The following is a 57671-nucleotide window of genomic DNA, read 5'->3' as shown; positions in this document are numbered from 1 at the left end:
GCATGGGTTGTCCGTCTGCCCTGCAGGCAACAGATCGACAAGCTCGCGCACCAAGACGGTGGCGAAGCATCCAGCCGGCAGGACGAATTCCAGTTGCAAAATGTCAGGCTCGGGATAATGCCACGACAGGCCGCCAATAGGGAGGCGCAGGATACGCCGCTCATGGGTCATGCCCGCTTCTGCCAACCAGTCGACCAACACAGCCTCGCGCGCCGCCAAGTCCTGCTCCAGTGCCTGGCCACTTCCTTCAGCCGCCGACACACCGGCGCCCCACAAAGGCCCGGTAGGGTGAAGATCAAGTATGGCCAAACGTGGGTCGGCGCACTCAGTCTCACCGGCAGGAAAAAAACTGCGACTGTCGGTGAAGGCCAGTAAATCACCCAGCAATGCCTGATTCCAAGTACCGGCTTTGACCCGCTCAGCCAACACTTGATTGAACAGATAACTGCGCGCCGCCGAGAGTACCCGCGAGCGCACATTGCGTTTTTCCGGCAGGCTTTTACCCTGCGCAAAATGCCGGGCATGGGCGACGTTACCGCCCTCATGACCGAAGCGCTGCAGGCCGTAATAGTTGGGCACGCCTTGAGCGACGATCTGGGTCAGGCGCTGATCCAGCGCTTCGCGGTCCGCAGCCAGCTGCGTCAGGCGCAGGGTAAAGCCATTGGCCGCATGGGCACCGCGTTGCAGTTTGCGAGTATGGCGTATCTGCTTGAGGATGCTCAGGCTGGCATCTTCGGCAGCGCTCAGGTCCGGATTAGCCTTGCCCGGCAGGTGTAGGCTGAACCACTGACGAGTCAGGGCCTGGCGATCTTTGAGGCCGGCATAGCTGATTAGCCGCAGCGGTACACCAGCGGCGCGGGCAATACGCTTGGCGGCCTCCTCGGTATTCAGCTCACGCTTTTCCACCCACAGCCACAGGTGCTCACCCTCGCCGGCCAGCGGGATATCCAGCACCTCATCGACCTGAAAGTCTTCCGCCACGGCCTTGAGTACTGCCGTGCCGCAAGGCTCACCATGGGCGCGCGGGCCCAGCAATTGAAGTTCGTTCATCGGGTGACCAACAGCGCGACCGCATGCACCGCAATGCCTTCTTCACGCCCGGTAAAACCCAGCTTCTCGGTCGTGGTGGCTTTGACGTTGACCTGATCCAGGCTCACCTGCAGGTCTTCGGCAATGCGTGCGCGCATGGTTTCGATATGTGGAGCCATCTTCGGTGCTTGGGCGACGATGGTGGCGTCGACATTGCCGACCTGCCAGCCCTTGGCGTGAATCAGCCCGAGCACATGGCGCAGCAAGGCGCGACTGTCTGCCCCCTTGAAGGTCGGGTCGGTGTCGGGGAAGTGTTTGCCGATATCGCCCAGCGCCGCCGCGCCAAGCAAGGCATCACTCAACGCGTGCAGCAGCACGTCGCCGTCGGAATGGGCCAACAGGCCAAACTGATGGGGGATTTGCACGCCGCCTAGGGTAATAAAAGAACCCTCGGTAAAGCGGTGCACGTCGTAGCCGTGGCCAATACGCATAAAGAACAACGCCCTGAAAAAGTCAGGGCGTGATTCTAACTGAAAGCAGCAGGCAGAAGCCGGCTTGCTGGCGAAGCACCTTACTCGCCAGCGGGATCTCAGCCCAACAGCGCCTTGGCGTGATGACGCAGATGGTCATCAATAAAGCTGGCGATAAAGTAGTAGCTGTGGTCGTAACCGGGCTGCAAACGCAGGGTTAACGGATGCCCTGCCGCTTGCGCAGCGGCCTTGAGGGCATCCGGCTTGAGCTGGTTTTCCAGAAAATCATCGCGATCACCCTGATCAACCAGAATCGGTAGCTTTTCCGTGGCCTCGGCCAGCAAAGCGCAGGCATCCCATTCACGCCAACGCGAACGCTCATCACCCAGGTAGCGCGAGAATGCCTTCTCACCCCAAGGACAGTTGCTCGGGTTGCTGATCGGCGCAAAGGCCGACAGCGACTGATAACGTCCCGGGTTACGCAGAGCGCACACCAATGCGCCATGCCCGCCCATGGAGTGACCGCTAATGCCGCGTTTATCGGATACCGGGAAGTTGGCTTCGATCAGCGCTGGCAGCTCCTGCACCACATAGTCGTACATGCGGTAATGCCGCGCCCAAGGCTCTTGGGTGGCGTTCAGGTAGAACCCCGCACCCGAACCAAAGTCCCAAGCCTTATCCGGATCATCCGGGACATCCGCGCCACGAGGACTGGTGTCCGGCGCGACGATGATCATCCCCAGCTCGGCCGCCAGCTTGTGCGCGCCGGCCTTCTGCATAAAGTTCTCATCGGTGCAGGTCAACCCGCTCAGCCAATACAACACCGGCAGTTTGCCGCCCTGCTCGGCCTGCGGCGGCAGGTACACGGCAAATACCATGTCACAGCCCAGCACCGCAGATCGGTGCCGATAGCGCTTATGCCAACCGCCCGCACTCTTCTGGCAGGAAATATTTTCCAAGGTCATAGAGCCTCCAGTGGGCGGCCATGCAGCCGCCCAGCGTGATCAGAAGTGGATAACGGTGCGGATGCTCTTGCCTTCATGCATCAAATCAAAGGCCTTGTTGATGTCTTCCAGCGGCATGTTGTGGGTGATAAAGGTATCCAGCGGGATTTCACCCTTCTGCGCTTTTTCTACATAACCCGGCAGTTCGGTGCGGCCTTTTACGCCGCCAAACGCCGAACCGCGCCAGACGCGGCCAGTGACCAGCTGGAACGGACGGGTGCTGATTTCTTGGCCGGCGCCGGCCACGCCGATAATCACCGACTCACCCCAGCCCTTGTGTGCGCATTCCAGCGCGGCGCGCATCAGCTGCACATTGCCCACACACTCAAAGGAGTAATCCACGCCGCCGTCGGTCATCTCGACGATGACCTCCTGAATTGGCTTGGCGAAATCCTTCGGGTTGACGAAATCAGTCGCGCCCAGCTCACGCGCCACGTCGAACTTGGCCGGATTGATGTCGATGGCGATGATGCGCGAAGCCTTGGCCATCTTCGCGCCAATAATCGCCGCCAGGCCAATACCGCCGAGGCCGAAGATCGCCACAGTCGCGCCCTCTTCCACTTTGGCGGTATTGAGCACTGCCCCGATACCGGTGGTGACGCCGCAACCGAGCAGGCAGACTTTTTCCAGCGGCGCTTCCTTGGGGATCACCGCCAGGGAAACCTCCGGCAGCACGGTGTATTCGGAGAAGGTCGAGCAGCCCATGTAGTGATAGACAGGCTCGCCGTTATAGCTGAAGCGACTGGTGCCATCCGGCATCAGGCCCTTGCCCTGCGTGGCACGTACCGAGCTGCACAGGTTGGTCTTGCCGGAGGTGCAGAATTTGCACGTACGGCACTCGGCGGTATACAGCGGAATCACGTGATCACCGACCTGCACCGAGGTCACGCCCTCGCCAATGGCTTCAACAATCCCGCCGCCTTCGTGGCCCAGTACTGCCGGGAACACGCCTTCGGAGTCCTCACCCGAGAGGGTGTACGCATCCGTGTGGCACACGCCGGTGGCGACAATACGCACCAATACTTCACCGGCCTTGGGCGGCTCGACATCGATTTCAACGATTTGCAGCGGCTGGTTTGGGGCAAAGGCTACGGCGGCGCGGGATTTGATCATGATGGCTCTCCAGGGGATTCAACAGTGCGCAGAGTCTAGATCAGTGCCTTAAAAAGATTAATCCGCTAAAAAACAAAACATTCTTGCTGCACAGGGATAATCTGCCGGTAAAACGCCTAAGGGAAACCGTTATGAACCGCTGGGAAGGCCTGGATGAATTTGTCGCCGTCGCCGAATGTGGTCAGTTCACTGCCGCTGCCGAACGCCTGAGCCTGTCATCATCCCAGGTCAGCCGGCAGATCGCCCGCCTGGAAGAACGCCTGCAGACGCGCCTGTTCTATCGCAGCACCCGGCGCGTAGCACTGACCGAAGCGGGGCAAACCTTTCTGCAACATTGCCAGCGCCTACAGGACGCCCGCGAAGAAGCGCTGCGCGCCGTCGGCGATTTAGGCAGCGAACCCAAAGGCCTGCTGCGCATGACCTGCGCAGTAGCCTATGGCGAACGCTTTATCGTGCCGCTGGTCACCGAATTTATGATCCAGCATCCGCAGTTGCGGGTGGATATCGAGCTGACGAACCGCACCCTCGACCTGCTGCACGACGGCCTGGACCTGGCTATCCGTCTGGGGCGCTTACAGGATTCGCGCCTGGTGGCTACGAGGCTGGCGTCGCGACAACTGTACCTGTGCGCGGCGCCCGACTATCTGCAGCGCTATGGCCGGCCACACTCGCTGTCCGAGCTGAGCCAACATAATTGCCTAATCGGCAGTTCGGATATGTGGAGCTTTCAGACCAACGACCGGGATATCAGCATGCGGGTACAGGGCAACTGGCGCTGCAACAGCGGCCAGGCGGTGCTGGAAGCGGCGTTGCGCGGGGTGGGCTTGTGCCAACTGCCGGATTACTACGTGCTGGAGCATCTGCGCAGCGGCGCACTGGTTTCACTGCTGGATAACCAGCAACCGCCGGATACCGCAGTATGGGCGATCTACCCCCAGCAACGGCACCTGTCGCCCAAAGTGCGGCGATTGGTGGACGTTCTTAAACAGGGGCTCGGCGAGCGCTGCGAATACCGCAAGGACTAAGCTAGCAGCGCCCTTGCCAGAGCAGGCTAAGGCCCTGCAGGTCTTCCGGGCGGGTGACTTTGAGGTTATCTGCACGGCCTTCAATCAGCCGCGGCGCCTGCCCCGCCCACTCCATAGCAGAGGCTTCATCGGTAATTGCCACACCGGCAATCAACGCATCAGCCAGCGCGCGCTGCAACTCACCCAAGCGGAACATCTGCGGGGTAAAGGCCTGCCAGATGGTCGAGCGATCAACTGTAGCCTGCACGCGACCATCGGCACCCGCGCGCTTAAGCGTGTCGCGAGCGGGCACAGCGAGCAACCCACCCACCGGGTCATTGGCTAACTCGGCAAGCAATAAATCCAGGTCGCTCCGGGCCAAATTCGGCCGCGCCGCATCATGCACCAATACCCAGTCTTGGTCCCCTGCGCCCAATTCATTCAAGCGCAGCAAACCATTGAGTACTGAATCAGCACGCTCAGCACCACCGTCAGCCCGCTGAATACGCGGGTCACTGGCACAGGCCAGCGTTGGCCAATAAGGGTCTTCAGCGGCCAGACTGACCACCACACAGCGTAACTGTGGGTGCTCAAGGAAGCACGCCAGGGTGTGTTCAATAATGCTTTTGCCGGCCAACTGCAGGTACTGCTTGGGCCGATCGGCACGCATCCGACTACCAATGCCAGCAGCCGGGATCAGCGCCCAGAAGTGGGGAAATTCGTGGTTGTTCATTCAGCCAACTGATAGAGGGTTTCACCCTCTTTGAGCATGCCCAACTCTTGTCGCGCACGCTCTTCGACGGTCTCCATACCGCTTTTTAACTCCAGAACCTCAGCCTCGAGAATCCGGTTACGCTCTTGCAGCTGCTGGTTTTCACCTTGCTGGTCAGCGATTTGCTGCTGTAACTGGGACACCTTCGCCAAGCTGCCATCACCCACCCACAGGCGATACTGCAGGCCTGCCAGCACGGCAATCAGCACGATAAACACCCAGTAAAAATTATTGCGCATAGCGAAAAAGCTTCCGAACGTAAAAAGGGGCGACTCGCGCCGCCCCCTTTTACCATGCCTTGAGTGATCACTGAAAATATCGCGAGCGAAGACTAGTGCCGAACCCGCTCCCGGCGGGCAACGGCGTCAGCCACATCCATGTAGGCCACAAGGCGCAACGCTGTAACGTCAAGCGCAGCGGCGTTTAGCCACGGAACTCGGCGCGGCCCTTGTACGGAGCTTTAGCACCAAGCTGCTCTTCGATACGCAACAGCTGGTTGTACTTGGACACACGATCCGAACGGCACAGCGAACCGGTTTTGATCTGGCCAGCAGCAGTGCCCACGGCCAAATCGGCAATGGTGCTGTCTTCGGTTTCACCCGAGCGGTGCGAAATCACGGCGGTATAGCCCGCTGCTTTGGCCATCTGGATGGCTTCCAGCGTTTCGGTCAGGGTGCCGATCTGGTTGAACTTGATCAGGATCGAGTTACCGATTGACTCGTCGATACCGCGCTTGAGGATCTTGGTGTTGGTTACAAACAGGTCGTCGCCAACCAACTGAACCTTGTCACCGATCTTGTCGGTCAAGACTTTCCAGCCCGCCCAGTCAGACTCATCCATACCATCTTCGATGGAAATGATCGGGTAACGCTCAGACAGACCGGCCAGGTAATCCGCAAAACCTTCAGCGTTGAAGACTTTGCCTTCGCCAGCCAGGTCGTATTGACCGTCTTTGAAGAACTCGCTGGAGGCGCAGTCCAGAGCCAGGGTGACATCATCACCCAGGGTGTAGCCAGCATTAGCTACAGCTTCGGCGATGGCCGCCAGAGCGTCTTCGTTGGACGCCAGGTTCGGTGCGAAACCACCTTCGTCACCCACCGAGGTGCTCAGGCCACGGGCTTTGAGTACCGCTTTGAGGTGGTGGAAAATCTCAGTGCCCATACGCAGTGCGTCAGAGAATGTCTTGGCACCGACCGGCTGCACCATGAATTCCTGAATATCGACGTTGTTATCGGCGTGCTCGCCGCCGTTGATGATGTTCATCATCGGTACCGGCATCGAGTAAACACCTGGAGTGCCGTTCAGGTCGGCGATGTGCGCATACAACGGCACGCCTTTGGCCTGAGCAGCGGCCTTGGCCGCAGCCAGGGATACCGCAAGGATGGCGTTGGCACCCAGAGTGGCTTTGTTCTCAGTACCGTCGAGCGCAATCATGGCCTGGTCCAGCGCTTGCTGGTCGATGGCATCTTTACCCAGCAGCAGATCGCGGATCGGGCCATTGATATTGGCCACAGCCTTCAGTACGCCCTTGCCCATGTAACGGCTCTTGTCGCCATCACGCAGTTCTAGCGCTTCACGCGAACCCGTGGAGGCACCGGACGGCGCACAGGCGCTGCCAAAGATACCGCCTTCAAGAATTACATCGGCTTCCACAGTCGGGTTACCACGGGAGTCGAGAACCTCACGGCCTTTGATGTCGACGATCTTTGCCATTGCGTGTAGCACTCCAAAAAATTGACGAAAAAGGTAGTACTGAGATGCACACTTATTGCGCACTGAAGGTTAATCCAGCGCACAACATGTACCGACTATTCAGCCAGATTGTATACAAAGCTCACTTTACCGGAGAATTACCGTTTCAGGCAGTCTCAATCGGCGCAAAACTCTTTATCAAGTCATCCAACTGCTTGAGCTGGGTGAGGAACGGCTCCAGCTTGTCCAAGCGCAGGGCGCAAGGGCCATCGCATTTGGCGTTATCCGGATCCGGATGGGCTTCCAAAAACAGCCCCGCGAGTCCCTGGCTCATGCCAGCTTTGGCCAGATCGGTGACTTGAGCACGACGACCACCGGCAGAGTCGGCGCGACCACCCGGCATTTGCAGCGCGTGGGTGACGTCGAAGAATACCGGGTAGTTGGTCTGCTTCATGATGCCGAAGCCGAGCATGTCCACCACCAGGTTGTTGTAGCCGAAGCTGGAACCACGTTCGCAGAGAATCAGCTGGTAATTACCCGCCTCTTCGCACTTGGCCAGGATGTGCTTCATCTCTTGGGGCGCGAGGAACTGGGCCTTCTTGATATTGATCACCGCACCGGTCTTGGCCATAGCCACGACCAGGTCAGTCTGGCGCGACAGAAACGCCGGCAACTGGATAATGTCGCAGACCGCCGCCACTGGAGCGGCTTGCTCAGGCTCATGCACGTCGGTGATCACTGGTACGCCGAAGGTCTTTTTGATTTCCTCAAAGACCTTCATGCCCTCTTCCAGACCTGGGCCACGGAACGAGGTCACGGACGAGCGATTGGCCTTGTCGAAGCTGGCCTTGAATACATAGGGAATACCGAGCTTCTCGGTAACCCGCACATACTCTTCACAGGAACGCATGGCCAGATCGCGGGATTCGATGACATTGATGCCACCGAACAGCACGAAGGGCTTGTCGTTGGCGATTTCAATATTGCCAACCTTGATGATTTTCTGCGCCATATCCTTAGGCCTTCTTAGCTTTCTGGGCTAACGCGGCAGTGACAAAGCCACTGAACAGCGGATGACCATCACGCGGCGTGGAGGTGAATTCCGGGTGGAACTGGCACGCCACAAACCACGGATGATCCGGCGCTTCGACCACTTCAACCAGCGCGCCGTCACCGGAGCGACCGGTAACTTTGAGCCCAGCCTCAATGAGCTGTGGCAGCAGGTTGTTGTTCACCTCGTAACGATGACGATGACGCTCGACGATCACATCTTTGCCGTAGCAGGCGCGCACTTGCGAACCGGCTTCCAGCTGACAGTCCTGAGCGCCCAAACGCATGGTGCCACCGAGGTCAGAAGCATCGGTACGCTGCTCGGTTACACCGGTCGCGTCTTGCCATTCGGTGATCAAGCCGACCACTGGATGCTGGCTCGTAGTGTCGAACTCAGAAGAGTTGGCATCGCTCCAGCCCAGCACATTACGGGCGAACTCGATGACCGCGACCTGCATACCCAGGCAGATGCCCAGATAAGGAATTTTGTTTTCGCGAGCGTACTGAACCGTGGTTATTTTGCCTTCCACGCCTCGCAAGCCAAAACCGCCCGGCACCAGAATCGCATCCACACCTTCAAGCAACGAGGTGCCTTTGTTCTCGATATCTTCGGAGTCGATATAACGCAGATTGACCTTGGTGCGGTTCTGAATACCGGCATGGCTCATCGCTTCGATCAGCGACTTATAGGCATCCAGCAACTCCATGTACTTACCGACCATGGCGATGGTGACTTCGTGCTCTGGATTCAGCTTGGCATCAACCACGCGATCCCACTCGGACAGATCAGCACTGTTGCATTCCAGGCCAAAACGCTCGATGACAAAATCATCCAAGCCCTGGGCATGCAGGACACCCGGAATCTTGTAGATGGTGTCGACGTCTTCCAGGGAAATCACCGCACGCTCTTCAACGTTGGTGAACAGCGCAATCTTGCGGCGCGAAGACACATCAATCGGATGGTCAGAACGGCAGATCAGCACGTCCGGCTGCAGGCCGATGGAGCGCAACTCTTTTACCGAATGCTGAGTTGGCTTGGTCTTGGTCTCGCCAGCGGTGGCGATATACGGCACCAGCGTCAGGTGCATCAGCATGGCGCGCTTGGCGCCGACTTCCACACGCAACTGACGGATCGCCTCAAGGAACGGCTGCGACTCGATGTCGCCAACTGTGCCACCAATTTCGACCATGGCCACGTCGGCATCGCCAGCACCCTTGATGATGCGGCGTTTGATCTCGTCGGTAATGTGCGGAATGACCTGAATGGTCGCACCCAGGTAATCACCACGGCGCTCACGGCGCAGCACGTCTTCGTAGACGCGACCGGTGGTGAAGTTGTTGCTCTTGGTCATCGTGGTGCGGATAAACCGCTCATAGTGGCCCAGATCAAGGTCAGTCTCAGCGCCGTCGTGGGTGACGAACACCTCACCGTGCTGGAACGGGCTCATGGTGCCCGGATCGACGTTGATGTAGGGATCCAGCTTGAGCATCGTGACCTTCAGGCCCCGCGCCTCCAGGATAGCCGCCAATGAAGCCGAGGCGATGCCTTTCCCCAATGAAGAAACAACACCACCCGTGACGAATATGTAGCGCGTCATGAAGAACCCTAGAAGTCTGCGTTTAAGCGGCAAGTGCCGCCGAGGAAAGCGAAGGAGTACCCAAGCCACTTGTTGCAGCAACTGCAATAAGCTAGCCCTGTCGACTCCCAAGGGAGTCAACAAAAGCACTAGTAAGACGGGAGCGTAGTCTACCGGAAAGGGCTTATCAGCTCAAACCTTGATCGCTCGTCGGCGGCTGCCAATTTAATTGCCAGCTGCCATCGTGCGCACCTTGCAGTCCTGGCAGATTGGCGACGGCCACCACACGGCCATCCAAACGCATCAATGGCAGGCGATCTCGGACAAAAACCGGCACCCGCAATTCATTGAATAAGCGCTTTAAGTCGCGATGCCCGCGCCCGAGCACCCGAAGCTGATCGCCTGCGCGGCGGTAATCCAACTGCCACGCACCCGCTGGCAACACCCCATCAATGCGCACACTGCCATTACCCGGCAACACCATACTCTGGCCACCCGGAATCGTAATCTTGGGCGAGGCAGGTGATCGCAACCAGTCTCCCGCCAGCCACCACAAACGCTGATCACTGCGGCGCAACTCCCCCCCCGCAAGTTTCCATAACGGCCCGGCATCCACCGCCGCATCACGCAGCGCCTGCCAACCCGCCCAATGTTCGCTATCGGGCATCGGCGTCAACGGCCGCAACCAGTAACGTAGCGCGTTACGCTGACGCGCCTCACTCAAGCCACGCAGAGCCGGCAGCGCCAGACTTGGCAAGGCCAGCCAGGCAAACTCATTAGGCGCCTCAGCCGCAGCGACATCCTGCTGCGCCAACTCATCCAGTAACTGCCCCGCCTCACTCAGGTGCGCCGCACTACGCGACAGGCTGACCAACGCCTGCGGCCAACGCTTGAGCAATGGCGGCAGCACCTGACGACGCAAATAATTACGCGAGAACCGCTCATCGGCATTTGATGGGTCTTCAACCCAGCTCAATTGCTGCTTGTGGGCATACGCCAACAGCTCAGCACGCGAACAATTCAGAAGCGGCCGAGCCAGACACCCCGCACCCAATCTGCGACTCACCGGCATAGCCGACAGACCTTGTACGCCAGCACCGCGCAACAGACGAAACAGCAGGGTTTCTGCTTGATCGTCGCGATGCTGTGCGGTCAGCACGACATCACCAGGCGCAAGACGCGCAGCCAGCGCTGCATAACGGGCATCGCGGGCAGCCCGCTCAAGGCTGGCGCCCGGCGCGACCTGCACATATTCGACCTGTAGCGGCACAGACAACTCCGCGCACAGCTCACGGCAATGCGCAGGCCAGGCATCGGCCGCAGCCTGTAAGCCATGATGAATATGAATAGCGGAAAGTGGCGGCAGCGCCTCGCGTTGCGCGAGGCTGGCCAGCAGGTGCAATAGCACCGTGGAGTCCAGCCCGCCGGACAAGGCGATATGCCAAGCCGGCGCGCTGCGCCAGGGCGCCAGAGATTCCAGCAACCTGGCGCTCAAGGTCATTTAAGCGATGCCGTAGCTCATCAGGCGCTCATAACGACGCTTCAACAAAGCCTCGGTATCGAACGTCTTAAGCATGTCCAGCTGACCTAGCAAAGCCTGGCGTACTGATTCAGCGGCAGCCGCTGGATCAGCGTGCGCACCGCCAAGCGGCTCGCCAATTACCTGATCGACAATACCCAGACCTTTCAGGCGCTCAGCGGTAATGCCCATCGCCTCAGCGGCATCCGGCGCCTTGTCTGCGGTTTTCCACAGAATCGAGGCACAACCTTCCGGCGAAATCACCGAATAGGTGGAGTACTGCAGCATGTTCAGTTGGTCGCACACGCCAATCGCCAAGGCACCACCGGAACCACCCTCACCAATTACAGTGGCAATGATCGGGGTTTTCAGGCGTGCCATGACACGCAGGTTCCAAGCAATCGCCTCGCTCTGGTTACGCTCTTCGGCGTCGATACCCGGGTACGCGCCCGGCGTATCGATAAAGGTCAGGATCGGCATTTTGAAGCGCTCAGCCATTTCCATCAGGCGACAGGCCTTGCGGTAGCCTTCTGGACGAGGCATGCCGAAGTTGCGACGTACTTTTTCGCGCACTTCACGGCCTTTCTGGTGACCGATGACCATCACCGGCTCACCGTCCAAACGCGCCACGCCACCCACCAGAGCAGCGTCATCAGAGAAGTGACGATCGCCATGTAGCTCATCAAATTCAGTAAAGATGTGCTGCAAGTAATCCAGGGTATATGGACGGCGCGGATGACGCGCCAGCTTGGCGATTTGCCAGCTGCTCAGGTTGCCGAAAATAGTTTCGGTCAGCGAGCTGCTCTTGTCCTGTAGACGAGCGATCTCATCAGTGATGTTCAACGAGTTGTCGTTACCGACCAGGCGAAGCTCTTCGATCTTGGCTTGCAGGTCGGCGATCGGCTGTTCGAAATCGAGAAAGTTCGGGTTCATAGTCATCCGTCTTGCGTCGACGGCCAAGTGGCCGGGAGCTGTATCCGTTATCGCGCCCTACCTTATAGCAGCAGGCGCATTCAGGTCGACACCCGGTTCTGCACGAAATCTTTCAATACAGAACCCACTGGGCATCACGACCAACCGGCGAGGCCTGGGCCTCGCAAATCAGCGGTAGTGCAAAAAGACGTTGTCGCGGCCGAACTGGTCACGCAATGCTTGAATCAGACTGTCAGCCGGCTCGATTCGCCAGCCCTCACCAAACTGCAATTGCGCCTTGGCATCGATGCCGCTGTAGTCGACAGTGATCGGACACGCGCCACGGTAGCGACCACACAACTCGGCCAACCAACGCAGGCGATCACCCTGCAAAGCACTACTGGCGACTTTAATCCGCAAGCTGTCAGCCAAGCCAGTTCGCGCCTCCTCCAGGCTCATCACCCGCTTAGCGCGCAGTCGTAGGCCGCCGGAGAAGTCGTCATTACTCACCTCCCCTTCCACCACCACCAAGGCATCGGTTTGCAGCAGCGCTTGTGCGGTGTCGAACGCTTCGGCAAACAGCGAGGCCTCGATCCGCCCGGAGCGGTCATCGAGGGTGATGAAGCCCATTTTGTCGCCCTTTTTGTTCTTCATCACCCGCAGGTTAACCACCAACCCGGCAATCGTCTGATCCCCCCGCGCCGGCTTAAGGTCGACGATGCGCTGACGGGCAAAGCGCCGCACCTCACCTTCATACTCATCGATCGGGTGGCCAGTCAGGTACAGACCCAGGGTGTCTTTCTCGCCTTTAAGGCGCTCTTTCAGGGTTAGATCACGGGCCCGCAGATGATTGAGATAGACATCGGCCTCGGCATCAGCAAACACCCCGCCGAACAGGTCCATATGGCCACTGTCATGACTACGCGCGGTTTGCTCGGCAGCCTGCACCGCCTCTTCCATCGCCGCCAGCAACACCGCACGGTTACGGTCGATGTTGGCTTTATAGGCTTTCAGCTCTTCATGGAAGTGCGGACCAAGACGATCCAGCGCGCCGCTGCGAATCAACGCTTCGAGGGTGCGTTTATTGATGCGTTTAAGATCAACCCGCGAGCAGAAGTCGAACAGGTCCTTGAACGGCCTGTCCTGACGCGCCTCGACAATGGCCTCCACTGGCCCTTCGCCGACGCCCTTGATCGCCCCCAGGCCGTAAACAATCCAGCCCTCGTTATTGACCGTGAACTTGTACTCAGAGATATTCACATCCGGCGCATCGAGGCGCAGCTTCATGCTGCGACATTCCTCGATCAGGGTGACCACTTTATCGGTGTTGTGCATATCTGCCGACAACACCGCCGCCATAAAGGCCGCTGAGTGGTGAGCCTTGAGCCAGGCCGTCTGATACGACAACAAACCATAAGCGGCCGAGTGCGACTTGTTAAAGCCGTAACCGGCGAATTTTTCCACCAGATCGAAGATGTTGCCCGCCAAGTTCGCGTCGATACCGTTATTAGCGCAACCCTCGATAAAGCCGCCGCGCTGCTTGGCCATCTCCTCGGGTTTTTTCTTACCCATGGCGCGACGCAGCATGTCCGCGCCGCCGAGGGTGTACCCGGCCATTACCTGAGCAATCTGCATCACCTGTTCTTGATACAGAATAATGCCGTAAGTCGGCTTGAGCACGGGCTCCAAGCCCGCGTACTGGTAGTCCTGATGCGGATAGGAAATCGGCTCACGACCGTGCTTACGGTTGATAAAGTCGTCCACCATGCCCGACTGCAGCGGCCCCGGACGAAACAGGGCCACCAGGGCGATCATGTCTTCCAGGCAGTCCGGCTTGAGCTTTTTGATCAGCTCTTTCATGCCGCGCGATTCAAGCTGGAACACCGCGGTGGTTTCAGCTTTCTGCAGCATGCTGAACGTCGGTTTGTCGTCCAGCGGGATAAAGTCGATATTCAGATCAGGCAGACCCTGCTTGGCCTGCTCGCGGTTGATGGTTTCCATCGCCCACTTGATGATGGTCAGGGTACGCAGGCCGAGGAAGTCGAACTTCACCAGGCCGGCAGATTCCACGTCATCTTTATCGAACTGGGTGACCAGGCCACCGCCTTCGTCATCGCAGGCAATCGGCGAGAAGTCAGTCAGCTTGGTCGGCGCGATTACCACACCACCCGCGTGTTTACCGGTACCGCGACAAATACCTTCGAGACGAAGCGACATCTCCCAGATCTCGCGGGCGTCCTCATCGACCTTGAGGAAGTCGCGCAGCGGCTCTTCCATCTCGTAGGCTTTTTCCAGAGTCATGCCGACTTCGAAGGGGATCATCTTCGACAGGCGATCTGCCAGGCCGTAGGACTTACCCTGGGCCCGCGCCACGTCACGCACCACCGCCTTGGCCGCCATGGTGCCGAAGGTGATGATCTGGCTTACCGCGTTGCGACCGTATTTTTCGGCCACGTAGTCGATCACCCGGTCACGACCGTCCATGCAGAAGTCGACGTCGAAGTCGGGCATGGAGACCCGTTCCGGGTTGAGGAAACGTTCGAACAGCAGGTCATAGGCCAGCGGATCAAGGTCGGTGATCTTCTGCACGTAGGCCACCAGCGAACCGGCACCCGACCCACGGCCAGGGCCGACCGGCACGCCGTTGTTTTTCGCCCACTTGATGAAGTCCATTACGATCAGGAAGTAACCGGGGAAGCCCATCTGGATGATGATATCCAGCTCGAAATTCAACCGATCGATGTAAACCTGGCGCTTTTCTTCATAGTTCGGCGTGGTGTCTTTCGGCCACAGCACCGCCAGACGTTCCTCAAGCCCCTCGAAGGAGACCTGACGGAAATACTCGTCCATGGTCAACCCAGCCGGTACGGGGAAGTCCGGCAGGAAGTATTTGCCCAGTTGCACCTCGATATTGCAGCGCTTGGCAATCTCGATGGTGTTTTCCAGCGCTTCCGGCAAATCACTGAACAGCGCAGCCATTTCCTCCGGCGTCTTCAGGTACTGCTGATCGGAATAGGTGCGTAGGCGGCGCGGGTCATCCAGGCTGCGGCCTTCGCCGATGCACACACGAGTTTCGTGGGCAGCGAAGTCGTCCTGCTTGATAAAACGCACATCGTTGGTCGCCACCAGCGGCGCACCGACCTTGTCAGCCAGGGTGACGGCGGCGTGAAGATGTTCTTCATCATTGACCCGATTGGTGCGCTGCACTTCCAAGTAGAAGCGCTCAGGGAACACCGCCATCCACTCGCGCAGCAGGGCTTCGGCCTCCGCCGGCTCGCCATCCAGCAAGGCGTGGCCGACTTCGCCTTCCTTGGCGCCGGACAACGCAATCAAGCCCTCGGCGGCGGCCTTGACCCAGTCGCGCTGGATGATCACCAGATCATTGCTCTGCCCTTCACTCCAGCCGCGCGAGACCAGTTCGGTGAGGTTGCGATAACCCTTGGCGTTCATCGCCAGCAGGGTCATGCGGCTCAGCGGGCCGTCTTCGTCGGCGCTGGCCAGCCAGATGTCGGCACCACAGATCGGCTTGATACCACCGCCCATGGCAGCCTTATAGAACTTAACCAACGAGCACATATTGCTCATGTCGGTCACTGCTACGGCCGGCATGCCGGCAGCCGCCACCGACTTGATCAGTGGCTTGACCCGCACCAAGCCATCGACCAGGGAAAACTCGGTATGCAAACGCAGGTGGACGAACGAGGCGGTCATGGCAGTCCTATACAAAACACAAAAACGACAAGGCCCGGATTGTACCGGGCCTAGGTGCAAACAGCAGCAAGCAGGATGGGTTAAGCCCAGCCTAGCTATCCAACAACGCCTTCACCGGGCCGAACGAGCGGCGATGGATCGGTGTTGGCCCCAGACGACGTAACGCTTCCAGGTGCACCGGCGTGGGGTAGCCCTTATGCCCAGCAATCCCGTAGCCCGGGTATTGCTGATCAAGCTGCTGCATCTCGCGGTCACGGCTAACCTTGGCCAAGATCGAGGCGGCGGCAATGGCCGGCACCTGACTATCACCTTTAACCACGGCAGCACTGGGCACTTGGAGCACGGGGCAGCGATTACCGTCGATCAGCGCCAGTTTGGGCGTAACACTCAAGCCCTCGACCGCGCGCTGCATGGCCAGCATGGTGGCCTGCAAAATGTTCAGCTGGTCGATCTCTTCCACTTCCGCCCGGGCAATGCACCAGGCAAGGGCTTTCTCACGAATTTCATCGAAGAGTTTTTCGCGGCGTGCCTCGGTTAGCTTCTTCGAGTCGTTGAGGCCGAGAATCGGCCGCGCCGGATCAAGAATCACCGCCGCGGTTACCACTGCGCCACAAAGCGGGCCACGGCCCACTTCATCGACCCCAGCGACCAGTTCTTCCACCAGGGTAAAATCCAGTCCCAACTGCATCAGCCGCGGCCTGTCAGCTGCAGGACAGCCTGGGCAGCCTGGAGCGAAGCATCACGGCGCAGCGCGCGATGAATCACATCAAAGCCTTCAGTTTGTACTTCGCCGCCATCCAGCAGCGGCGCCAGCAACTGCGCCAGCGCCTCAGGGGTCGCCGCATCCTGAATCAATTCCGGCACCAATAAACGCTCAGCCAACAAATTCGGCAGCGAGATATAAGCACTGCTCACCAGGCGTTTGAGGATGCGATAGGTCATCGGCGCGACCTTGTAGGCCACCACCATAGGACGCTTGTAGAGCAGCGCCTCAAGGGTCGCCGTACCGGAAGCAATTAGCACCGCATCGCAAGCAGCCAGCGCCTCATGGGAGCGACCGTTGAGCAGCGTCAGCGGCAGATCGCGGCCGACCAACATGTGCTCAATCTGTGCACGGCGCTCCGGGCTGGAGCAGGGTAAGACAAACTGAATACCGGGGCGCAAGGTACGTAAACGTACCGCCGCATCAAGAAACAGACTGCCCAGGCGCGACACTTCACCGCCACGACTGCCCGGCATCAAGGCGACCACCGGCTGATCACTGGCCATGTTCAGCGCCTCACGGGCCGCCGCACGGTCCGCCTGCTGCGGAATGGTATCGGCCAACGGATGACCAACAAACCGTACCGGCACCTGGTGGTCTTGGTAGAACTGCGCCTCGAACGGAAACAGGGTCAGCATCAGGTCGCAGGCTTTACGAATTTTCAGCACGCGCTTCTGCCGCCAGGCCCAGACGGATGGACTGACGTAATGCACGGTTTTGATTCCGGCCTGACGCAGCTTGAGCTCAAGCGTCAGGTTGAAATCCGGCGCATCAATGCCGATACACACATCCGGCTTGGCTGCGATCAAGGTCTTGATCAGGCGTTTGCGCCGCGACAGCAATTCGGGAAGACGGCCCAGCACCTCGACCAACCCCATCACCGACAAGCGTTCCATCGGGAAATAGGAATTCAGCCCCTGGGCCTGCATCAGCGGGCCACCGACACCGATAAATTCGATTGCAGGGTGCTGGGCTTTTAGCGCCTGCATCAGCCCGGCACCAAGAATATCGCCAGACGCCTCGCCGGCGACCAGCGCGACACGCATCAGGTCAGTCATAAATTATCGGGTAATGCCGCGGCTCGAGGCCAGAATGGAGTCGCGGAAAATCGCGACCTCGGGGAATGCGCCTGCCGACTCGGCCAGCTCGCTCATCGCCTGGTCAACCGTGAGCCCCTGGCGATAGACAATTTTGTAGGCGCGACGCAGAGCCGCAATAGCCTCAGGGCTGAAACCACGACGACGCATGCCTTCGAAGTTCATGCTGCGCGCTTCGGCCGGATTGCCGAACACGGTGACAAACGCCGGTACATCCTTGCCAATCGCCGTGCCCATGCCGGAAAAGCTGTGCGCACCGATGCGACAGAACTGATGCACCAGGGTGTAGCCAGACAGAATCGCCCAGTCATCGACCCAGACATGCCCGGCCAACGCGGTGTTGTTGACCAAGATGCAATGGTTGCCGATCACGCTGTCATGGCCAATGTGGGCATAAGCCATGATCAGGTTGTGGTCGCCGAGGGTAGTTTCGCTGCGATCCTGCACGGTGCCGCGATGGATGGTGACACCCTCACGGATCACGTTGTGATCGCCAATGACCAGACGAGTTGCCTCGCCCTGGTACTTGAGATCGGGGGTGTCTTCACCCACCGAGGAGAACTGGTAGATGCGGTTATGTTTACCGATCCGCGTCGGCCCCTTGAGGATCACATGGGGGCCGATCACTGTACCCTCGCCAATTTCTACATCGGCCCCGACTATCGACCAAGGGCCGACGACTACGTCGTCAGCCAACTTGGCGCTGGGATCGATGATGGCGCGAGGGTCAATCAAACTCATAGTTTGCGTTCCGCACAGATGATTTCTGCCGAGCAGACTTCCTTGCCGTCGACGCTGGCCTTGCACTCAAACTTCCAGATGCTGCGCTTACTGCTCAGGTAGCGGGCTTCGAGGATCAGTTGATCACCCGGCACCACGGGCTGGCGAAAGCGTAGCTTGTCGGAACCGACAAAGTAATACAGGGTGCCATCGGATGGCTTCAGATCCATCATCTTGAAGCCCAGAATACCGGCCGCTTGGGCCATGGCTTCGATGATCAACACGCCCGGCATAATCGGGTGCTCAGGAAAATGCCCGTTGAAGAACGGCTCATTGATGCTGACATTCTTGTAGGCGCGAATTCGCTTGCCTTCAATATCCAGCTCAGCCACCCGATCCACCAAAAGGAACGGATAGCGGTGCGGCAAGTATTCGCGAATCTGGTTGATGTCCATCATGTGCAGAGAAGCCTGTAAGAGAAAAAAGAGAAGCCGGTAAATACCGGCTCAGGCATCAGATGAAGTGTCAGCGGCAGAGGTCACGGCGGCCAGCTGCTTTTCCAACTGTTGCAGGCGTCGCGCCATGTCATCCAACTGACGAATCCGTGCCGCGCTCTTGCGCCATTCAGCCGCTGGCTGCATGGCAGTACCCGACGAATAGGAGCCGGGCTCGGTGATTGAGCGGGTAACCATGGTCATACCGGTGACGAACACGTTGTCGCACACCTCGATATGCCCAACCATGCCGACACCGCCGGCGATCATGCAGTTCTTGCCGATTTTAGTGCTGCCAGAAATACCCGCACAGCCCGCCATGGCAGTGTTATCACCAATCTGCACGTTGTGCGCGATCATGATCTGGTTATCCAGCTTGACCCCATTACCAATCAGCGTGTCCGACAACGCGCCACGGTCTACGGTGGTGTTGGCACCGATCTCGACATCATCACCAATGGTGACGCCACCGATCTGCGCGATTTTCTGCCAAACGCCCTTCTCGTTAGCAAAGCCGAAGCCCTCGCCACCGATCACTGCGCCGGATTGAATCACCACACGCTTGCCGATCCGCACATCGTGATACAGCGTGACGCGCGGGGCTAACCAGCCGCCCTCACCGATCACCGAGCGAGCGCCGATAACGCAGTGCGCGCCGACGGTTACGCCCGCGGCAATCTGCGCGCCACTCTCGACCACCGCATAAGCACCAATGCTTGCACTGGCATCGACCTGTGCATCCGCCGCGACCACAGCCGTAGGATGCACGCCCGGCAGTGCCTGAGGCTTGCGATCAAACAGATGAGAGAGTTCGGCATACGCCAGGTAGGGATTGGCCACAACCAGCGCATTACCGGCATAGCCTTCGGCGTCGACCGCATTTAACAGCACCGCACCTGCCTGACAGCCCGAGAGAAACTTGCGATATTGCGCATTGGCGAGAAAGCTCAGCTGCTCAGGGCCTGCCTCCTGCAAGGTGGCCAATCCGCTGATCGGCTGGTCTTCGGCACCACGCAAGGTGGCACCTAAGCGCTCGGCCAACTGGCCAAGGGAATAAACCGGCATGCTCATGATCAGCGCAGCTTGTTCATGCGCTCGATAACCTGACGGGTGATGTCGAACTGAGGTTTGACATCAATCACCGCACCACGCTCCAGCACCAGGTCGAAGTTACCGGTTTTGATGACCTCTTCGACGGCTTTATCCAGGTTCGGCTTAAGCTTTTTAAGCATCTCGCGATCAGCCACCGCTTTGGACTCATTCAATTCCTTGGACTGAAACTGGAAGTCACGGGCTTTCTGCTTGAATTCAAGCTCCAGACGCTCGCGCTCAGCGGTCTGCATTTTCTCACCGTCTTTGACCAGACGATCCTGAATGCGCTTGGCATCGCTTTCCAGGGTTTTCAGCTTGTTCAGCTGTGGGCCGAATTTCTTCTCAGCATCCACTGCATAACGCTTGGCCGCATCAGACTCCAGCAAAGCCATCTGATAGTTCAATACCGCGACTTTCATCTCGGCAAACGCCGGAGTCGCCAGCAGGGCAACGCTTAACAAAACCAGCTGAGTCAACTTACGCACGGTGCAACTCCTGCAAAACTGTTGATATTCAATAATCCGACGCTTAGAACGTCTGACCGAGAGAGAACTGGAAAATCTGCGTATCGGCATCATCCGGCTTGATGATTGGCATGGCCAAACTAAAGCTCAACGGCCCCAGTGCGGTAATCCACGTCAGACCAACGCCCACCGAGCTGGCCAAGTTACCCGGATCAATGCTGCTGCAATCATCCTGGGAGCTGCCGCAATTGGTGTCAAACACGTTGCCCACGTCCCAAAACAGCGCGGTACGCAGGGAGCGCTGATCTTTCACGAACGGCATTGGGAACAGCAATTCGGCGCCGCCTTGAATCAGCACATTACCGCCGAATGGCAGTGGATCCTGATCCGGGTCGAATGCTGTACCTGGGTTAGTACCTTTACTCGGCGTGCTACGCGGCCCCAGGCTGCTGTCCTTGAAGCCACGCACGGAGTTGAAACCACCGGCGTAGTAGTTTTCATAAAACGGCAACTCGCTGGTCGAACCATAGCTTTCGCCATACCCCAACTGGCTATGCAGGCGCAGGGTGTAGGTATCACTCAGCGGTTTGAAAATCTGCCCGCGGTAATCAACTTTAAAGAAGGACAGGTCGCTGCCCGGCACCGTCGTTTCAAACACCAAACTTTGTGAGTGACCACGGTTAGCCAGCACGCCACGGTTCAGCGTCGACTCCGACCAGCCGACCGACGCTTTAAGGTTCAGGTAGCTGTCACCTTCGGCTTCGATAAAGTCGAAAATTTCGTCAACGGTATAGATACCGGTGCCAATACTGTCGTTCTGTACGGTTAAGCCATAGGTCAGACGCGAGGTGTCACTGATCGGATAACCAATACTGACGCCCGCACCGTAGCTGTCCACCGAGTAGCTGGACACATCGGTATTCAGCTCATCGTAATCCGTCTCACGGAAGAAGGCGTTGTAGCCCAAGCTAACGCCGTCTGGCGTCCAGTAAGGATCCACAAAACCGAAGTTGTAGCTGCTCTGGTATTCGCTGCGGGTCAGGCCCACGCTGACCTTATTACCGGTACCCAGGAAGTTGTTCTGGGTGATCGAGCCACCGAGAATCAGGCCGGCGTTCTGGGCAAAACCGACGCTGGCGGTGATCGAGCCAGAGGCCTGCTCTTCAACGCTGTAGTTGACGTCAATCTGATCGTCAGTGCCCGGCACTTGCGGGGTTTCGACGTTCACTTCTTTGAAATAGCCCAAACGTTCCAGACGGGTTTTCGACTGATCGATCAAATAGGTCGACGCCCAGCCGCCTTCCATCTGGCGCATTTCACGGCGCAATACATCATCTTCTGTCTTGGTGTTACCGCGGAAGTTGATCCGGTTGACGTAGGCACGCTTACCCGGGTCGACCACAAAGGTAATGGACACGGTGCCATCATCATTGGCTTCCGGCACACCATTGACGTTGGCGAAGGTATAGCCCTCGTTACCCAAGCGACGGGTGATCAACTCGGACGTGGTGGTCATCACTTTGCGCGAGAATACCTGGCCTTGCTGAACCAGCAACAAGGCGCGGACTTCTTCTTCCGGCACCTTCAATTCACCGCTGAGTTTGACCTCACCTACGGTGAACTTCTCGCCTTCATCCACGTTGACCGTGACATAGACGTGCTTTTTGTCCGGGGTAATGGACACCTGAGTGGAGCTGATATCCATGTTGATATAGCCGCGATCCAGATAATAGGAGCGCAGACGTTCCAAGTCGCCGGAGAGCTTTTCACGGGCGTACTTGTCGTCATTCTTGAAGAAGGACAGCCAGTTGGTGGTTTTCAACTCAAACAGGCCGATCAGGTCTTCATCAGAGAAAACCGAGTTACCCACCACGTTGATGTGCTGAATGGCGGCAACTGAACCTTCATTGATATTGATTTTCAGCGCCACGCGGTTACGCGGCTGCGGAATAACTTCGGCTTCGATCTCAGCAGAATAACGGCCCTGCGCCACATACTGACGCTGCAACTCATTACGCACGCCTTCGAGCGTGGCGCGCTGAAAAATCTCACCTTCAGCCAGGCCCGACTGATTCAAGCCTTTGAGCAAGTCTTCACTGCTGATGGCCTTGTTACCCTCGATCTCGATGCCGGAAATCGACGGCCGCTCAACCACAGTAATGACCAGCACATCGCCATCACGGCCAAGCTGGATGTCCTGGAAGAAACCGGTTTTGAACAGTTCGCGAGTGGCTTCGACTAAGGCGCGGTCATCAGCTTGCGCGCCGACATTAAGCGGCAAGGCACCGAATACGCTACCCGCAGAGACGCGCTGCAGACCGGTGACCCGAATATCGGAGATGGTGAAGGACTCGGCGTGAACTTCGGTGATCATCAGTGCGGCAAGCACCGCAGGTAGCAGCAGACGTTTCATGAAGTCCTTTCTTATATCAACTGACAATAAAAAATCTGCCGCTTAAGGCGACACTTTTGTACATATCGAGAGCGTAATTCGGCGTTAGCTACAGACGACTCAAGTCATTGATCAGGGCTAGCAACATAACCCCAACCACCAGACTGATACCGATCTGCATCCCCCAACCCTGTATCCGTTCCGACAGCGGACGCCCACGCACCCACTCGACCAGATAAAACAGCAGATGCCCCCCATCCAGCACAGGGATAGGCAGCAAATTAAGAACCCCCAGGCTAATGCTCAGGTAGGCGAGGAATTTCAGGAAATCACTCAAACCCGACTCAGCAGAAGCGCCCGCCACTTTAGCAATGGTTATCGGCCCGCTCAAGTTTTTTACCGAGAGCTCACCAAACAGCATTTTCTTCAGGGAATTAAGGGTTAGAACACTCATCGTCCAGGTGTTTTTCGCACCTTCGCCAATGGCTTCTAAAGGGCCGTAGCTGACTTCGCGCAACATCTCCGGCGGCCACTCGCCGCCGGCTACGCCAGCGCCCAAGTAACCACTCAGCGCCTCGCCCTCCCCGCGTGCGGCCAGGGTTAGAGGCACATCCAGCTGCTGACCTTGGCGTTCAACTCGCAGGGTGATTGTTTTACCTGGCAAACCCCGAACCTGATCGACTAACTGCTGCCAATCCGCCAAAGGTTGCCCATCAAGCGCGAGCAGACGATCGCCGACCTGCAAGCCTGCAGCGGCGCCAGGCCCTTCAGGATCAAGCTGCGCCAGCACGGGCTGCAGCACCGGGCGCCACGGGCGAATACCCAGCGACGCAATAGGGTCAGGCTCATCCGCGCCGCGCAACCAGTTGTCCAGCACGATCTGCAGTGAACTGTCGACCGACGAACCCGGCTCGCGCACGGCAAGATCCAGGCGACCACTTTCACCCAAACGACTGACCAACTGCAGGTTAACCGCCGCCCAGCCCGTGGTCGGTTGACCATCAATCGCGACGATCTCCTGCCCCGCCTGCAAACCGGCAACCTCAGCCAGGCTGCCCGACTCAACTGCACCAATAACCGGGCGCACCTGCAGGCTGCCAAGCATGGCCACGACCCAGAAGAACAACAGCGCCAGAAGGAAGTTGGCGACGGGGCCGGCCGCAACAATGGCGATACGCTGCTTGACCGACTTGCGATTGAACGACTGATCGAGCAATTCCGGCGGTACATCACCTTCTCGCTCATCGAGCATTTTCACGTAGCCGCCCAGCGGGATGGCGGCCACAACAAATTCGGTGCCGTGGCGGTCATGCCAGCGCAGCAGCGGGCTGCCAAAACCCACCGAGAAGCGCAGCACCTTAACCCCACAGCGGCGCGCGACCCAGAAGTGACCATATTCATGAATAGTTACCAGCACCCCTAGCGCCACCAGGGTGCCAACCAACATATAAAGCGCACTCATCAAACTTCTCCGCGCCGGCGCTTAGCGCCGACTCAGCCATTGCTCAGCCAGATCACGGGCGCGGCTATCAGCTGCCAACACCGCATCCAGACTCTCAACCGCCAAGGCGGGCTCAGTGTGCAAAACGTCTTCGATCATACTCGCGATCTCAGGGAAACGGATGCGCCGCTCAAGGAAAGCAGCCACAGCCACTTCGTTCACCGCATTCAACATGGCCGGCGCAGTACCGCCTGCTTGCGCCGCCTCACGCGCCAAGCGCAAGCAGGGGAAGCGCTGCTCATCGGGCGCCTGGAAGTCCAGGCGGGCGACGGCGAACAGATCCAGCGGCGCCACACCGGAGTCGATACGCTCCGGCCAAGCCAGTGCATGAGTAATTGGCGTACGCATATCCGGATTGCCCAACTGGGCTAGTACCGAGCCATCCACATAGTCCACCAGCGAATGGATCACGCTTTGTGGATGCACCACCACCTCAATCTGCGCCGGTGTCGCGTCAAACAGCCAGCAGGCCTCGATCAGCTCAAGGCCTTTGTTCATCATGCTGGCTGAATCGACCGAAATCTTGCGCCCCATCGACCAGTTAGGGTGCGCACAGGCCTGCTCCGGCGTCACCGTATGCAATTGTTCCAGCGGCATCTCACGGAATGGTCCGCCCGACGCGGTCAACAGGATACGTCGCACCCCGACCTGCTGCAGGCCAAGGGAATAGTCACCCGGCAGGCACTGAAAAATTGCATTGTGCTCACTATCAATCGGCAGCAACACCGCGCCACTGCGTTTGACCGCCTGCATAAACAAGGCACCGGACATCACCAGCGCTTCTTTATTGGCTAGCAGGACTTTTTTGCCCGCCTCCACTGCCGCCAACGTCGGCGGCAAGCCTGCCGCCCCCACGATGGCCGCCATAACGGTATTCACGTCAGGATGGGCCGCCACCTGGCACAACCCTTCCGGGCCATGCAACACCTGAGTGGCCAGCCCGGCTGCACGCAATGTTGCTTGCAGTTGATCAGCCGCCTGCGCCTGCGGCACCACGGCAAAGCGCGGCCGATAAATCATGCACAGCGCCTCCAGCTCGGCCAAACGGCTGAAACCGGACAACGCAAAGACTTGATAGCGCTCAGGGTGGCGCGCAATGACATCAAGGGTGCTGAGGCCGATCGAGCCCGTCGCCCCAAGCACCGTAACCTGCTGCAGATGGCTCACAGCGCGCCCCAACCCGCCAACCACAGTAACGCGGCGAATACCGGGATCGCTGCAGTCAGGCTGTCAATACGATCGAGCACGCCGCCGTGACCTGGCAACAGATTGCTGCTGTCTTTAACCCCAGCCTGGCGCTTAAACATGCTTTCAGTCAGATCACCAACCACCGAGATCAGCACCACCACAGCGGTACCCAGCAAGCCCAGCAGCAGACTGGCAAACGACCAGTCGCGGTAAATCGCTACGCCCACACAGATCAGCAGCGTGGCCAACAAACCACCAAACACCCCTTCCCAGCTTTTGCCAGGACTGACCTGCGGGGCCAACTTGCGCTTACCGAAACGACGCCCACTGAAGTAGGCACCGATATCCGCGCCCCACACCAGCACCATCACCGCCAAAATCAGCCAGTTCGCTTCGGGCCACTGCTTGAACAGCACCAGCCCCTGCCAGGCTGGCAACAGAATCAGCAGGCCAATTATCAATTTGGCCGGCAGTCCGACCCAGTAGCGGCTACTGGCCGGATAACCGAGCACCAGAGCGGTCGCCAGCGCCCACCAGATCAGCGCGCACAGCAACACCCAAGGCGCTAAAACAGGCACCAGGTACAAGACCAGTAGGAGCGCTGCAACCAACACCGCAAACGCCACACGCTGCACCTGCGCAGTCAAGCCGGCCAGACGCGCCCATTCCCAAGCGCCCAGACTGACTACCGCACCGATAAACAGCGCAAACAGCGGGCCATCGAGCAGAAAGAAACCGCCCAGAGCGAATGGCAACAACACCAACGCCGTGATAATTCGTTGCTTGAGCATTAACTACGAGCCTCGGCAGCCACCTGATCGCTGGTTTTCCCAAAGCGACGCTGGCGGCTTGCAAAATCGGCCAAGGCGTTGCGCATGGCGTCGTGTTTGAAATCCGGCCAGTACAGGTCGGAGAAATACAGCTCGGTGTAGGCCAACTGCCAGAGCAGGAAGTTACTGATACGGCGCTCGCCGCCCGTGCGAATGCACAGGTCAGGTAAGGGTAAATCGCCGGTCACCAGACAGCTTTGCAGCAATTCCGGGGTGATGTCCTCAGCGCGCAAATGGCCGCCTTGAACTTCACGCGCCAGGCGCTGCGCAGCCTGGACGATATCCCACTGACCGCCATAGTTGGCCGCCACCTGCAGGACGAAACGTTTATCACCGGCGGTTTGCGCCTCTGCCTCACGCATCGCAGCTTGCAGCTCAGGGTGAAAGCGCGAGCGATCACCAATAATGCGCAAGCTGATATCGTTGGCGTTGAGTTTTTTCGCCTCGCGACGCAGCGCACTGAGGAATAATTCCATCAGCGCACTGACCTCCTCCGCTGGGCGCTGCCAGTTTTCACTGGAGAAGGCAAACAGGGTCAGCACCTCGACGCCCGCCTCCGCGCACACTTCGATCACCGCGCGCACTGCATCGACACCGGCTTTATGGCCAGCAACGCCGGGCAGAAAACGCTTCTTCGCCCAGCGATTATTACCGTCCATGATGATCGCCACATGCCGTGGCACGCCGGGCAGACTACCGTCTTTGGTCATTTCCATGACGATATCCCGGCCGTTAAACGGCCATCAGATCCGCTTCTTTCTGCTTCACTGCCACTTCGATTTCCGCCACGAACTTGTCCGTCAGCTTCTGAATCTCGTCGGCCGCACGGCGCTCTTCGTCTTCGCTGATTTCCTTCTCTTTGACCAGGTCTTTCAACTGGCTCAAGGCATCACGACGGATATTGCGTACAGCAACACGGCCATCTTCAGCCGCATCGCGCGCTTGCTTAGTGAAGCCCTTACGGGTTTCCTCGGTCAGCGCGGGCATGGAAATCAGCAGCAACTCGCCCAAGTTGGTTGGGTTAAAACCCAGGCCCGAGCTTTGGATAGCCTTGTCAACAGCGGCCAGCATGTTGCGCTCGAACGCCACAACCTGCAGGGTGCGGGCGTCCTTGACGGTGACGTTGGCCACCTGATTCAGCGGGGTGTCTGCACCGTAGTAAGGCACCATCACACCGCCGAGAATGCTCGGGTGGGCCTGGCCGGTACGGATGCGACTAAAGGCGTGAATCAGCGATTCCAGGCTCTTTTGCATACGTGCCTGAGCGTCTTTCTTGATCTCATTGATCATGGGTATCTTCCTCAATCAGAGTGCCTTCAGCGCCGCCGACGACAACGTTCAGCAGAGCACCGGGCTTGTTCATATTGAAAACGCGCAGCGGCATAGCATGGTCGCGGCACAGACAAATAGCGGTCAAATCCATTACGCCCAGCTTGCGGTCGAGCACCTCATCGTAGGTCAGGCGATCGAACTTCTCGGCATGCGGGTCCTTGAATGGATCGGCAGTGTACACACCATCGACCTTGGTCGCCTTGAGCACGACGTCAGCATCGATCTCGATGGCACGTAGGCAGGCAGCCGAGTCAGTGGTGAAGAACGGATTACCAGTGCCAGCGGCGAAGATCACCACCTCACCGGTTTTCAGATGACGCAACGCCTTGCGGCGGTCGTAATGGTCGGTCACCCCAACCATGGAAATCGCCGACATGACGATGGCCGGGATGTTCGAGCGCTCCAGTGCGTCGCGCATGGCCAAGGCGTTCATCACGGTGGCCAGCATACCCATGTGGTCGCCAGTTACCCGATCCATGCCCGCTGCGCTGAGCGCCGCGCCACGGAACAAGTTGCCACCGCCGATCACCAAGCCGACCTGCACACCGATACCAACCAGCTGACCGACTTCCAGAGCCATGCGGTCAAGCACCTTCGGATCGATACCGAAGTCTTCAGACCCCATCAGGGCCTCGCCGCTAAGTTTGAGCAGAATGCGCTTGTAGCGCGGTTGACGACCACTCATCTGCTGAGCCATTGCGAGTCTCTCCTGCGGCGTTTGAATTCTGCGCGAACCTTGAGTTCACGTTTAGTGGGCGCTTTGACAACAGCCCGGGTCATTGGTGCCAAAGCCCAACCACCCCACAACATAGCTGCCCCCTTAATTTGACAAAGAGGCCGCGCGCGTTAGCGGGCAGCCTCTTCGGGGCGACAGCGATTAACTGTCTTACTGCTTGCTGGCAGCCAGCTGGGCAGCAACTTCTTCAGCGAAGTTGTCGACCGGCTTCTCGATGCCTTCACCTACCTGGAAGCGGGTAAAAGAGACGATTTCAGCGCCGGCTTTCTTGGCCAGATCACCGACCTTGATTTCCGGGTTCTTAACGAAGGCCTGCTCAACCAGGCTGGCTTCAGCCAGGAACTTGCTGATACGGCCGCCAACCATCTTCTCGACGATTTCGGCTGGCTTACCCTTGATCTTGTCTTCGTTGAGGCTGATAAACACGGCTTTTTCGCGTTCGATGGCTTCAGCGGAAACTTCCGAAGGCAGCAGGAATTCTGGGTTGCTCGCCGCAACGTGCATGGCGATGTCTTTAGCCAGCTCAACAGAGCCGCCTTTCAGAACGACAGCAACACCGATCTTGTTACCGTGCAGGTAAGTACCGACCACGTCACCTTCAACGCGAACCAGGCGACGAATGTTTACGTTCTCGCCAACTTTACCTACCAGAACCAGACGATCAGCTTCACGCGCTTCGATCAGCGGAGCAGCATCAGTCAGCTTGTCAGCAAACGCTTGCTCAACGCTGGCGGCTACGAATGCCTTGAAGTCATCCTGCAGAGCCAAGAAGTCAGTCTGCGAGTTCACTTCCAACAGAACAGCAGCTTTGCCGTCTTCTTTGACCGCGATAGCGCCTTCAGCAGCCACGTTGCCGGCTTTCTTGGCAGCCTTGATCGCGCCGGAAGCACGCATGTCGTCGATAGCTTTTTCGATGTCGCCGCCAGCCTTGGTCAAGGCCTTCTTGCAATCCATCATGCCTTCGCCAGTACGCTCACGCAGTTCTTTTACCAACGCTGCAGTAATCTCTGCCATTTCAAAATCCTCTGGATAGGTTGTTAACCATTCCACCCGCCAAAACAAACGGGCGCTCAATTCTTAACGCATTGCCGACAATGGCTAGAAACAATTACAGCTGCACGTCGACGATGGTTTTAAAGGTGGCAAAAAGGGGGCCAAGCCCCCTTTTTGCGAACTAAGCAAACGCTAGACGCGCTCTACTTAGCCTTCAACAGCTGCAGCCGGGGCTTGCTCGACGAATTCGTCGGTGCCGCCATTGGCGTTGTTGCGAGCACGGATCACAGCATCAGCCATGGCGCCCATGTACAGCTGGATAGCGCGAATGGCGTCATCGTTACCTGGGATGATGTAGTCAACGCCTTCCGGGCTGCTGTTGGTATCAACAACGCCGATAACTGGGATGCCCAGCTTGTTGGCTTCGGTGATAGCAATGCGCTCGTGGTCAACGTCGATTACGAACAGTGCGTCTGGCAGACCGCCCATGTCCTTGATACCACCCAAGCTGCGATCCAGTTTTTCCAGATCACGAGTGCGCATCAGCGCTTCTTTCTTGGTCAGCTTGGTGAAAGTACCGTCTTGGGACTGAACTTCCAGATCACGCAGACGCTTGATCGAGGCACGGATAGTTTTGTAGTTGGTCAGCATGCCGCCCAACCAGCGATGATCGACGTACGGCGAACCGCAACGCGCTGCTTCTTCAGCAACGATCTTGCCAGCGGAACGCTTGGTGCCGACGAACAGAATCTTGTTTTTGCCCGAAGCCAGCTTCTCAACGAACGACAGTGCGTCGTTGAACATTGGCAGGGTTTTTTCAAGGTTGATGATGTGGATCTTGTTACGCGCGCCGAAAATGTACTTGCCCATTTTCGGGTTCCAGTAACGGGTCTGGTGACCGAAGTGCACACCGGCCTTCAGCATATCGCGCATATTGACTTGGGACATGATAGTTCCTTGATAAGTCGGGTTAGGCCTCCACGTATCCCGATCTCCAACCCGCGAACTTGTCGCTAGGCACCCAGGAAACCGTGTCGATACGTGTGTGGGTTTAGGCTCCCGGGCACACAGCCCGTAAAGCGGCGCGTTTTATATCATAAAAGACGGCGCCAAGCCACACGCATTCGCAGAAAACCGCACCCAAGCAGCATGGCTCTTTACGTGCTGCTTATGGCTTGCGGCTGGTAGCTGCTAAGATGACGCCCTTTCTGTTCGCGTCCGAGAACCGCACATGACCGTCACCATCAAAACGCCCGACGAAATCGAGAAAATGCGCCTAGCCGGCCGCCTGGCTGCCGACGTGCTGGAAATGATTGGCGAGCACGTCAAGCCCGGTGTCACCACCGAAGCGCTCGACCGCATCTGCCATGACTATATTGTTAACGTGCAACAGGCCATCCCTGCACCGCTCAACTATAAAGGCTTCCCCAAGTCGATCTGCACCTCGGTCAACCATGTGGTTTGCCACGGCATCCCCAATGACAAGCCGCTGAAAGAAGGCGATGTGATCAACATCGACATCACCGTGATCAAGGATGGCTACCACGGCGATACCAGCAAGATGTTTATGGTGGGTAAAGTGCCCGAGTGGGCTGAGCGTCTGGCCACAGTCACCCAGGAGTGCCTGTATAAAGGCATCGAACTGGTCAAGCCGGGTACCCGCCTGGGCGACATTGGTGAAGTGATCCAGAAGCATGCGGAGAAAAATGGTTTCTCGGTGGTGCGCGAATATTGCGGGCACGGCATTGGCGCGGTGTTCCACGAAGAGCCGCAGGTGCTGCACTACGGTCGCGCTGGCACCGGTATGGAGCTGGTAGAAGGCATGACCTTTACCATCGAACCGATGATCAACCAGGGCCGCGCCGAAACCCGCACCCTAGGGGACGGCTGGACCGCAATCACCAAGGACCGCAAGCTGTCCGCCCAGTGGGAGCACACCCTATTGGTGACCGCTAACGGCTACGAGATCTTCACCCTGCGCAGCGATGACACCATCCCGCGTACGTCGGCCTGAGCCCTCACCGAGTCTGCTTTATAGATAGAAGGAAGGCCGTAATGCCGCAGGTAGATCCAGAGTTGTTCGACCGCGGCCAGTTCCAGGCTGAACTGGCCCTCAAGACCAGCCCTATTGCGGCATTCAAAAAGGCTATCCGCAACGCCCGCGACGTGCTCGACGGGCGCTTCAAAAGCGGCCGCGATGTGCGCCGATTGATCGAAGACCGCGCCTGGTTTGTTGACCAGATCCTGTGCGAAGCCTGGCAGCGCCTACCCTGGAATGAAGACGCCGATATCGCCCTGCTGGCCGTCGGCGGTTATGGCCGTGGTGAGCTGCACCCCTTCTCCGATATCGACCTGCTGATCCTGCTCGATAACGCCGATCACGAAACCTTCCGCGAGCCGATTGAACGCTTCCTCACGTTGCTGTGGGACATTGGCCTGGAAGTCGGGCAAAGCGTGCGCAGTGTCGACGAATGCGCCGAAGAAGCGCGTGCCGACCTGACGGTGATCACCAACCTGATGGAAAGCCGCACCATTGCCGGCCCGGAGCGCTTGCGCCAGCGCATGCAAAGCGTCACCAGCCCGGCAAAGATGTGGGCCAGCACAGACTTCTTTGTCGCCAAACGCGCCGAGCAGCGCGCCCGCCACGCCAAATACAACAACACCGAGTACAACCTGGAACCCAACGTCAAAGGCTCGCCTGGCGGCCTGCGCGATATCCAGACCATTCTTTGGATGGCACGCCGGCATTTCGGCATGCTTAATCTGCACGCCATGGTCGGCCAAGGCTTTTTGCTGGAAAGCGAATACGCGCTGCTGGCCTCCAGCAAAGAGTTTCTTTGGAAGGTCCGCTACGCCCTGCACATGCTGGCTGGGCGCGCCGAAGACCGCTTGCTGTTCGACCACCAAGTCAAAGTGGCCGAGCTGCTGGGTTTTAAAGAGCAGGACAACAAGCGCACTATCGAGCGCTTTATGCAGAAGTACTACCGCGTAGTGATGGCCATTGCCGAGCTGAGCGACCTGATCATCCAGCACTTTGACGAGCAGATTCTGCGTGCCGGCGAGGTCACCCAGGCCACAGCCCTCAACAGCCGTTTCCAAGTGCGCAACGGCTATATCGAAGCCGTGCACCCGGGCATCTTCAAGCGCACGCCGTTCGCCATTATGGAGATTTTCGTGGTGATGGCGCAGAACCCGGAAATTGAAGGGATATGCGCCGACACCATTCGCTTACTGCGCGACCATCGCTATCTGATCGATGATGAGTTCCGTAACGACATCCGCAACACCAGCCTGTTTATCGAACTGTTCAAATGCAAGGAAGGCATCCATCGCAACCTACGGCGGATGAACCGTTACGGCATTCTCGGCCTTTACCTGCCGGAATTCGGCCTGATTGTCGGGCAGATGCAGCACGACTTGTTCCACATCTACACGGTCGACGCGCACACGCTTAATGTGATCAAACACCTGCGCAAGCTAACCAAGCCTGGGGTTGCCGAGAAATTCCCCCTGGCCAGTGAACTGGTCGACAAGCTGCCCAAGCCGGAGCTGATTTACCTGGCGGGTATTTACCACGACATCGGCAAAGGCCGCGGCGGTGACCACTCGGAACTGGGCGCGGTTGATGCAGCCGCCTTCTGCGCGCGCCACCAACTGCCCAGCTGGGATTCCAAGCTGATTGCCTGGCTGGTGCAGAGCCATCTGATGATGTCGACCACCGCGCAGCGCAAAGACCTCTCCGACCCACAGGTCATCTCCGACTTTGCCCATTTGGTCGGCGATCAGACGCGCCTGGATTACCTTTACGTGCTCACCGTGGCCGACATCAATGCCACCAACCCCAGCTTATGGAACTCCTGGCGGGCAACCTTACTGCGTCAGCTCTACACCGAGACCAAGCGCGCGCTGAACCGCGGGCTGGAAAACCCGCTGGACCGTGAAGAGCAAATTCGCCTGACGCAAAGCGCAGCGCTGGACATATTGGTGCGCGGCGGCACCGATGCCGATGTCGCTGAGCAACTGTGGGCGCAGCTGGGTGATGATTACTTCCTCCGTCATTCGGCTGAAGATGTGGCCTGGCATACCTTGGCGATTATCCGTCACCCTAACGATGGCAGCCCCTTGGTGCTGATCAAGGAAACCACTCAGCGCGAATTTGAGGGCGGCACACAGATTTTCATTTACGCCGAAGACCAGCACGACTTCTTCGCGGTAACGGTGGCGGCCATGGCCCAGCTCAACCTGAACATCCATGACGCGCGGATTCTCACCTCCACCAGCCAGTTCACCCTCGACACCTACATCGTGCTGGAAAGTGAAGGCGGCTCGATTGGCGACAACCCCGCGCGCATCAACGAAATTCGCCAAGGCCTGATCGACGCCCTGAAAAACCCCGACGACTACCCCAGCATCATTCAGCGCCGGGTGCCGCGCCAACTCAAGCACTTCGCTTTTGCGCCGCAGGTGACCATCCACAACGACGCCAACCGCCCAGTCACCGTGCTTGAAGTGATTGCCCCAGATCGCCCCGGCTTGCTGGCACGCATCGGGCGAATTTTCCTGGACTTCGACTTGTCGCTGCAGAACGCCAAAATCGCCACCTTGGGCGAACGGGTAGAAGACGTGTTCTTTATCACCGACGCCAACAATCAGCCGCTCTCCGATCCCGAGCTGTGCGCCAACCTGCAGGCCACCATCGTGCGCAAGTTATCGGCACCCAGCACCAGCGAAAACCAGCCGGCACAGCACACCATCTGATACACCAAGCGCGCTAGGCCGTGATCAGCCTCGCCTAACGCGCCCTGCCGTTTAGATGCGGAAGCTGTCTACCAGCTGCTTGAGTCGACCGGCCTGCTGATCCAGTTCAGTACACGCCCGCAAACTGGCCTCCAGGTTGCGCACGCCGTCTTGGTTCAGCACGTTGATTTCGGTGATGTCCATATTGAGGTTTTCGACCACCGAGGTTTGCTCCTCGGTCGCGGTGGCCACCGACTGGTTCATGCCGTCAATCTCACCGATGCGCCGCGTCACGCTCTGCAGATTTCCCCCAGCCTGCTTGCCAATACGCACGCTGTCATCACTGAAACGACGGCTTTCGACCATGGTGTTGACTGCATCCTGAGCGCCTGTTTGCAGCTGCTCGATCATCTGCTGGACTTCCTGCGCCGAACTCTGAGTGCGCTGCGCCAGGTTACGCACCTCATCCGCCACCACCGCAAAACCACGCCCAGCCTCGCCGGCGCGAGCGGCCTCAATGGCGGCGTTAAGGGCCAATAAGTTGGTCTGCTCGGAGATGCCCTTGATCACATCAAGGATCTGGCCGATGTCGTTGCTCTTCTGGCTCAGGGTTTCGATGTGCGCGCCAGCCGCCTCGATCTTGCTCGACAGATCACTCATCGCGCCCAAGGTTTTCTCGACCATTTGCTGGCTATTTTCGGCACCTTGGCGTGCACCGCTAGCCTGAGTGGAGGCATCGGCGGCGTTGCGCGCAATCTCTTGCGCAGCAGCGCCCAGCTCGTTGATCGCCGCCGCCACACTGTCGGTCCGCGCGGCCTGCTCGCTAGAGTTACTCATCGACGCATTGGACGCTGCCACCACAGTGCGCACGCGTTCATGCACCGCACTGGTGGTCGACGCCACTTCGCGGATCGACTCGTGAATCCGCTCGACAAAGCGGTTGAATGCCACCGCCAGCTCACCGAATTCATCCAACGAGTTAACCTGCAAACGCTGGGTCAAATCGCCCTCACCTTGGGCAATATCGCCCATGGCGCGACTCATCACATGCAGTGGCTGCAACAAAAAGCGAATCAACAGCCCGAGCAGCAGCAAGATCGCCGCGACGCCAATCACCATCACCATCACCGCCGACAGGCGGAACTCCTGCAACGCGGCATAGGCCTTGTTCTTGTCGACTGACAGGCCGACATACCAGCGAACCCCTTGCAGGCCTTGCACCGGGACAAAGGTGACAATACGCGCCGCACCATCGGCCGCCTGCACGTCTTGCAGGGCAGTACTGAGCATGGGCTTGCCGCCAGGAAAGAGATTGTCCAAGCCTTTGAGCACCTGCTCGCGGTCAGAGTGAACCAGCACAGTGCCGGTGTCATCGACCAGGAAGGCATAACCCAGCCCGCCAAGATCCAGCGAACTAAGGATATTGTCGATGGTTTCCAACTTCAGGTCGCCACCCACCACTCCCGCCAGTAGGCCATTACGACGTACTGCACGGGTAATGGTGATCAACAAGCCATCACGCGGATCAGCCGCCAGGTAAGGCGCGGTCAGGCCGACACCAGAACCCGCCTGAGCCATTTTGTACCAAGGGCGCTGGCGTGGGTCATAGCCGGCCGGCAAGTCGCTGGCGGGGTATTGGGTATAGGTGCCGTCTGCTTCACCGAGGTAGGCGTATAAAAAGGAGGACGCAATACTGCGATGCTGAAGGCTGTTGCTGAGCGCGACAGCATCGCCGCTGTCCTCCACCGTCTCGCCGAGCGAGTCGAGCAGCAGAACGCGGCCATTCAGCCAGTGCTGAATATTGCCTGCCGAGACATTACCCATGTCACGCAGGTAGTTCTCAAGGTTCTCGCGGATGGCGTTACGTTGCATGTAGTCGTTGTACAAGGCAAATGAGGCAAAGGCCGCAATCACCACCAATGACGCAGCCAACATGATCTTGTGGCTGAATTTTAGGTTGCGCATTAATACTCTCGTTAAGCGGGTCAGCAATAGGCGTCCGGCTCTTTGTCCGGTAAGCCGACTATCGGCCCAGACCACAGGGGCTTTAGTTAAAAAGGCAGGTATCACTTACCCCAGGCAAGGCGCAGCAGGGCGCCAGGCCATTGGCTCGCATTGGCGGGGGCCGCAGCTAGACCAAGCCGGCGGGGGATTAGGCCGTAAATCCCCCCCACAGAATTCTCTAAATGCGTCTTAACGTGCTAGTGTCGCGACCTTTTAAGCATTCCAGTAGCGATCCGTCATGAACCACGCCCTCGCCCACCTCCAGCCCTATCCCTTTGAGAAATTGCGCGCCCTGCTCGGCAGCGCCACTGCGCCGACCGGCAAAACCCCAATTGCCCTGTCAATTGGCGAGCCCAAACACCGTTCACCGGAATTTGTGGCTGCAGCGCTCAGCGCCAACCTTGACCAGCTCGCGGTGTACCCGACCACGCTGGGCATTCCGGCGCTGCGCGAAGCCATTGCCGCCTGGTGTAGCCGCCGCTTCGGTTTGCCGGCCGGTGTGCTCGATCCGGCGCGCCATATACTGCCGGTCAACGGCACGCGTGAGGCGCTGTTCGCCTTTACCCAGGCGGTGGTGCAGCGTGATGTTGACGGCCTGGTGGTCAGCCCCAATCCGTTCTACCAAATCTATGAAGGCGCCGCCCTGCTCGCCGGCGCGCAGCCGTACTACCTGCCGTGCCTGGCAGAACATGGCTTCAACCCGGACTTCGACGCGGTCAGCGATGACGTCTGGCAGCGCTGCCAGATCCTCTTCCTCTGCTCACCCGGCAACCCGACGGGCGCGCTGATTCCGCTCGACACACTGAAAAAGCTAATCGCCCTGGCCGATAAATTCGACTTCGTGATTGCCGCCGATGAGTGCTACAGCGAGCTGTACTTCGATGAAGGCAACCCGCCTGCCGGCCTGCTGAGTGCCTGCGCCGAACTGGGCCGGCATGATTTTGCGCGCTGCGTGGTGTTCCACAGCCTGTCCAAGCGTTCCAACCTGCCAGGCCTACGTTCAGGCTTTGTCGCCGGCGACGCCGACATTCTGAAATCTTTCCTGCTGTACCGTACCTACCACGGCTGCGCGATGCCGGTGCAAACCCAGCTGGCCAGCGTAGCCGCCTGGAGCGATGAAGAACACGTTAAGGCCAACCGCGAGCTGTACCGCGAGAAGTTCGACGCAGTGCTGGCGATTCTTGACGGCGTATTGGATGTACAGCGCCCAGACGGCGGGTTCTACCTATGGGCCAGAACGCCGATAGACGATGAAACATTTACCCGCGAGCTGTTTGCTCGCGAGCATGTCACCGTAGTGCCCGGTTCCTACCTGTCACGCAGTGTCGATGGCCATAATCCAGGCGCGAACCGCGTGCGTATGGCGCTGGTCGCCCCACTGGCGGAGTGCGTGACAGCGGCAGAGCGTATTCGTGATTTTGTGAAGGGCCTCGACGCATGAGCAACACCCTGTTTGGCATCAAAGCCTGCGACACCATGAAGAAAGCCCGCACCTGGCTCGACGAGCACGGGGTAAGCTATGCCTTTCATGATTACAAAACCTGCGGTATCGACCGCGGCAACCTGGAAAAGTGGTGCAACGAGCATGGTTGGGAAATCGTCCTAAATCGCGCAGGCACCACCTTCCGCAAGCTGGACGAGGCGCAGAAAAGCAACCTCGACCAGGACAAGGCGATCGAACTGATGCTCGCCCAACCGTCGATGATCAAACGCCCCGTGCTGGATCTCGGCAACAAGACCCTGGTCGGCTTCAAGGCCGATCGCTATGCCGCCGAACTGGGTTGACCACTCGGCCCACATGAATTTGCGGTAAGGAAAATAAAATGAACACCACCCTCTTTAGCCTGGCCTTCGGCGTTGGCACCCAGAACCGTCAGAGCAACTGGCTGGAAGTTTTCTATGCACAGCCGCTGCTCAACCCAGCCAGCGAGCTGGTCGCTAAAGTCGTAGAGCAACTTGGCTATACCGGCGGCAACCAGGCTATCAGCATCACTACCGCTCAAGCCGGCGACCTGGCCGAAGCCCTGAAAAATGTAGATGTGACGCAAGCCGCCCTGCTCACCCGCCTGGCCGAAAGCCAGAAGCCGTTAGTCGCCACCCTGCTGGCTGAAGATACTACGCTGACCAGCACGCCTGAGGCTTATCTCAAGCTGCACCTGCTGTCGCATCGCCTGGTCAAGCCACATGGCTTGAACCTGACCGGTATTTTCCCGCTGCTGCCAAACGTCGCATGGACCAGCCAAGGCGCAGTCGATCTGGCTGAGCTGGCTGAACGCCAGCTTGAAGCACGCTTGAAGGGCTATTTGCTGGAAGTCTTCTCGGTGGACAAGTTCCCGAAAATGACCGACTACGTGGTGCCGGCGGGTGTGCGTATCGCCGACAGCGCGCGTATTCGCCTGGGCGCCTACGTGGGCGAAGGCACCACCGTGATGCACGAAGGCTTTGTTAACTTCAACGCCGGCACAGCAGGCCCAGGCATGATCGAAGGCCGCGTGTCCGCGGGTGTCTTCGTCGGCAAGGGTTCGGACTTGGGCGGCGGCTGCTCGACCATGGGCACCCTGTCCGGTGGCGGCAACATCGTTATCTCCGTGGGCGAAGGCTGCCTGATCGGTGCCAATGCCGGTATCGGCATTCCATTGGGCGACCGCAACACCGTGGAGTCCGGCCTGTACATCACTGCTGGCACCAAGGTGGCGCTGCTGGATGCCGACAACAAGCTGGTCAAGGTGCTTAAAGCCCGCGAACTGGCCGGCCAGCCGGACCTGCTGTTCCGCCGCAACTCGCAAACTGGCGCCGTGGAGTGCAAAACCCACAAGTCAGCGATCGAACTAAACGAAGCCCTGCACGCGCACAACTAAGCGCAGCGCAGTTACCACAGGCCGGGCTAATGCCCGGCCTGTTTATTTATACTCAGTTTTGTAGGATGGTTTGAGCATCGCAATACCCATCACGCTCATTATGGGTATCGCTGCGCTCAACCCATCCTACGGTCTCGATTGCCTACCCATGCCTATCCATTCCCCCTGGCGCGCTGACTTCCCTGGCATCTTGGCCCTTGAGGCCGAGGGCCAGACCTACCTGGACAGCGCCGCCACCGCACAAAAACCCCAGGCCATGCTCGATGCCCTGCTCGGCTATTACGCCGGCGGTGCCGCCAACGTGCATCGTGCCCAGCATGTGCCCGGCGAACGCGCCACCCGTGCCTTCGAGGCCACCCGCGAGCAGGTTGCACGCTGGCTGAATGCCGCCGACGCGCAGCAAATCATCTTCACCCGCAGCGCCACCGAAGCCTTCAACCTGCTGGCTTATGGCCTGGAACAGCAGTTTCAGCCGGGCGATGAGATCGTCATCAGCGCCTTGGAACATCACGCCAACCTGCTGCCCTGGCAACAACTGGCTCGGCGCCGTCAACTCAAACTGGTGGTGTTGCCGCTGGACAGCCACGGCCTGATCGACCTGGTGCAAGCCGCGCAGCTGATCGGCCCGCGCACCCGCTTGCTCGCAGTCAGCCAGCTGTCCAATGTGCTCGGCAGTTGGCAGCCACTTGAATCACTGCTGGCACTGGCACAGGCGCAAGGCGCGCTGACCGTAGTGGACGGCAGCCAAGGCGTGGTGCACGGCCGCCATGATGTGCAGGCGCTGGGCTGCGACTTCTACGTCTGCTCTAGCCACAAGCTCTATGGCCCGGACGGAGTCGGCCTGCTTTACGGCCGCACGCACGCCTTAGAACAACTGGCGCACTGGCAGTTTGGCGGGGAGATGTTGTTGCACACCGACTACCGCAACGCCAGCTTCCGCCCTGCGCCATTGGGCTTTGAAGCCGGAACGCCGCCGATTGCCTCGGTGATTGCCCTCGGCGCCAGCCTGGATTATCTGAGCAGCCTCGATACCGATGCCGTTGGTGCTCACGAAGCCGCCTTACACGCCGAGCTGCTCAGCGGCCTGCAGCAGCGCCAGGGGCTACGCCTGCTCGGCACACCAAACGTCGCCCTGGCCAGTTTCGTGGTCGAGGGGGTGCACCATGCCGACCTCGCCCACCTGCTGAGCGAACAAGGCATTGCCGTGCGCGCCGGCCATCACTGCGCCATGCCCTTGCTGCAAGGTCTCGGCCTGAACGGCGCGCTTCGCGTCTCCCTCGGCCTGTATAACGATACGGCTGATCTACAGCGCCTTTTCACCGCACTGGACCAAGCCCTGGAGCTGTTGCAATGAGCCTGCCCACCAGCGCCCAAGCCGCACTGGAGGCCTTCAGCGCCTGCCAGGGCTGGGAACAACGGGCACGCTTGCTGATGCAGTGGGGCGAGCAGCTGGCGCCACTCAGCGACAGCGAACGCTGTGAAGACAATCGGGTCAGCGGCTGTGAAAGTCAGGTGTGGCTGCTGATCGAGACAACGGGGCAATACCGGCAGTTTCGCGCTTACAGCGATGCACGCTTGCTGCGCGGGATGCTCGCCTTGTTGCTGGTACGGGTCAACGGTTTGACCCTGACCGAGCTGCAGCAGCTGGACCTGCCCGACTGGTTTGCCCAACTCGGCCTGGCGCGCAACCTCTCACCCTCTCGCAGCAATGGCTTGCAGGCGGTACTCACCCGTATGCAGCAGTTGCTGGCAAGCGACGACTAAAGTGCGCGCTGACCCGCAGCAGGGCCGAGCGAATTTAAATGCTGCTGCAATCGCTGTAATTCGCCCTTCTCGGTCAACTGACGTAAACCGGCATTGAACAGCGCACGCAATTGATCGGCCTGGGCTTCGTGCTTGCGAAACAGCAGGTGCAGCGACTCACGATTAAGAATGCGCGGGTGATGGCTGATGGCCGCACGCTCAGCCGGTGAGAACATGCGGCGCAACATGGCATAGCCAACCGCACGGTCCTGCACAAAGGCGTCCACACGGCCCAGGCTCAGCAAACGTAAACCGGTACTTTCTCTGCCACCCTGCTGCACGCGCAACTCCCCAGCCTGCAGGGCCGCATCAAGCTGAGGGCCATAGGAATAACCAAGCGTGGTGGCAATGCGCATTGCCTTGAGGTCTTCGACAGTTGCCCAATCCAGCGGCTGCTCGCTGCGCTGGAACAACACAAACTCGCCCTGCACCAGAGGATCACTGCAGGCGCTGATGTGTTGCCGCTGCGCTGAGCAGGAATAGGGCATCACCGCATCCAGGCTGCCCTGCTGCAGCATTAACAGGTTGCGTTCCCAAGGGTGGTAAACGAACTCGACCTGGTAGCCTGCCGCATTGAAAATCTCACGGATTAGGTGTGTCAGCGCACCACCATCCTCACGCTGCTGGTCAACATAAGGTGCCCAGTCGCCAGTACCGACACGCACAACCGGTTGAGCACTGACATCCAGGCAGCTGAGCAGGAGCACCAGCGGCAGCAGATAACGCAGGGGACGGTTTAGCGCACGACGCAACAGGGACAACACAAACACCTCAACGGGTAACCACCAGCATGTCCCTGCTGAATATCGACCAGCGTTGGTCATTCCTTACCGCGTGCCAGCAACAGTTAGGCCGTGGGCGACCGTTCTGCGGGGCGGCGCGTACCGGCCACCAGTTTGTCGACGATGCGCGCGGCAGCGACCATGCCAAAAGTTGCCGTGACCATCATCACCGCACCAAAACCACCGGCGCAGTCGAGCTTGACCCCATCACCGACAAAAGCCTTGTACTGACACACCGTGCCATCGGGCTTGGGGTAACGCAGTTGCTCACTGGAGTAGACGCACGGCACGCTGTAGTTGCGCCCTGGGGTGCGCGAGAAGCCATAGTCACGGCGCAGGGTGGAACGCACTTTGGAGGCCAGTGGGTCATTCCAGGTCTTGTTCAAGTCGCCGACCTGGATTTGCGTCGGATCGATCTGCCCGCCCGCACCACCGGTAGTGATCACCTGGATCTTGCGGCGTTTACACCAGGCGATCAGCGCCGCTTTGGCGTTAACGCTGTCGATGCAATCGATCACCGCGTCGAGCTGCGGGGTGATGTACTCGGCCATGGTCTCGCGGGTGACAAAATCCGCCACCGCGTGCACCACGCAGGCCGGGTTGATGCCACGAATGCGCGCCGCCATCACCTCGACCTTGGGCTGGCCAACCGTGCTGTCGAGCGCATGCAACTGACGATTGCTGTTGCTCACGCACACGTCATCCAGATCAAACAGGGAAATCTCACCCACCCCGGAGCGGGCCAAGGCTTCAGCGGCCCAAGAGCCGACGCCGCCAATACCGACCACGGCGACATGGGCAGCCGCCAGCCGCTCAGCCCCTTGCTGGCCATACAAACGGGCAATTCCGCCAAAGCGTTGTTCATCCACAGGCATCTTTATCACTCACTCCCAGCTGCGGCGCGCATTATAGGTAGCCTGTGGCCTGTGCCCAAGCGCTGTTTGGCGCAGGCCATGCCTAGGCGAAAAGCAGCCGCCTCATAGAGCCGCACGAGGAACCTTCAAGCCACTTCATCGTCCCATTGATAGCCCCACAGGCCGGGCTATACAGCCCTGTAGCGGCGGCGTAGCATGCGCCACCCGACGCTCGTCGATTTCTCATCGCCCTTTCGCTGGACCTGCTCACTATGCCTTCGCGTAAGTTTGGACTGAACCTGGTCATGTTCCTGGCGATTGCCGCCTTGTTTACCGGTATCTGGGCGCTGTACAACCGCCCGGTAACGGCCCCTGATTGGCCGGAACAGGTCTCCGGTTTTTCTTTCTCACCCTTTCGCGCTGGGCAAAACCCACAGAAAGACACCTACCCCAGCGACGCGCAGATGCGTGAGGACCTGGAGCTGCTGAGCAACCAGACCGACAACATCCGTACCTACTCGGTCGACGGTCCGTTGGGCGACATCCCCCACCTGGCAGAAGAATTCGGCCTGCGCGTGACCCTGGGCATCTGGATCAGCCCCGACCTGGCGCGTAACGAGCGGGAAATCAGCAAGGCCATCGAGATTGCCAACAACTCACGCAGCGTAGTGCGCGTGGTGGTCGGTAACGAGGCGCTATTTCGCAAGGAAGTCACAGCAGACGCATTGATTGCTTACATCGACCGCGTGCGCGCAGCGGTCAAGGTGCCGGTGACCACCTCCGAGCAGTGGCACATCTGGCAGGAATACCCGGAGCTGGCGCAGCACACCGACCTGATCGCCGCCCACGTACTGCCTTACTGGGAGTTCGTGCCCATGGAGGACGCCACCGACTTCGTCCTCGAACGCGCCAAAGACCTGAAAAAACTCTTCCCGAAAAAACCCTTGCTGCTCTCGGAGGTCGGCTGGCCGAGTAACGGCCGTATGCGCGGTGGCGCTGACGCCTCACAAGCCGATCAGGCCATCTACCTGCGCACCCTGGTTAATGCGCTGAATGCCAAGGGTTATAACTACTTCGTCATCGAAGCCTTCGACCAGCCGTGGAAGGCCAGCGATGAAGGCTCGGTCGGCGCGTATTGGGGCGTGTACAACCTCGAACGCCAGCCCAAGTTCACCTTCGAAGGCCCGGTGGTGGCGATTCCGCAGTGGCGCCTACTGGCCATCGGTTCGGTGGTCCTGGCGTTGCTCAGCTTGGCATTGATGCTGATCGACGGCAGCGCCCTGCGCCAGCGCGGGCGCACCTTCCTGACCTTTGTCGCGTTTGCCGGCGGCTCCGCCCTGGTGTGGATTGGCTACGACTACAGCCAGCAGTACAGCACCTGGTTCAGCACCCTGGTCGGCCTGCTGCTCGGCATAGGTGCCTTCGGCGTGTTTATCGTGCTGCTTACCGAGGCTCATGAGCTGGCCGAAACCGCCTGGACTCGCGCACGCCGTCGCCCCTTCCAGCCAGTGGACAGCGACAGCGCCTACCGGCCCAAGGTGTCGATCCACGTGCCCTGTTACAACGAGCCGCCGGAGATGGTCAAACAGACCCTCGACGCCCTCGCGGCGCTGGATTACCCGGATTACGAAGTCATCATCATCGACAACAACACCAAGGACCCGGCCGTGTGGGAGCCGGTAGAGGCCTACTGCAAAGTATTGGGCCCGCGTTTCCGTTTCTTCCACGTCGCACCGATTGCCGGCTTCAAGGGCGGCGCGCTGAACTACATCCTGCCGCACACCGCGCCAGATGCCGAAGTGGTGGCGGTGATCGACGCCGATTACTGCGTCGATAAAAACTGGCTCAAATATATGGTGCCGCACTTCAGTGACCCGAAAATCGCCGTGGTGCAGTCGCCGCAGGATTACCGCGACGGCAACGAAAACATCTTCAAAAAGCTCTGCTACGCCGAATACAAAGGCTTCTTCCATATCGGCATGGTGACGCGCAACGACCGCGACGCAATCATCCAGCACGGCACCATGACCATGATCCGCCGCACCGTGATGGACGAGCTGAAGTGGGCCGATTGGACCATCTGCGAAGACGCCGAGCTGGGCCTGCGCGTATTCGAGCAAGGCTATAGCGCCGCCTACGCCCACCAGAGCTTCGGCCGCGGGCTGATGCCGGACACCTTTATCGACTACAAGAAGCAGCGTTTCCGCTGGGCCTATGGTGCTATCCAGATCATGAAGGGCCACGCGCGCAGCCTGTTCCTCGGCAAAGGTTCCCAACTCAAGCCCGGCCAGCGCTACCACTTCGTCGCTGGCTGGCTGCCGTGGGTGGCGGACGGCCTGAATATCTTCTTCACCGTCGGTGCGCTGCTCTGGTCGGCGGCGATGATCATCGTGCCGCAACGGGTCGACCCGCCGCTGATGATCTTCGCCATCCCGCCGCTGGCGCTGTTCTTCTTCAAGTTCGGCAAAATCATGTTCCTCTACCGCAAGGCCATGGGTGTGGATCTGGTGCGCTCATTCCAGGCGGCTATCGCTGGCTTGGCGCTGTCGCACACCATCGCCAAGGCGGTGCTGTACGGCACCTTTACCAAAACCATCCCGTTCTTCCGCACCCCGAAGATGGCCAACAACCACGGCATTCTGGTGGCCTTGGTCGAGGCTCGCGAAGAAGTGTTCATCATGCTGCTGCTATGGGGTGCAGCACTGGGCATTAGCGTTGTCCAGGGCATGCCCAGCGCCGATGTAAAGTTCTGGGTGGCGATGCTCCTGGTGCAATCACTGCCTTACCTGGCGGCGCTGATCATGGCCCTGCTGTCGTCATGGCCCGCGCCTCAGCCAAGCGTACAGCCCGCCCAGCCCGCCGCCACTGAGTAGCCGCAGACTGGAATGCCAGACGGCGGCCAATGGCCGCCGTTTTGCTTTAAGATGGCGGCCTTTCCGCTTGACGCCGCCTTGGAGCCGCAATGACCGCCAACGCCACGCCCCTCTCCCCGACGCTGGAGCTTGCCTGCGAGCTGATCCGCCGCCCGTCCGTTACCCCGCTCGATGAAGGCTGCCAGGAACAGATGACGCGCCGCTTAGCGGCTTGTGGCTTCACCATCGAACCGATGCGGATCGAGGAAGTGGACAACTTCTGGGCCACCCACGGCAGTAACGACGGTCCCGTGCTGTGCTTTGCCGGGCATACCGACGTGGTGCCAACCGGCCCGGTACAGAGCTGGCAGCATCAGCCCTTCGATGCCTTGATTGACGAAGACGGCATGCTCTGCGGCCGTGGTGCGGCGGACATGAAAGGCAGCCTGGCGTCGATGATCATCGCCGTTGAGCGCTTCGTGGCCGAATACCCAAACCACAAAGGGCGTATCGCCTTTCTGATCACCAGCGACGAAGAAGGCCCGGCGCACCATGGCACCAAGGCCGTGGTCGAGCGCCTGCGCGCGCGCAACGAACGTCTGGACTGGTGCATCGTCGGCGAACCGTCGAGTACCACCCTGGTCGGTGACGTGGTGAAGAACGGCCGTCGCGGCTCGCTCGGCTGCACCCTCACCGTGCGCGGCAAGCAAGGCCACGTGGCCTACCCGCATCTGGCCCGCAACCCGATTCACCTGGCCACCCCAGCGCTGGCCGAACTGGCCGCCGAGCACTGGGACGAAGGCAATGCGTTCTTCCCGCCGACCAGCTTTCAGGTCTCCAACCTGAATGCCGGTACGGGCGCGACCAACGTGATCCCTGGTGAACTGACGGCGATCTTCAACTTCCGCTTCTCCACCGAATCCACAGTGGAAGGCTTGCAGCAGCGTGTTGAAGCAATCCTCGGCAAACACGGCCTGGACTATCACCTGGACTGGGCGTTGTCGGGCATGCCATTTCTCACCGAACCCGGCGCCCTGCTTGACGGCGTTGCCGCCAGCATCAAAGCGGTCACCGGTCGTGACACCCAGCCGTCGACCAGCGGCGGCACCTCCGACGGCCGCTTTATTGCCACCCTAGGCACCCAGGTGGTGGAACTCGGCCCAGTCAACGCCACGATTCACCAGGTCGACGAGCGCGTACTGGCCAGTGATCTGGATGTGCTCACCGAAATCTATTATCAAACCTTGGTGAACCTGCTCGCATGAGCCTGACCTGCCCTATCTGCCAAGGCGCGCTGAGCACCGTAGACAACGGTGTGGCCTGTCCGGCCAACCATCGCTTCGACCGCGCACGCCAGGGTTACCTGAACCTGTTGCCGGTGCAGCACAAAAATAGCCGTGACCCAGGCGACAATGCCGCCATGGTCGAGGCGCGTCGGCGCTTTCTCGATGGCGGCCATTACGCGCCCCTGGCCAAACGCTTGGCCGAATTGGCGGCGCGCTATAACCCGAACCGCTGGCTGGATATTGGCTGTGGCGAGGGTTATTACACCGCACAAATCGCCGATGCCCTGCCACACGCCGACGGCTATGCCCTGGATATCTCCCGCGAGGCAATAAAGCGCGGCTGCAAGCGCGCCCCGCAACTAAGTTGGCTGGTGGCGAGCATGGCCCGCGTGCCATTAGCTGATGCCAGCTGCCAACTGCTGGCCAGCGTATTCAGCCCGCTCGACTGGCAGGAAGCCAAACGTCTGCTGGCGCCCGGTGGCGGCCTGCTGCGCATGGGGCCAACCCGTGACCACCTGATGGAACTACGCCAGCAGCTGTATGACGAAGTGCGTGACTATGATGATCAGAAGCACCTGGAGCTGATCCCTGAAGGCATGCGCCTGGCGCACAGCGAAACCCTGACATTTACTCTACAACTGGACAGCAGCGAAGCCCGCGCCGACCTGCTAGCCATGACCCCACACGGCTGGCGCGCCAGCGCCGAACGCCGCGCCGCGGTAATTGCCCAACCCTGTGCAGTGACCGTTGCCATCCGCTACGACTGGATCGAGAAGCTATGACCATGCGCCAACCGGATATCGAGATTTACCTGAAAGACGCCGACCACAATGCCATTGGCGAGTGGTTGAGCAACGCACTAGGCAGCTGCACACCCTGGCAGCAGAAAGGCCAAACCTACAAATGCATGGCCGGTGATGTACCCGTCACCTGGTTGCCCAAGGCCGTCGGCAAATGGCACAGCCTGTTTTTGGAAAGCGATGCCACGCCCTGGGCCGACGACCTCACGTGCGCGCAAGCGGCTTTTGCCGCCCTGAATGTCGAAGTGCGCTGTGCGCCCAACGGCTGGGAAGAAGAGGAAAGCGACGAGCAGGCCGACCGCTGGATGCGCATCAGCGCCGACGGGGTTGAGGAAATCACCTGGCGCACCGCTAACTGAGCGGCTGACAGACACACAAAACCCCGCCTAGGCGGGGTTTTTTTTAACCGGGCGTTGACTGCTTGTCCGGTTTCTTCAGCGCTTCATTACAGCGCTCACGGCGCAACATCGCCTAGATACGGAACTGCCCGACCAATTCTTGCAAGCGCAAGGCCAGGCCATTGAGTTCACGCGAGGTCTGCGCGCCCTCGGCGGCATCGCTGGCAACGCCATCCACCGCCCCGGCAATCTGATGCACGCTGCGGTTAATCTCCTCGGCCACGGCGGTCTGCTCTTCGGCTGCACTGGCGATCTGCGCGTTCATCGAATTGATCGTGCCGATCAGGCCAGCGATGGTGTCCAGCGCCGTACCGGCTTGGTTGGCCTGTTCGCGGGTGCTTTCGCCCTTCTCACCGGCGCGCTGCATGCTGGCCACCGTACGGGCCGTAGCGTTTTGCAGGCGGTCGATCATGCTTTGAATCTCGCCAGTGCTTTGCTGGGTGCGGCTCGCCAGCGCCCGCACTTCGTCGGCAACCACCGCGAAACCACGCCCGGCTTCGCCAGCGCGCGCCGCTTCGATGGCCGCATTCAGTGCCAGCAGGTTGGTTTGCTCGGCAATAGCGCGGATCACATCAAGCACGCTGACGATGCCCTGTACGTCTTTTTGCAGGCTTTCCAGCGACTCACCACTGCTGTGCATTTCCACGCTCAGCTCATGGATCTGCTTGATATTCAATTCCACCACATGTTTGGCGGACTGGCCTTGCTGATCGGTTTCCTGAGCGGCTTCGGCCGCGCGCTGGGCGCTCATGGCCACTTCGTGGGCCGCCGCAGACATTTCATTAATCGCCGTGGCGACCTGGTCCGTTTCATGCCGCTGGCCTTCCATCGCCTGCTCCGAACGCTGCGCCTGGCTGGCTACTGCGCCGACTAGGCCACTGAGCTGGGTTGTCGTGCCGGCGACCTGATGCACCAGACCATGAATTTTCTCCACGAACCGGTTGAAGGAGCCGGCCAACTCGCCCATTTCATCCTGGCTGGTAATCGGTAGGCGATGGGTCAGGTCACCGTCGCCAGCAGCCATGTCATCGAGGTTGCGCTTAATCAGCAGCAGTGGACGCAGCAACGACTGGCTGAGGCCCATGGCGAGGATCGCAATCACCACCAATAAGCCCAGGGCCGAACCGATCATGATCAGCAGCAAGCGGTCGATGCTCTTTTGGAACTCAGCACGCGCCACTTGCACATCACGCTCGACACCGTCGAGGTTCAGCGACGTACCGAACACCATCTTCCACTTCGGCAGGTGCTCGGAGTACCCCACCTTCGGCACCAGCTCAGTACTGCCACCCAGCACAAAGCTGTAGTTCACGTAATGGCTGCCATCGATACCGGCACGCACCAGCTCACGAATGGCATAGACGCCATTGGGGTCGCGGAAATTATTGAAGCTTTCGCCGATCAGCTGCCCGGTATTGCCTTGCAGTAAACGCACGATCTGCTCGTCGTAGCCCCAGAAGTAGCCGTCATCACCGTAAGACAAGCGCTCAAGAACCTTCACGGCCTCAGCGCGCGCCGCCATATCTCCTTCCGCCGAAGCCTGATATAGCGGTGCCAGCATATTCTTGGCTAGCTCGACATATTGCTTAAGCTCGGCTTGACGATCCTTGATCAGGCTTTCACGGGTTTTGCTTTCCTGCTGGTCGGCAAGGCTTTGCAATTGATGCACAGCTACGGCGCTGAGCAGAATCGCCAGTAGAAAAATCGGACCGAGTGCAAGCAACAACAGTTTGGAGCGTACGCGCAACGTTGAAAGCATCACCAACTACCTCATCGAAGGACAGACCACAGCAGCGGCTCAGCGCTTTACCGTATCGACTATTACTTACAGCTATATAGCGACCGCTGACGGAAATAATTGAGCAGGTTTTTCAGCCCATACAAAAAGACCCCGAATATCGGGGTCTTTTATGGCGAAACGCAGGCGCCGTTACTGCATTTTCTTCAGTTCTTCGTCACGCAGTTCGCGGCGCAGAATCTTGCCGACGTTGGTGGTCGGCAGTACGTCGCGGAACTCGACGGCCTTGGGCACCTTATAACCGGTGACATTGGCGCGCATGTGCTCCATGACCTGCTCTTTGGTCAGAGTTTCACCCGGCTTGACCACCACAAAAATCTTGATCGCTTCACCCGACTTCTCGTCCGGCACACCAATGGCCGCGCATTGCAGCACGCCCGGCAAGGTGGCCAGTACGTCTTCCAGCTCATTCGGGTAGACGTTGAAGCCGGACACCAGAATCATGTCCTTCTTGCGGTCGACGATGCGCATATAACCGTCGTCCTGAATCACCGCGATGTCGCCGGTCTTCAGCCAACCATCGGCATCAAGGACTTCGTCGGTGGCTTCCTGACGCTGCCAATAGCCCTTCATCACCTGCGGGCCTTTGACGCACAGCTCACCAATCGATCCCAGCGGCTGCTCAACGCCTTCATCGTCGATCACCTTGCACAGGGTCGACGGCACCGGAATGCCGATGGTGCCGATCTGAATATTGCTGAACGGGTTAACCGAGGCCACCGGGCTGGTTTCGGTCATGCCGAAGCCTTCGCAGATCGAGCAACCGGTCACCTGCTTCCAGCGCTCGGCAGTCGCCAATTGCAGGGCCATGCCGCCGGAGAAGGTGGCTTTCAGGGTGGAGAAATCCAGCTTGCGGAAATCTTCGTTGTTGCACAGGGCCACGAACAAGGTATTGAGGCCAACAAACCCGGTGAACTTGTACCTGGCCAGGTCTTTGGTCATGGCTGGCAGATCACGCGGGTTGGTGATCAGCACGTTGTGCCCACCAATCAGCATCATCGCCATGCAATGAAAGGTGAACGCGTAGATGTGGTACAGCGGCAATGGCGCGATCAGCACTTCGCTGCCTTCGCTCATTTCCGCGCCCATCAGCGCTTTAACCTGGAGCATGTTGGCGATCAGGTTGCGGTGGGTCAGCATCGCGCCCTTGGCCACGCCGGTAGTGCCGCCGGTGTATTGCAATACAGCGATTTCGCCATTGTTCGGTGCGGCGTCAGTAGACGTCTGACCGCGGCCCTTGGCCATGGCTGCAGTGAACTTGACCGCGCGCGGCAGGTTGTAGGCCGGCACCATCTTCTTCACGTGCTTGACCACGCTGTTGACCAGCAGGCGCTTGAGCGGCGACAGCATGTCGCCCACTTCAGTGATGATGACCGTCTTGATCCCGGTTTTCGGCAGTACCTGCTCAACCAGATGGGCCATGTTGGCCAGGCTGACCAGCGCTTTGGCGTCGGAGTCGTTGAACTGGTGCTCCAACTCACGTGCGGTGTACAGCGGGTTGGTGTTGACCACCACCAGACCGGCGCGCAAGGCGCCAAACACCACAACCGGGTACTGCAACACGTTGGGCAGTTGCACGGCGATGCGGTCGCCGGGCTGTAAATCGGTGTTTTGCTGCAAGTAGGCGGCAAACACGCCAGACAACTCGTACAGCTCACCGTAGGTAATGGTTTTACCCATATTGCTGAAAGCTGGCTTGTCGGCGAAGCGTTGGCAGGACTCTTTCAGTACCGCCTGGATATTCGGGTACTGGTCAGGATTGATTTCGGCAGCAATCCCAACGGGATACTTATCCTTCCAAAAGTTTTCGTTCATGGAAGCCCACTCCTCAGCAACAGCTTGATCTTCACCGCGCATAGACGGCTGTTTATTGTAGATTCGCGTGTTTTTAATAATTTAAACGGCAGAAAAATGCCGGGAGCATTTTTTGAGGGTGCACCGCGATGGCCTAAAAGGCCGGTCGCTATAGATGACGGATCACAAAAAAGCCGGCCGAGGGTAGCAGCTTTGCCAAACAGCGACTAGCACCAATAAGTGCCGCCACAGTCACTAAAACGACCGTAAAAGCTAATTCGGTCACTTTGATAATATCGCCAGAACCTTCGAGCTATAGGCCTTGCAGAGGGATTACTCGGTTTTCCGCCGGCACCTCAGAACGAGCGGGCGCTGTTCTGAGGCACCAACAGAAACACCGGTCAGGCGATATCGCGCAGTTCGCGACGGAGGATTTTGCCCACGGGGGTCATTGGCAACGAATCACGGAAGACAATCTGCTTGGGCACCTTGTAGCCGGTGAAGTTTTCCTTGCAGTAGGCCTTGAGCGTATCGGCATCGAGGCTGCTGTCGCGGGCCACTACGAACAGTTTGACCGCTTCTCCGGACTTCTCGTCCGGCACGCCGATAGCCGCACAGCTGACCACTTGTGGATGGGCCATGACCACATCCTCGATCTCGTTGGGGTACACGTTAAAGCCCGAGACGATGATCATGTCCTTCTTACGGTCGACGATGCGCACGAAGCCGTCCGGGTCGATCACCGCCACGTCACCACTCTTGAACCAGCCCTCGGCATCCAGCACCTCGGCGGTGGCTTCCTCGCGCTGCCAGTAGCCCTTCATTACCTGCGGGCCCTTGATGCACAGCTCGCCGCGCTCGCCCAGGGGCTGCTCGACGCCATCGTCGTCGATTACCTTGAACGCCGTACCCGGTACCGGAATGCCAACAGTGCCCAGGCGCACTTTGTCACCGTAGGCATTGGTGCTGGCCACCGGGGAGGTTTCGGTCAGGCCATAGCCTTCGGTGACCGGGCAGCCGGTCACCGCCTGCCAGCGCTCGGCCGTGGCTTTGACCAGTGCGGTACCACCGGAGTTGGTCAGTTTGAAATGGGAGAAATCAAGGTTCTTGAATTCCGGGTGATCCATCAACGCGACGAACAAGGTGTTGAGCCCCAGCAGCGCCGAGAACTGCCACTTACCCAGCTCTTTGACGAAACCTGAGATATCCCGCGGGTTGGTGATCAGCACGTTGTGATTACCGTTGACCATCATGCACATGCAGTTCGCGGTGAAGGCATAGATATGATAGAGCGGCAGCGGCGCGATCATGATTTCCTGGCCCTGCTTCATCAGCGGGCTGCCATCATCGCCGAGCTGCGACAGGCAGGCATCCACCTGCAGCATATTGGCCACCAGGTTGCCGTGGGTGAGCATCGCGCCCTTGGCCACGCCTGTGGTGCCGCCGGTGTATTGCAGCACCGCGATATCGTCTTGGCCAACCTTGACCGGTTTCAGCGCATGGCCTTGGCCCTGCTTGAGCGCATCCTTGAACGCCACCGCCTGCGGCAGGTGGTAGTCAGGGACCATCTTCTTGACCTTCTTCACCACGGTGTTGACCAGCCAGCCCTTTAAGCTCGGCAGCATGTCGCCCATTTTGGCTTCGATCAGGTAATCGATCTCGGTATCGGGCAGCACGTCCTGCACCAGCTTGCCGAACATGTTCAGGTACACCAGCGCGCGCACGCCGGCATCCTTGAACTGGTGGCGCATCTCGCGGGCGGTGTAGAGCGGGTTGGTGTTGACCACAATCAGCCCGGCACGCATCGCGCCGAACACGGCAATCGGATACTGCAGCACGTTGGGCATCTGCACGGCGATACGGTCACCCGGCTGCAGGTCAGTGTGCTTTTGCAGGTAAGCGGCAAAAGCCGCCGAGAGCCGGTCCAACTCGGCATAGGTCAGTGTCACCCCCATGTTGCTGAAAGCGGACCGGTCGGCGAACTTCTTGCACGAGCGCTCGAACACCTCGATAACCGACTTATAAGCCCCCAAATCGATGTCATTGGGGACGCCGGCCGGGCGTTTGTCGCTCCAGAAATCAGGCTGCATTATTTTTATCCTCTTGCCCTGAGATGGTCTGATCCGCGCTGCGGAGTTGGCTGGAACTTAACAGTTAACGCCATACAGGCAAATAGCCTGGCAGCGTCATTGACGCACTGAATCTTGCCGCTCCCTGTGGAACTATCCTGGGCCGCCACGTATAACCGTTCAGGTCATAACCATAAAAATTCGCCATGCCTTTGATTCTGCCCATGCTGGCCTTACTGATTCTGCTCGCGCAGCCTGCGCAGGCCGAATCACAGCTGCGCATGGCCACCTTGGAGTACCCGCCCTACAGCTCTGAACACCTGCCCGATGGCGGCAGCATCGTCGCCCTGACCCGCCGTGCCTTTGCCGTGCGTGGTTACTCAGTACAGATTGATTTCATGCCGTGGCTGCGCGTTCGCAGGGCATTACAAAACCGTAGCCATCAGGGCGCAATGGCCTTATGGCCCAGCGACATTACAGCGGACGGGCTGCAAGCCTCGCGGCCACTCTTTTACAGCGAGCTGGGGCTATTTATCCGCAGCGACTATCCGCTGCAATTCACTGACTTAAAGCAACTGCGTGGGCAAACCTTAGGCATTGTGCGCGGTTATGCTTACCCGCAGCATGTGCTCGACGCGGGGTTGCACCTTGAAGAGGCCGTTAACGACATCAGCAACCTACGCAAACTCAAGGCCCGACGCTTCAACATGGTGCTGCTCGAACACATCGTTGGTAATCACCTGATCAATAACGATGAACAGCTGCGCGGCACACTGCGCTGGCACGGCAACGTGGTGGAACGGATTCCCCTGCTGGTCGGATTTATCCAGCCCAAGGCCGGCGAGCCCGACTGGAGCAAGGTGTTTGAGCAAGGCCTGCGCGACCTGCACAGCAGTGGCGAGTACATGCAAATTTTGCGCGAGCACAATCGCTAAACCCGCACGGACTTTGCGCCACGCCTTACTGGGTGCACAATGCCCAGCCTCTGCAGGCTTAAGGGATTCGCCATGCTCCACCAAGCGTTCTGGCTCGACAGCACCGATGCGGCGCCCCTCTACGTAAATCGTTGGTACAGCGAGCAACCGCCCAAAGCATTGGTGATGGTGGCCCATGGCATGGCCGAACACAGTGGCCGCTATGCACGGCTGGCTGAAGCGTTGGTGGCGCAGGGTTTCGAGCTGTACGCGCACGACCAGCGCGGACATGGCAAAACCGCTGAGTATGGCGTGCTCGGCCACTATGCCGACAGCAAGGGCTGGGAGCTGGTGGTCAATGACCTGGCCAACCTTAATCACCATATGCGCCAGAGCCACCCGCAAACGCCGATTTTCCTGCTTGGCCACAGCATGGGCAGCTACATCAGCCAGGCCTACCTCATGCACCATAGCTGTAGCTTGCAGGGGGCGATTCTCTCCGGCTCCAACTACCAGCCCGTGGCGCTGTACCGCGCCGGCCAGTTGCTCGCGCGTTTCGAACGCTGGCGGCAAGGCCCGCTGGGCTATAGCGCGCTGCTTGAGTTCGTCTCGTTCGGCTCGTTCAACAAGGCCTTCAAGCCCAACCGCACGACTTTCGACTGGCTGAGCCGCGACCCGTTGGAGGTCGATAAGTACATCAATGACCCACTGTGCGGCTTCCGCTGCAGCAACCAGTTGTGGATCGACCTACTCGGCGGCCTGCAACAGATCACGCCGCTGCGCAGCCTCGCGCAGATCGACAACAGCCTGCCGCTGCTGGTCATTGGCGGCGCGTGTGACCCCGTGAGCGACGGCCACCGTCAACAAGACCTGGGCAATGCCCTGATCGCCGCCGGCAACACGCAGGTACAGGTCAAAATCTACCCGGGTGCCCGTCACGAACTGCTCAACGAGAGCAACCGCGACGACGTCACCACTTACCTCATCGACTGGTTGCACCAGGCACTTAGCCAACCGCGCCAGCGCCACCCACAAAGCCAAGCGAGTCATCCATGAGCCAAAGCAGCAACACGCCCTACGACGCCATTGAAGTCGGTCAAACGGCCAACTACAGCAAGACCGTCACTGAACGCGATATTCAGCTGTTTGCCGAAGTCTCTGGCGACCACAACCCGGTGCACCTGGATGCCGAATACGCCGCCACCACCATGTTCAAAGAGCGCATCGCCCACGGCATGTTCAGCGGTGCGTTGATCAGCGCTGCGGTGGCCTGTGAGTTGCCTGGCCCGGGCACCATTTATATTGGCCAGAGCATGCGTTTTACCGCGCCGGTAAAACTCGGTGACACCCTCACCGTGCGCCTGGAAATTCTGGAAAAACTGCCGAAATTCCGCGTGCGCGTAGCCACCCGCGTGTTCAACCAGAACGATGAAATGGTGGTAGACGGTGAAGCGGAAATCCTCGCGCCGCGCAAAGCGCAGACCGTTGAGCTGACAAAGTTGCCGCCGATCACCATCGGCTAAAAAGCACAACTGCTCAGCGGTACACCGCTTCTGCGGCAAGTTCCTAAACAGCCTCTAAGCTTGTTAGCCCACGTCACCGCTGCTCCCTGCAGCGGTGCACGCCCCACCCACACAATCGCGCCAAGGCAATCCGTTTTGGCGCCTCTGGAGATTTCCATGTCCCTGTCCATGTACCACGCCTCCATCCCAGTCTTTACCCGCCAGCTCACCAACCTGTCGACCATCCTCGGCATCGCCGCCGCCCACGCCGAAGAGAAAAAGATCGAACAAAGCGTGTTTCTCAACGCGCGCCTGGCCCCCGATATGTTCCCGCTGAGCCGTCAGGTGCAGATCGCCTGTGATGGCGCCAAGGCAGGCGCGGCACTGCTGGCGGAAGTGGAAGCACCGAGCCACGCCGACGACGAAACCACCTTCGCCGAACTGCAAGCGCGCATCGCCAAGACCCTGACCTTCCTGCAAAGCCTCAGCGCCGCGCAGATTGATGGCAGCGACGCACGTACCGTGACACTCAAGCGCCGCGACAAAGAAACCCACTTTCAGGGCCAGGCGTTCCTGCTTGATCACGTGCTGCCGAACTTCTATTTCCACTACACCACCGCCTACGCCATCCTGCGCCACAACGGCGTCAACATCGGCAAACGTGACTTCCTCGGCACCCGCTAAAAATCGATTTACGATCTGCTGCGCGTCGGCCCTGCCGCGTTTAAAACAGGCTCGCGAGATCGTAAAACAGATCTTAAGAGTCGACAGCCCTAAAGCCGCGCCCACTGCCCATCGCCCCGATGGGCCTGCAGGTGCGGCAACACTGCGGCCAGCAGCGGCTCTTTGAAGGCTTCCTGGAAGCGATGGGCCAGGCCCGGAATCAACTTCAACTCACTGCCCTTGATATGCGCCGCCACATGCACGCCGTGCATCACCGGTAGCAAAGGGTCAGCGGTGCCATGCACCACCAGGGTCGGTACGCGTAGACGATTGAGCAGGTCAACCCGGCTCGGCTCAGCCAGGATCGCCAGCAACTGGCGCTCCACGCCTTGCGGATTAAACGCTCGGTCGTAGGCCAGCTCAGCCTGTTGCACCAGCTGTTCGCGGTCATCCGTGACCGTTGGGCTGCCCAATGCAGCCAACAAATCCGCCTGCTGCTGCAGCGCCACGGCGCGATTCGGCGCTTCACGTTTGGCCAGTAACGCCAATAACGCATTGCTTGGCGCCGGCAAACCCTGGGCACCGGAGCTGGTCATGATCAGGGTCAAGCTCTGCACCCGTTCAGGCGCAAGGTCGGCCATATGCTGGGCAATCATCCCGCCCATGCTCGCGCCCAGCACATGAAACCGCCGCACGCTCAGGGCATCCATCAATTCCAGGGCATCTTCGGCCATATCACGCAGCCCATAAGGGGCCGATACGGATAAACCCACGCGATAGCGCAGGGCTTCATAGGTCAGGTTGATAGACGGCGTCGCATGCGCCCAGGCGCTCAAACCCACATCGCGATTATCAAAGCGAATGACGCGAAAGCCTTGCTGGCAAAGGCGCACGACCACTTCATCGGGCCAGTGAATCAGCTGTCCACCCAGTCCCATCACCAGCAGCAACGCCGGATCACTGCTGCGCCCGATGCTCTGGTACGCCAGGCGCACCTCGCCGACGTCGGCCATGGCGGTCGGCACCTGAACATCACACCGTTGAGCGGCTAAAACAGGCACGCCGCAGAGCAGTGCGGCGAGAAAAATAAGTACACGCATAA

At 59.2% G+C, this 57671-nt stretch carries 51 protein-coding genes and 2 pseudogenes (2 of these 53 only partly in view); 16 read left to right on the top strand and 37 right to left on the bottom strand.

Annotation, left to right across the window (positions count from 1 at the left end; translation table 11 throughout):
- Nucleotides 1-4 carry the beginning of a 5'/3'-nucleotidase SurE gene (surE, locus tag SOP97_RS05510; protein ID WP_274086775.1) on the bottom strand. 746 nt of this gene lie to the left of the window's left edge, so the window shows 4 of its 750 coding nt (coding positions 1-4); it begins with the start codon at nt 2-4; its stop codon lies beyond the left edge, outside the window.
- A protein-coding gene (gene truD / locus SOP97_RS05505; protein ID WP_322948516.1) for a tRNA pseudouridine(13) synthase TruD crosses the window boundary here: on the bottom strand, nt 1-1050 show its 5' portion. 9 nt of this gene lie to the left of the window's left edge; the window shows 1050 of its 1059 coding nt (coding positions 1-1050); the start codon lies at nt 1048-1050; its stop codon lies beyond the left edge, outside the window. Before truD ends, surE begins: the two co-directional genes overlap by 13 nt.
- Entirely contained in the window at nt 1047-1520 is a 474-nt protein-coding gene (gene ispF / locus SOP97_RS05500; RefSeq protein WP_322948515.1) for a 2-C-methyl-D-erythritol 2,4-cyclodiphosphate synthase, read from the bottom strand. The genes truD and ispF overlap by 4 nt, the downstream gene beginning before the upstream one ends.
- Nucleotides 1521-1618: 98 nt before the next feature.
- The gene (fghA, locus tag SOP97_RS05495; RefSeq protein ID WP_322948514.1) at nt 1619-2464 is read right to left on the bottom strand and encodes an S-formylglutathione hydrolase; all 846 of its coding nucleotides are present in this window, start codon (nt 2462-2464) and stop codon (nt 1619-1621) included.
- A 39-nt stretch (nt 2465-2503) separates the two neighbouring features.
- Nucleotides 2504-3616, bottom strand: a complete 1113-nt coding sequence (locus SOP97_RS05490; RefSeq protein WP_322948513.1) for an S-(hydroxymethyl)glutathione dehydrogenase/class III alcohol dehydrogenase — start codon at nt 3614-3616, stop codon at nt 2504-2506.
- 131 nt (nt 3617-3747) lie between these two features.
- Between SOP97_RS05490 and SOP97_RS05485 the strand changes: the two genes are divergently transcribed.
- Nucleotides 3748-4641, top strand: coding sequence for a LysR family transcriptional regulator (locus SOP97_RS05485; RefSeq protein ID WP_322948512.1), 894 nt, complete (start codon nt 3748-3750; stop codon nt 4639-4641).
- A gap of 1 nt (nt 4642) precedes the next feature.
- Here SOP97_RS05485 and ispD read toward each other — a convergent pair whose 3' ends face one another.
- From ispD to rpsB, 23 genes are all read right to left on the bottom strand, one after another.
- Entirely contained in the window at nt 4643-5353 is a 711-nt protein-coding gene (gene ispD / locus SOP97_RS05480) for a 2-C-methyl-D-erythritol 4-phosphate cytidylyltransferase (protein WP_322948511.1), read from the bottom strand.
- A complete protein-coding gene (ftsB, locus tag SOP97_RS05475; protein ID WP_322948510.1) occupies nt 5350-5631 on the bottom strand; it encodes a cell division protein FtsB in 282 nt (93 codons plus the stop codon). Before ftsB ends, ispD begins: the two co-directional genes overlap by 4 nt.
- A 184-nt stretch (nt 5632-5815) precedes the next feature.
- Entirely contained in the window at nt 5816-7105 is a 1290-nt protein-coding gene (gene eno / locus SOP97_RS05470; RefSeq protein ID WP_322948509.1) for a phosphopyruvate hydratase, read from the bottom strand.
- A 145-nt stretch (nt 7106-7250) separates the two neighbouring features.
- Nucleotides 7251-8096 carry a 3-deoxy-8-phosphooctulonate synthase gene (gene kdsA / locus SOP97_RS05465; protein WP_322948507.1) on the bottom strand — a complete coding sequence of 282 codons (846 nt, stop codon included), beginning with the start codon at nt 8094-8096 and terminating at the stop codon, nt 7251-7253.
- 4 nt (nt 8097-8100) lie between these two features.
- On the bottom strand, nt 8101-9732 hold the full coding sequence (locus tag SOP97_RS05460; protein WP_274086784.1) for a CTP synthase: 1632 nt from the start codon (nt 9730-9732) through the stop codon (nt 8101-8103).
- A gap of 166 nt (nt 9733-9898) precedes the next feature.
- Nucleotides 9899-11212: a tRNA lysidine(34) synthetase TilS gene (gene tilS / locus SOP97_RS05455; protein ID WP_322948505.1), complete on the bottom strand. Its 1314-nt coding sequence runs from the start codon at nt 11210-11212 to the stop codon at nt 9899-9901.
- Nucleotides 11213-12163: an acetyl-CoA carboxylase carboxyltransferase subunit alpha gene (locus SOP97_RS05450; RefSeq protein WP_274086786.1), complete on the bottom strand. Its 951-nt coding sequence runs from the start codon at nt 12161-12163 to the stop codon at nt 11213-11215.
- Nucleotides 12164-12331: 168 nt separating this feature from the next.
- Nucleotides 12332-15853, bottom strand: a complete 3522-nt coding sequence (gene dnaE, locus SOP97_RS05445; protein ID WP_322948504.1) for a DNA polymerase III subunit alpha — start codon at nt 15851-15853, stop codon at nt 12332-12334.
- Nucleotides 15854-15944: 91 nt separating this feature from the next.
- The gene (gene rnhB, locus SOP97_RS05440) at nt 15945-16541 is read right to left on the bottom strand and encodes a ribonuclease HII (protein ID WP_322948502.1); all 597 of its coding nucleotides are present in this window, start codon (nt 16539-16541) and stop codon (nt 15945-15947) included.
- Nucleotides 16541-17674, bottom strand: a complete 1134-nt coding sequence (gene lpxB, locus SOP97_RS05435) for a lipid-A-disaccharide synthase (protein WP_322948499.1) — start codon at nt 17672-17674, stop codon at nt 16541-16543. The genes rnhB and lpxB overlap by 1 nt, the downstream gene beginning before the upstream one ends.
- Nucleotides 17675-17677: 3 nt before the next feature.
- Nucleotides 17678-18454, bottom strand: coding sequence for an acyl-ACP--UDP-N-acetylglucosamine O-acyltransferase (gene lpxA / locus SOP97_RS05430; protein ID WP_322948497.1), 777 nt, complete (start codon nt 18452-18454; stop codon nt 17678-17680).
- Nucleotides 18451-18891 carry a 3-hydroxyacyl-ACP dehydratase FabZ gene (gene fabZ, locus SOP97_RS05425; protein ID WP_160015687.1) on the bottom strand — a complete coding sequence of 147 codons (441 nt, stop codon included), beginning with the start codon at nt 18889-18891 and terminating at the stop codon, nt 18451-18453. Before fabZ ends, lpxA begins: the two co-directional genes overlap by 4 nt.
- Before the next feature lie 48 nt (nt 18892-18939).
- Nucleotides 18940-20001: a UDP-3-O-(3-hydroxymyristoyl)glucosamine N-acyltransferase gene (gene lpxD / locus SOP97_RS05420; protein ID WP_322948619.1), complete on the bottom strand. Its 1062-nt coding sequence runs from the start codon at nt 19999-20001 to the stop codon at nt 18940-18942.
- On the bottom strand, nt 20001-20504 hold the full coding sequence (locus SOP97_RS05415) for an OmpH/Skp family outer membrane protein (protein ID WP_090238860.1): 504 nt from the start codon (nt 20502-20504) through the stop codon (nt 20001-20003). Before SOP97_RS05415 ends, lpxD begins: the two co-directional genes overlap by 1 nt.
- Nucleotides 20505-20547: 43 nt before the next feature.
- Nucleotides 20548-22896, bottom strand: coding sequence for an outer membrane protein assembly factor BamA (gene bamA, locus SOP97_RS05410; RefSeq protein ID WP_274086791.1), 2349 nt, complete (start codon nt 22894-22896; stop codon nt 20548-20550).
- Between the two features lie 88 nt (nt 22897-22984).
- On the bottom strand, nt 22985-24337 hold the full coding sequence (rseP, locus tag SOP97_RS05405) for a sigma E protease regulator RseP (protein WP_322948496.1): 1353 nt from the start codon (nt 24335-24337) through the stop codon (nt 22985-22987).
- 21 nt (nt 24338-24358) lie between these two features.
- The gene (gene ispC, locus SOP97_RS05400) at nt 24359-25543 is read right to left on the bottom strand and encodes a 1-deoxy-D-xylulose-5-phosphate reductoisomerase (RefSeq protein WP_322948495.1); all 1185 of its coding nucleotides are present in this window, start codon (nt 25541-25543) and stop codon (nt 24359-24361) included.
- Nucleotides 25540-26355: a phosphatidate cytidylyltransferase gene (locus SOP97_RS05395; RefSeq protein ID WP_322948494.1), complete on the bottom strand. Its 816-nt coding sequence runs from the start codon at nt 26353-26355 to the stop codon at nt 25540-25542. The genes ispC and SOP97_RS05395 overlap by 4 nt, the downstream gene beginning before the upstream one ends.
- Nucleotides 26355-27104: a polyprenyl diphosphate synthase gene (uppS, locus tag SOP97_RS05390; protein ID WP_322948618.1), complete on the bottom strand. Its 750-nt coding sequence runs from the start codon at nt 27102-27104 to the stop codon at nt 26355-26357. The genes SOP97_RS05395 and uppS overlap by 1 nt, the downstream gene beginning before the upstream one ends.
- Nucleotides 27105-27126: 22 nt before the next feature.
- Nucleotides 27127-27684, bottom strand: a complete 558-nt coding sequence (gene frr / locus SOP97_RS05385) for a ribosome recycling factor (protein ID WP_274086796.1) — start codon at nt 27682-27684, stop codon at nt 27127-27129.
- Nucleotides 27674-28423: a UMP kinase gene (pyrH, locus tag SOP97_RS05380; RefSeq protein ID WP_274086797.1), complete on the bottom strand. Its 750-nt coding sequence runs from the start codon at nt 28421-28423 to the stop codon at nt 27674-27676. Before pyrH ends, frr begins: the two co-directional genes overlap by 11 nt.
- A 189-nt stretch (nt 28424-28612) precedes the next feature.
- The gene (gene tsf, locus SOP97_RS05375; RefSeq protein ID WP_322948493.1) at nt 28613-29476 is read right to left on the bottom strand and encodes a translation elongation factor Ts; all 864 of its coding nucleotides are present in this window, start codon (nt 29474-29476) and stop codon (nt 28613-28615) included.
- Between the two features lie 186 nt (nt 29477-29662).
- Nucleotides 29663-30403: a 30S ribosomal protein S2 gene (rpsB, locus tag SOP97_RS05370; protein ID WP_274086799.1), complete on the bottom strand. Its 741-nt coding sequence runs from the start codon at nt 30401-30403 to the stop codon at nt 29663-29665.
- A gap of 283 nt (nt 30404-30686) precedes the next feature.
- Here rpsB and map point away from each other — a divergent pair, with 283 nt between their 5' ends.
- Together map and SOP97_RS05360 are read left to right on the top strand one after the other, a co-directional pair.
- Nucleotides 30687-31469, top strand: a complete 783-nt coding sequence (gene map / locus SOP97_RS05365) for a type I methionyl aminopeptidase (RefSeq protein WP_322948492.1) — start codon at nt 30687-30689, stop codon at nt 31467-31469.
- Nucleotides 31470-31510: 41 nt separating this feature from the next.
- Nucleotides 31511-34213 carry a [protein-PII] uridylyltransferase gene (locus SOP97_RS05360; RefSeq protein ID WP_322948491.1) on the top strand — a complete coding sequence of 901 codons (2703 nt, stop codon included), beginning with the start codon at nt 31511-31513 and terminating at the stop codon, nt 34211-34213.
- A 51-nt stretch (nt 34214-34264) separates the two neighbouring features.
- Here SOP97_RS05360 and SOP97_RS20300 read toward each other — a convergent pair whose 3' ends face one another.
- A complete protein-coding gene (locus SOP97_RS20300; protein ID WP_411912033.1) occupies nt 34265-35029 on the bottom strand; it encodes a methyl-accepting chemotaxis protein in 765 nt (254 codons plus the stop codon).
- Between the two features lie 90 nt (nt 35030-35119).
- Nucleotides 35120-36064, bottom strand: a pseudogene (locus SOP97_RS20295) (HAMP domain-containing protein); the annotation flags it as partial.
- Between the two features lie 370 nt (nt 36065-36434).
- On the opposite strand from SOP97_RS20295, the gene dapC reads away from it, so the two are divergent.
- From dapC to SOP97_RS05330, 5 genes are all read left to right on the top strand, one after another.
- Entirely contained in the window at nt 36435-37637 is a 1203-nt protein-coding gene (gene dapC, locus SOP97_RS05350) for a succinyldiaminopimelate transaminase (protein ID WP_322948489.1), read from the top strand.
- Nucleotides 37634-37981 (top strand): ArsC family reductase, encoded by a 348-nt coding sequence (locus SOP97_RS05345; protein ID WP_274086804.1) that lies wholly within the window; start codon nt 37634-37636, stop codon nt 37979-37981. The genes dapC and SOP97_RS05345 overlap by 4 nt, the downstream gene beginning before the upstream one ends.
- A 38-nt stretch (nt 37982-38019) precedes the next feature.
- Nucleotides 38020-39054 carry a 2,3,4,5-tetrahydropyridine-2,6-dicarboxylate N-succinyltransferase gene (dapD, locus tag SOP97_RS05340; RefSeq protein WP_322948488.1) on the top strand — a complete coding sequence of 345 codons (1035 nt, stop codon included), beginning with the start codon at nt 38020-38022 and terminating at the stop codon, nt 39052-39054.
- A gap of 148 nt (nt 39055-39202) precedes the next feature.
- Entirely contained in the window at nt 39203-40408 is a 1206-nt protein-coding gene (locus SOP97_RS05335) for an aminotransferase class V-fold PLP-dependent enzyme (protein ID WP_322948487.1), read from the top strand.
- Entirely contained in the window at nt 40405-40818 is a 414-nt protein-coding gene (locus SOP97_RS05330; RefSeq protein ID WP_322948486.1) for a SufE family protein, read from the top strand. Before SOP97_RS05335 ends, SOP97_RS05330 begins: the two co-directional genes overlap by 4 nt.
- On the opposite strand, the gene SOP97_RS05325 is transcribed toward SOP97_RS05330, so the two are convergent.
- Nucleotides 40815-41618 (bottom strand): substrate-binding periplasmic protein, encoded by an 804-nt coding sequence (locus SOP97_RS05325; RefSeq protein WP_322948485.1) that lies wholly within the window; start codon nt 41616-41618, stop codon nt 40815-40817. The genes SOP97_RS05330 and SOP97_RS05325 overlap by 4 nt on opposite strands.
- Before the next feature lie 86 nt (nt 41619-41704).
- Entirely contained in the window at nt 41705-42514 is an 810-nt protein-coding gene (gene tcdA, locus SOP97_RS05320; RefSeq protein WP_274086809.1) for a tRNA cyclic N6-threonylcarbamoyladenosine(37) synthase TcdA, read from the bottom strand.
- A 251-nt stretch (nt 42515-42765) separates the two neighbouring features.
- On the opposite strand from tcdA, the gene SOP97_RS05315 reads away from it, so the two are divergent.
- From SOP97_RS05315 to SOP97_RS05300, 4 genes are all read left to right on the top strand, one after another.
- Nucleotides 42766-45366 carry a glycosyltransferase gene (locus SOP97_RS05315; RefSeq protein ID WP_322948484.1) on the top strand — a complete coding sequence of 867 codons (2601 nt, stop codon included), beginning with the start codon at nt 42766-42768 and terminating at the stop codon, nt 45364-45366.
- A gap of 89 nt (nt 45367-45455) precedes the next feature.
- Nucleotides 45456-46610 carry a succinyl-diaminopimelate desuccinylase gene (gene dapE, locus SOP97_RS05310; protein ID WP_322948483.1) on the top strand — a complete coding sequence of 385 codons (1155 nt, stop codon included), beginning with the start codon at nt 45456-45458 and terminating at the stop codon, nt 46608-46610.
- Nucleotides 46607-47413 (top strand): putative RNA methyltransferase, encoded by an 807-nt coding sequence (locus tag SOP97_RS05305; RefSeq protein WP_322948482.1) that lies wholly within the window; start codon nt 46607-46609, stop codon nt 47411-47413. Before dapE ends, SOP97_RS05305 begins: the two co-directional genes overlap by 4 nt.
- 2 nt (nt 47414-47415) lie before the next feature.
- Complete coding sequence (locus tag SOP97_RS05300; RefSeq protein WP_274086994.1) at nt 47416-47790, top strand: hypothetical protein; 375 nt, start codon at nt 47416-47418, stop codon at nt 47788-47790.
- Between the two features lie 112 nt (nt 47791-47902).
- Here the strand turns inward: SOP97_RS05300 and SOP97_RS20290 are convergent, their stop codons facing one another.
- The 4 genes and pseudogenes from SOP97_RS20290 to fadD2 all read right to left on the bottom strand — a co-directional run bounded on the left by SOP97_RS20290 (nt 47903) and on the right by fadD2 (nt 53511).
- On the bottom strand, nt 47903-48658 hold the full coding sequence (locus tag SOP97_RS20290) for a methyl-accepting chemotaxis protein (RefSeq protein WP_411912032.1): 756 nt from the start codon (nt 48656-48658) through the stop codon (nt 47903-47905).
- Between the two features lie 102 nt (nt 48659-48760).
- Nucleotides 48761-49588: pseudogene (locus SOP97_RS20285) on the bottom strand (cache domain-containing protein); the annotation flags it as partial.
- Between the two features lie 171 nt (nt 49589-49759).
- Nucleotides 49760-51442 (bottom strand): long-chain-fatty-acid--CoA ligase FadD1, encoded by a 1683-nt coding sequence (gene fadD1, locus SOP97_RS05290; protein ID WP_322948480.1) that lies wholly within the window; start codon nt 51440-51442, stop codon nt 49760-49762.
- A gap of 380 nt (nt 51443-51822) precedes the next feature.
- Entirely contained in the window at nt 51823-53511 is a 1689-nt protein-coding gene (gene fadD2, locus SOP97_RS05285; RefSeq protein ID WP_322948479.1) for a long-chain-fatty-acid--CoA ligase FadD2, read from the bottom strand.
- A 185-nt stretch (nt 53512-53696) separates the two neighbouring features.
- On the opposite strand from fadD2, the gene SOP97_RS05280 reads away from it, so the two are divergent.
- The 4 genes from SOP97_RS05280 (at nt 53697) to SOP97_RS05265 (ending at nt 56590) form a co-directional block, all read left to right on the top strand.
- Nucleotides 53697-54425 (top strand): substrate-binding periplasmic protein, encoded by a 729-nt coding sequence (locus tag SOP97_RS05280; RefSeq protein WP_274086816.1) that lies wholly within the window; start codon nt 53697-53699, stop codon nt 54423-54425.
- 72 nt (nt 54426-54497) lie between these two features.
- The gene (locus SOP97_RS05275; RefSeq protein WP_274086817.1) at nt 54498-55460 is read left to right on the top strand and encodes an alpha/beta hydrolase; all 963 of its coding nucleotides are present in this window, start codon (nt 54498-54500) and stop codon (nt 55458-55460) included.
- Nucleotides 55457-55927 carry a MaoC family dehydratase gene (locus tag SOP97_RS05270; protein ID WP_322948478.1) on the top strand — a complete coding sequence of 157 codons (471 nt, stop codon included), beginning with the start codon at nt 55457-55459 and terminating at the stop codon, nt 55925-55927. The genes SOP97_RS05275 and SOP97_RS05270 overlap by 4 nt, the downstream gene beginning before the upstream one ends.
- Before the next feature lie 156 nt (nt 55928-56083).
- A complete protein-coding gene (locus tag SOP97_RS05265) occupies nt 56084-56590 on the top strand; it encodes a DUF1993 domain-containing protein (protein WP_322948477.1) in 507 nt (168 codons plus the stop codon).
- 89 nt (nt 56591-56679) lie between these two features.
- Here the strand turns inward: SOP97_RS05265 and SOP97_RS05260 are convergent, their stop codons facing one another.
- A complete protein-coding gene (locus tag SOP97_RS05260; RefSeq protein WP_322948476.1) occupies nt 56680-57669 on the bottom strand; it encodes an alpha/beta fold hydrolase in 990 nt (329 codons plus the stop codon).
- Nucleotides 57670-57671: the final 2 nt, after the last annotated feature.

Origin of the sequence: Pseudomonas spirodelae, from assembly GCF_034653255.1 — a bacterium.
Lineage (GTDB): Bacteria > Pseudomonadota > Gammaproteobacteria > Pseudomonadales > Pseudomonadaceae > Aquipseudomonas > Aquipseudomonas spirodelae.
The sequence above is the reverse complement of the archived record's forward strand: the minus strand, read 5'-3'. Positions and strand labels throughout refer to the sequence as shown.

Excerpts from the sequence above, each read along its gene's own strand:
- ispF (WP_322948515.1), bottom strand. The coding sequence starts at position 1,520 with ATGCGTATTGGCCACGGCTACGACGTGCACCGCTTTACCGAGGGTTCT.
- fghA (WP_322948514.1), bottom strand. The coding sequence starts at position 2,464 with ATGACCTTGGAAAATATTTCCTGCCAGAAGAGTGCGGGCGGTTGGCAT.
- SOP97_RS05490 (WP_322948513.1), bottom strand. The coding sequence starts at position 3,616 with ATGATCAAATCCCGCGCCGCCGTAGCCTTTGCCCCAAACCAGCCGCTG.
- SOP97_RS05485 (WP_322948512.1), top strand. The coding sequence starts at position 3,748 with ATGAACCGCTGGGAAGGCCTGGATGAATTTGTCGCCGTCGCCGAATGT.
- ispD (WP_322948511.1), bottom strand. The coding sequence starts at position 5,353 with ATGAACAACCACGAATTTCCCCACTTCTGGGCGCTGATCCCGGCTGCT.
- ftsB (WP_322948510.1), bottom strand. The coding sequence starts at position 5,631 with ATGCGCAATAATTTTTACTGGGTGTTTATCGTGCTGATTGCCGTGCTG.
- eno (WP_322948509.1), bottom strand. The coding sequence starts at position 7,105 with ATGGCAAAGATCGTCGACATCAAAGGCCGTGAGGTTCTCGACTCCCGT.
- kdsA (WP_322948507.1), bottom strand. The coding sequence starts at position 8,096 with ATGGCGCAGAAAATCATCAAGGTTGGCAATATTGAAATCGCCAACGAC.
- SOP97_RS05460 (WP_274086784.1), bottom strand. The coding sequence starts at position 9,732 with ATGACGCGCTACATATTCGTCACGGGTGGTGTTGTTTCTTCATTGGGG.
- tilS (WP_322948505.1), bottom strand. The coding sequence starts at position 11,212 with ATGACCTTGAGCGCCAGGTTGCTGGAATCTCTGGCGCCCTGGCGCAGC.
- SOP97_RS05450 (WP_274086786.1), bottom strand. The coding sequence starts at position 12,163 with ATGAACCCGAACTTTCTCGATTTCGAACAGCCGATCGCCGACCTGCAA.
- dnaE (WP_322948504.1), bottom strand. The coding sequence starts at position 15,853 with ATGACCGCCTCGTTCGTCCACCTGCGTTTGCATACCGAGTTTTCCCTG.
- rnhB (WP_322948502.1), bottom strand. The coding sequence starts at position 16,541 with ATGCAGTTGGGACTGGATTTTACCCTGGTGGAAGAACTGGTCGCTGGG.
- lpxB (WP_322948499.1), bottom strand. The coding sequence starts at position 17,674 with ATGACTGACCTGATGCGTGTCGCGCTGGTCGCCGGCGAGGCGTCTGGC.
- lpxA (WP_322948497.1), bottom strand. The coding sequence starts at position 18,454 with ATGAGTTTGATTGACCCTCGCGCCATCATCGATCCCAGCGCCAAGTTG.
- fabZ (WP_160015687.1), bottom strand. The coding sequence starts at position 18,891 with ATGATGGACATCAACCAGATTCGCGAATACTTGCCGCACCGCTATCCG.
- bamA (WP_274086791.1), bottom strand. The coding sequence starts at position 22,896 with ATGAAACGTCTGCTGCTACCTGCGGTGCTTGCCGCACTGATGATCACC.
- rseP (WP_322948496.1), bottom strand. The coding sequence starts at position 24,337 with ATGAGTGCGCTTTATATGTTGGTTGGCACCCTGGTGGCGCTAGGGGTG.
- SOP97_RS05395 (WP_322948494.1), bottom strand. The coding sequence starts at position 26,355 with ATGCTCAAGCAACGAATTATCACGGCGTTGGTGTTGTTGCCATTCGCT.
- uppS (WP_322948618.1), bottom strand. The coding sequence starts at position 27,104 with ATGACCAAAGACGGTAGTCTGCCCGGCGTGCCACGGCATGTGGCGATC.
- frr (WP_274086796.1), bottom strand. The coding sequence starts at position 27,684 with ATGATCAATGAGATCAAGAAAGACGCTCAGGCACGTATGCAAAAGAGC.
- pyrH (WP_274086797.1), bottom strand. The coding sequence starts at position 28,423 with ATGGCTCAGCAGATGAGTGGTCGTCAACCGCGCTACAAGCGCATTCTG.
- tsf (WP_322948493.1), bottom strand. The coding sequence starts at position 29,476 with ATGGCAGAGATTACTGCAGCGTTGGTAAAAGAACTGCGTGAGCGTACT.
- rpsB (WP_274086799.1), bottom strand. The coding sequence starts at position 30,403 with ATGTCCCAAGTCAATATGCGCGATATGCTGAAGGCCGGTGTGCACTTC.
- map (WP_322948492.1), top strand. The coding sequence starts at position 30,687 with ATGACCGTCACCATCAAAACGCCCGACGAAATCGAGAAAATGCGCCTA.
- SOP97_RS05360 (WP_322948491.1), top strand. The coding sequence starts at position 31,511 with ATGCCGCAGGTAGATCCAGAGTTGTTCGACCGCGGCCAGTTCCAGGCT.
- SOP97_RS20300 (WP_411912033.1), bottom strand. The coding sequence starts at position 35,029 with ATGAGTAACTCTAGCGAGCAGGCCGCGCGGACCGACAGTGTGGCGGCG.
- dapC (WP_322948489.1), top strand. The coding sequence starts at position 36,435 with ATGAACCACGCCCTCGCCCACCTCCAGCCCTATCCCTTTGAGAAATTG.
- SOP97_RS05345 (WP_274086804.1), top strand. The coding sequence starts at position 37,634 with ATGAGCAACACCCTGTTTGGCATCAAAGCCTGCGACACCATGAAGAAA.
- dapD (WP_322948488.1), top strand. The coding sequence starts at position 38,020 with ATGAACACCACCCTCTTTAGCCTGGCCTTCGGCGTTGGCACCCAGAAC.
- SOP97_RS05335 (WP_322948487.1), top strand. The coding sequence starts at position 39,203 with ATGCCTATCCATTCCCCCTGGCGCGCTGACTTCCCTGGCATCTTGGCC.
- SOP97_RS05330 (WP_322948486.1), top strand. The coding sequence starts at position 40,405 with ATGAGCCTGCCCACCAGCGCCCAAGCCGCACTGGAGGCCTTCAGCGCC.
- tcdA (WP_274086809.1), bottom strand. The coding sequence starts at position 42,514 with ATGCCTGTGGATGAACAACGCTTTGGCGGAATTGCCCGTTTGTATGGC.
- SOP97_RS05315 (WP_322948484.1), top strand. The coding sequence starts at position 42,766 with ATGCCTTCGCGTAAGTTTGGACTGAACCTGGTCATGTTCCTGGCGATT.
- dapE (WP_322948483.1), top strand. The coding sequence starts at position 45,456 with ATGACCGCCAACGCCACGCCCCTCTCCCCGACGCTGGAGCTTGCCTGC.
- SOP97_RS05305 (WP_322948482.1), top strand. The coding sequence starts at position 46,607 with ATGAGCCTGACCTGCCCTATCTGCCAAGGCGCGCTGAGCACCGTAGAC.
- SOP97_RS05300 (WP_274086994.1), top strand. The coding sequence starts at position 47,416 with ATGCGCCAACCGGATATCGAGATTTACCTGAAAGACGCCGACCACAAT.
- SOP97_RS20290 (WP_411912032.1), bottom strand. The coding sequence starts at position 48,658 with ATGGAAGGCCAGCGGCATGAAACGGACCAGGTCGCCACGGCGATTAAT.
- fadD1 (WP_322948480.1), bottom strand. The coding sequence starts at position 51,442 with ATGAACGAAAACTTTTGGAAGGATAAGTATCCCGTTGGGATTGCTGCC.
- fadD2 (WP_322948479.1), bottom strand. The coding sequence starts at position 53,511 with ATGCAGCCTGATTTCTGGAGCGACAAACGCCCGGCCGGCGTCCCCAAT.
- SOP97_RS05280 (WP_274086816.1), top strand. The coding sequence starts at position 53,697 with ATGCCTTTGATTCTGCCCATGCTGGCCTTACTGATTCTGCTCGCGCAG.
- SOP97_RS05275 (WP_274086817.1), top strand. The coding sequence starts at position 54,498 with ATGCTCCACCAAGCGTTCTGGCTCGACAGCACCGATGCGGCGCCCCTC.
- SOP97_RS05270 (WP_322948478.1), top strand. The coding sequence starts at position 55,457 with ATGAGCCAAAGCAGCAACACGCCCTACGACGCCATTGAAGTCGGTCAA.
- SOP97_RS05265 (WP_322948477.1), top strand. The coding sequence starts at position 56,084 with ATGTCCCTGTCCATGTACCACGCCTCCATCCCAGTCTTTACCCGCCAG.
- SOP97_RS05260 (WP_322948476.1), bottom strand. The coding sequence starts at position 57,669 with ATGCGTGTACTTATTTTTCTCGCCGCACTGCTCTGCGGCGTGCCTGTT.